This window comes from Treponema sp. SP13 (assembly GCF_050938355.1).
Taxonomy (GTDB): Bacteria; Spirochaetota; Spirochaetia; order Treponematales; family Treponemataceae; genus Treponema_D; species Treponema_D socranskii.
The window spans coordinates 576,141-633,811 of sequence record NZ_JADOVM010000001.1; the positions used below are offsets into that span (position 1 = coordinate 576,141).

Sequence of the window (57,671 nt, forward strand, 5' to 3'; positions counted from 1 at the left end):
CGTACCGCTCGTATCGTAATCGGTGACGAAATCTTCTTTGAGCGCTTTGCGGATGTCCGCCGCTATCTCCGCAAGCCCGTCTTTTTTCATCATCGGGAGTACGGCGACCGTAACCGGCGCGAGGCGCGGATGGAGATGCAGCACCGTACGGTAATCTTCTCCGCCGTCGGATGCGACGTTTTGCTCTTCGTACGCTTCGCACAAAAACATGAGAAAGTTGCGGTTCAATCCGGCGGACGTTTCGATGACGTACGGAGTGTAGCGTTTGTTGCCGTCGTCCTGATCGATATAGCTCATATCTTTACCGCTGTACTTCGTGTGCTGCGACAGATCGAAATCCGTACGGTTGTGAATGCCTTCGATCTCTTCGAAGCCGATCGGAAAGCGGTATTGGATATCGTATGCATCCTTTGCATAGTGCGCGAGTTTATCGTGGTGTTTCCAGTGAAGATTTTTTTCGGCAATACCGTACCGCTTGTAAAAGTTCCAGCGTTGTTCCCGCCAATACGCGAACGCATCGTCGTCGGCACCGGGTTTGCAAAAGTATTCCATTTCCATCTGTTCGAATTCGCAGGTGCGGAAGATAAAATTCTTAAAGATGATTTCGTTGCGGAACGATTTTCCGACCTGCGCGACGCCGAACGGAATCTTCATCCGGTTCGATTGAACGATATTTTTAAAATCGACGAAGATGCCCTGACAGGTTTCCGGGCGCAGGTATACGATGGACGTGTCGCTTTCGACGGGGCCGAGATGCGTTTTAAACATCAAATTGAATTCGCGCACGGCGGTATAGCTGTGCTTGCCGCATACGGGGCAATTCACTCCGTGTTCGTCGATAAACGCTTTCATCTCTTCGTGCGACATCGCGTCTACCGCTTTTTCGGGCTTTACGTCGTGAGAAGCGCAAAAATCTTCGATGAGCTGATCCGCGCGAAAACGCGCTTTGCATTCGGTGCAGTCGATCATCGGATCGGAAAAATGCGCAACGTGTCCGCTCGCTTCCCACGTCGTATGATGCATAAAGATCGAAGAGTCGAGGCCGACGACATCGTCGTGGAGCTGCGTCATCTCTTTCCACCACGCGTTTTGGATATTGCGTTTAAGTTCGATACCGAGCGGACCGTAATCCCACGCGCCCGCCTGTCCGCCGTAAATTTCACTCGATTGATATACAAAACCGCGCCGCTTGCACAAACTGATGATTTTATCAAGCGTGCATTCGTGATTCGTTTCCGCCATAGCCGTCTCCCGTACGTACCGGGCTGCTTCCGAAAACCGCAGTCTTTAGAAGTTCCCGTCACAAAAAATTATTAAGCGTTCCGTTCAAAACATTCGTTCGCTATGACGGCGATTTTACCAAAAAAAATCGATTGTAGCAATTACAGTGGCTTTCATTACAATCGGCTTTCATACCTTTTATCGAAGCGAATCCGATACAACTGCATCAGGGGCGCTTTGCTTTAATCGCTACTTCTCTAAAACAGCGTAATCGAAAACGACTTTTCGAAGATGTCGGAAGCGAAAAGCGCGTTGCCCCACTCGCGCGCTTGCAGTTCACCCGAAAAGCCTGCGCGGTCGCAGCGGCCGTACCACGGTTCGATGCACAAAAACGGAGCACGCTTTTCCTGCGGTGACCACAAGCCGAAAATATCCGTGTCGAAGTCCACGCGCACGAATTCCTTTTTCGATTTGTCGAGCAATGTAACTGCACGAATACCGCTGTTTTCGAAGATGAGCGCATCGTGCGAAAATATATCGTCGGTAATCTGCACTCCTCCGTCGGAAAGCGCGTAGGAATCCGTCCTTTCCTGCACAAGTCCGTCGGTATTTATCGTATGAGCGGTAACCCGCTCGATTTTTTTGCTGCCTGAAAACCGGATCCAACAGTCGGTAAAATTTCCGCCCTGCGGCGGACACACAAAGCCCGGATGCGCACCGAGCGAAAAATACATCGTCGATGTTCCGGTATTCGTCACACGCCACGTCTGCGTCAGCGTGCTTCCCGTAATCGTATACGTGATTTCGAATAAAAACGGAAACGGATAAACTTTTCGCGTCTCGTCCGTATCGGAAAGCGCAAACTGCAGATAGGTGTCCGTCCGCTTTGAAAGCGTAAACGGCATATCGCGCGCAAACCCGTGCGGCGTCATCGGATAGGTTATTCCTTTGTAGCGGTAGACGCCGCCGTTCAATTTCCCGACAAACGGAAAAAGGTTCGGCGCCGATCGATTCCATACGGCGGGATCCGCCTGCCACAGATATTCGACTCCGCCCTTTGCGAGCGATACGAGTTCCGCCCCTTGTAAAACTGCAACCATGGAAATAACGCCGTTTGAAATTTCGTATTGCATATATGCCTCCGTACATTTAATTTTTCAAGCATACCCACGTGGCACCGCTTCCGCCCATACGTCGATCGGGATGACCGGAGCGGCCGCAGCGTTTATCTTGTTCGATAAATTTTCGCACAACTTCTCCGAGTACGCTCTCACTTCCGGTCGTGTGGATTCCCTTGCCGTGCACGATGAGGATTTTCCGAAGTCCACGCTTTGCGCAGTCGCCGACAAAAACGACAAGCCTGCTCCGCGCTTCGTCCTGTGTGAGCCCGTGCAGATCGATGCGAGCTTCGATCGGCATGTCTTTTACATAGCGCTGCGAGCGTTCGCGATCGCGCTCGGCTTCTTCAGCGGCGATTTTATCTTTATCGACGACGCCGTAGCGGCGAAGCCACGCTTCCTGCGGATCGATCCGCTTTGCAAAACCGTTTCCCGCTTCGGAATAATTCGACGGCGTTTTGCTTTTTTCGGGCGCGTTCGCTTTTTTGCCCGAAACGGGATTTCCTCCGCAAACCTTCCGCTTCGATTCTTTTTGCAATCTGTCCCACTCATCGAGTACCGCACCGAAATCCATAAGCCCCCCCGTATTACCGATTATCAATTATAGAATTACCGTATCGGCACAACGGACGAAGACGCTACCCAGCCGCCTGTCGTACCGTATTGGATATACACCCATTTTCCCGCAGTCTCTTCGACGCTCACCCGCTCGCCGCTTGCGATCGGAGAAACTAATCCGGACGATTCGTCGGGCACGAACCGTATGTCGCCGCCTTTAAAAATACCGTATGTCCCCGAAAGGCGTATAGCGGAGGCGACGGCAAACGAAAAAACGACCAAAACGCAGCCTAAAACCGCATATACTCCCGCACGTTTTTTCAGTACAAACAATACGGCGCACAAAAGCGCAAGCACAAGCGTAGCGGCGGCGAAAAGCATACACGCTGCAACGCTCGGCTCGGCTTTACCGGATGCAATGCCCAGCTTTGCTTCAAATGCGCGTCGGGCGGATGCCGCTTTCCACGGGAAAAAAGCGTGCCGTTCGGCGCTGTGCAACATGGCAAGCGTTTCGCAATCGGATTCGGAAAGTGTACATACCCTATGTTCGCTTTCGGAATGGCCGACTTCGGAAAAAGCATAGGAAAAATAGCTTTCGTTGCTGTCGCCTTCATCGGAAGGAACGGAAAGAGAAGGTACGACGAGGATCGTCCCTGCGGGCGGCGAAAGCTTTACGCGTGCGCCGCTGTATGCGCTTACGGTAAGCTGCATATCGGGAATGGGGGTATTTCCGCCGACAAGGGGCTGCCACTCGAAAAGAGCTACAGGAATCGGATCGGCGGTAAAAAGCGACGCGCGCGGAGTACCTTCGGCAATCTCATAGCGCCACAGTTCCGTCAAAAGTGCGTCTTTCGGAGCCTGCCACGAAAAGCGTATCGCCTGTACGGCGTATTGTACGTACAGCGTAAATAAAATCTTTTCACCGGCGGGCAAGGTAAACAGCGGCTCATCGTTCGTCGTACCGTCTGTCAGCTCCGTACCGTTTTCAAATTTAACAATCAAGTGTGGAAAAGTCGATGCGGGATTTTGTTCGATATTGACATCGGAAAACGGAATCTCATACGGACGCCCTTTGATGCGCACGCGAAGCGGGGGAAGCGTATAAATGCGGGCATCCCTGAACGAAAGCCAAATATCGATTTCGGTGCCGGACTGAATGCCGATCTGCGCATAGTCCGTCCGCCGCATCGATACGACGCTGACGCCGGGCGGCATTTCGGGACTGTCGGCTTGTACGTCGGAAGGCTTTACGTCGGGAATGATAAGAGAAAACATATAGTCGTTTCCTGAATACAGCGCGCCGACGGGAGGCGTTACGCGGAGCTTTTGCAGATCGGACGACCACTCGGCATACAGCGACCCGCCGCCGAGTAAGATCGATAGAGAGGCTATCGCAAAAATCGTCCCGCGCCTCATTCGAAACGGCGGATCGAATATTGCGTTTTTCAAAAGTCGAAATTTACCGATCGTTTCGATCTTTATCCGATACGGCAATAAAATTAATAATCGACGGAAGAATTCGATTCCGCCGTCCGTTCGCTGTTTTTCCATTGTTTTTGATCGTTCTCCCGTATCCGTTGGTATATAGCGCTTTCGACGGCACTGATCGCATTCGTATCCTGCGCGAGAGGCACGAGTTCGATTTCCTTTTCGTGCGCTTCTTTGACGGCTTGTTGCCGACGCGCGATTTCGAGATTTTCTTTTGCCGCCGTCTTCGTACCGTCGATCCTCAGCGCATCCCGAAAGCATGCGGTCGCTTCCGTGTAATTGCCGCTCCGGTATGCGATAATCCCCCTATTGTAATACGCTGCAAAGCGCACCTGCTCGGGCGAAGCAGGATCGATATTTTTCAAACACGCAAGAGAAGCCGCATATTCGCTCTGCATGATATAGGTCGCCGCGAGATTGTATTCGGCGTACTGTTCGGAAAGCGCGTCTCCGTTTTGCCGCGCCCTTTCTTCGACTCGCAAAAAGCCCGCAATCGCGCTTCGATATTTTTTCCGATACCACGCCCACGAACTCGACGCTATCTCCTGCGCGTTTGCAATTCGGGCACTACACGACGAAAGCAAAAGCGTCGCAGCGCAAAGCACAACGGCAGCCGCCCGGCTTTTGTGAAAGAGCCTTCGATAATTTTCAAAATCGAACTCGGCGACGACAAAACTCAGCACAAACGCTGCAATCGCCGCAATCAAAAACAGCGCATACCGTTCGACGGGTTTTACCTCATACGAAACGGTGATCGCGGTTTCGTTTTTCAGCGGTTTTAACAATTCTATCGCCGAGCCCGCTTCCGTCGCATCGATGTACCGCGCCGCCGCAGAAAAATTATACCGCTCGGCATAAAGCGACACCTGCTCGACCGCTTTTTTCATCCGTTCCGAACGAAGCGCTGTCATCACTTTCGTTTTTCCGTCTCCGGCGATTATTTCGACTTCCTGTTCCGTTCCGAACCCGATAAGCGAAACGGATACACCTTCTTTTACACAGGCTTCAATAGAAGATATAAGCTGCCCATCGGTTTCATCTCCGTCGGTAAAAACCCAAATGCGCCGAGCCTGCGCCGAATCGGACGGAAACGAGCGGAGCGCAGCTTCGATACCTTTGCCGAGCGACGTGCCGGCGGCGCTCATGAGAGTCGGTGAAAGGGTTTCCAAAAGAGAGCGCACGATCGCCGTATCTTCCGTAAGCGGAACAACGATAACACCCTCGCCTTTTGCCAAAACGACGGAAACGGATACGCCGCCCATGCGCGACAAAAGCATATCCCCATAGCGGGATGCCGCTCTGAGCCTCGTCAATCCGCCGGGTGCATCGTCCGCCGTCATGCTGTATGAAATATCGAACACGAATGAAACTGCGCTCCCGCTTCTCTGAACGGGGACTTCATAGGTACCCCACGAAAATCCGGCATAGGCGAAAATCAGCATAATCCACGCAAAGCATCTGAACAGCGTCCGCACGACGAGCGTACGCGAAAGATTCGGCATGCGTTTCGATTCCGGAAGATTCGTATCGATGACGGCAGCCCGCTTCGAATAGGCGATAATGCCGCGGTAGCGGTGAAATGCGGCGACCAGCGCCGGAATAATTAATATAAAACCGTAAAAAGCATAGGGACGTTCACAGGAAATCACCATATTAAATCAGCTCCTGCAGATAAACCCTGCGTATAAACAACCCAAGTGCAAATAAGATTACCGCCGCGACGATCAACCTGTCGTAATAGCGGACGCTTTCGGTGTGCAAGTGATAGGTCTGCACGACGTTCATTTCCCTCGCGATCGACGAAAGCACGTTTGCCAAATCGCCGGTCGTCTGCACGCCGTAATATTTTCCGCCGGAAAGGGAGGCGATGCGTTCGAGCGGTGCGGGATCGAAATCGGACTGCAGATAACCGGAATACACGCGTCCCGTTTTCGGATCGACGTAATCGAGCGGAACCGCCCCCTTCGTACCGATGCCGAGCGTATAGACGGCGATGCGATTTTTTTCAGCGAGTTCGGCAGCCGTTTCGGGATGAATCGATCCGGCGTTGTTTTCGCCGTCGGTAACGAGAACGATGCATTTTTTCGGAGCAGCCGAAGAAGAGAGGTGATAGACAGCCGTACTCAGCCCCGTACCGATCGCAGTTCCGTCGCCGAGGCTTCCGATCATAAGAGCGTCAAGGCGAGAAAAAAAGACTGTTCGATCGGTCGTCGGAGGCACGACGATCGCAGCTTCCGTCGCCATCGCGACAAGACCGAACGATATGCCGCCGGTATCCAAAGACAGCGTGCGTATCGCGCGCCGAGCTGCGTCAAGCCTCGTCATATTTGCGATATCCTTTACCGCCATCGACGGACTCGTGTCTACAACAAAAAGGATGTCGGCGCCGCGTGACGTATACACGCGCTCCTGATGATAAACGACGGGATCGGCGAGGGCGGCAACCGTGAGTACAAACGCCGCTATGATAAAGATACGGGAAATAAAGGATGCGGCGCTGCGCAGCCTGCCTTTCCATTCGAAAGTTTTGCCGCCCCAATCCGAAAGCGTTGCCGGAAACGCGATACGCGTAAACAAGCCGAGCGCTCTCACTATAAAGAGAGCGGGAACGAGGAAAAGTAAAAAAAACGCCGCGGGATTTCGGAAATCAGGCATAGGATACGCCTCCGAAAAAACAATCGCTCATCAATCCGATTTTAACAAAATGTAAAATCAAATTTATTAATTTTCCGCTATTCATTTTATTCCCTGTCATTCGCCGATCTCTTCCATAAAATCCGTACGCATTTCAATCTCTGCGGGCGGCGCCCTCAAAGCGTTCGACGGCATCGCGCACGATTCTGATGAGAGATGCGCGTTCATCCGTTTTGAGATCCGCCGCAAACTGCTCGGCGGGCTCCTTTTTCGAATCGATCGAACCGCGGGCATAGCGCACGTAATCGGTACGCCGCAAAACCGCCGCAAGCGACATAGCGCCGGATTGGCTTTTTTCCGACATTGTACCCGCCATGATTTTGTCAAACGTATCCATAATCGCGGAGCTCGACACGGCACTGAAACGATAGCCGAAACGAAAATCGAGGTAGTGCCTGATAAGCTGCTGCAGTTCCGTACAAAATTCCGCGTCGTTCGTTTTACCTCCCGCCCGATCGAGCCGTTTTAAACGTCGGTACAATTCTTTTGCGTTTTTCGCATACGAACGAAGCAGTTTCCGCGTCGCATAGGCTTCGTACACTGACTGCCACGTTACGACAAGTCTGATCAATAAGATAAAAAGGACGATCGAAAGGACAGCCGCCGCATAGAGCACGTACATCGTTCCGGGAAGCAAAAGCGGTCCCATGCTTGCGCGCAGATCGGCATCATCCTGATCCTGCAAAATCGATGAAACTTCTACGCTCTGCACATCGACGATAAAGGGATGTGCGCCGCCGCCGTATACGGCAGCGGAAATATCGAACATCGGAAAATCGATCGCGCCGGTATTCCACGGGATAAACGTAAAGCGAAGCGTATAGAGGAGACCGTTTCTATCGAGCGATGCGTCCAATATCGTATAATCGTCGGTATCCGTTTGAAACGGAAGCGATTCGAGCGCAATTTCTCGGGAAAGTGAAGCATCGCTCATATCGGCAAAAAAATCGACTGCAGAACGGAACGTGTAGCGAAGCTCGGCCGTATCGCCGACATAAATCGTTTTCGGCATGACGATCTGCATCGTATCGGACTCCGTAAAGGATGCAGCGTTCGCGCATATCGCAATGCACAAAAAAATCAATAATGTTTTCATTGTGTCCGGCCCTTGTAGGAAAAAAAATGCGAAAGGACGCGGACGACTTCGTCGTCGGTTGAAAGCGCAAGCGGAACGGCTCCGTGACGGACGCACGACTCCTGCCAGTGGAGGAATCGCCGGCGGTTATCGTCTCGCCATGCGTTCCGAAAAGCTGATGATGAAGACGGCAGTACGAGGCGCACAGTCGTTTCGCTGTCGATAAAGGGCACCGTCCCTATTTCCGGCAGTTCATTGTCGATCTCATCGACGATGCGCACCGCAACGACGTCGTTTTTTTGCGCAAGGGAAGCGAGGGACGTAATCCATCCGACCGTTCGAAAATCGGAAAAGACAAAGACAAGCGATCGCTTTTTTAATAATTTTCCCGCACCCGTCAGCGCGCTTCGGAGCGCAGAACCGGAAACACCGTATCCGTCGACTTCATCGAGGCGCGCAAGTAAAAGCATCGTACGCTTTCGTCCGCTTTCGGGCGCACACGAAAACTGTATTTCACCGTCGAAAAAAACGGCTCCGATGCTGCTCGCGTTTATCTCGGCCGCCATCGCGACGAGAGCGGCCGCTTCTGCTGCCGTACGATAGCGCGTTCTGCGCCCCGTACCGCTAAACATCGAAAACGAACGATCTACGACGATAAAGATCTGGAGCTCGCGCTCTTCTTCGAAAAGCTTTACATAGGGTTTTCCCATGCGTGCAGTAACGTTCCAATCGATGGCGCGCACGTCGTCGCCGCGAAGGTATTCGCGCACACCGCTGAATTCGATGCCCTGCCCGCGGAAGAGCGAACGAAAAGAACCCGTTTTAAAACTGTCGGCGAGAGACGCGGCAGTGAGACGGAGCAGCGCCGCCTGTTTTGCGAGCGTTTCCCTGTTGACGGCGAGCAGATGTTTCATCGCTAGGGGACCGGCACGAAATCGAGGATACGGGAAATGATTTCATCGGCGGTGACGGAATCCGCAGCGGCTTCATAGGAGAGCACGAGGCGGTGACGCATGACGGCGGGAGCCGCAAGCTTAACGTCTTCGGGCAGCACAAACGATCGCCCTTGAAAGAGCGCGGCCGCTTTCGCACACTGTAAAAGCGCGATGCCCGCACGAGGAGAAGCGCCGAAAGCGATATAGCGCGTAATGTCGTGTACGGACGCTTTTTTATCGGGATCGGGGCGCGTTACCGCTATGAGAGAAACGATGTATTCGATAAGCGCATCATCGCACACAATCTTCGAAAGCAATTTTCGAAGCAGAGCGATATCGCCCGCACTTAAAATTTTCCGAACGGGAACGGAAGCGGCCGCTCCCCCCGTCTTTACGACGGCGAACTCCTCTTCGGCTTTCGGATAGGGTACGATGATCTTCAGCAAAAAACGGTCGAGCTCCGCTTCTGGCAAATTGTACGTCCCTTCCTGCTCGATCGGGTTTTGCGTCGCGAGCACGAAAAAAGGTTCGGGCAGCGCATAGGATGTTTCACCGATCGTCACCTGCCGCTCTTCCATAGCTTCAAGCATGGCGGACTGCACTTTCGCGCTCGCACGGTTTATCTCGTCGGCGAGCACGACGTTCGCAAACACCGGCCCTTTACGCACGGAAAAGGTCCCCTTGCCTTGCTCATATATAAGCGTACCGGAAACATCGGCGGGAAGCAGATCGGGCGTAAATTGAATGCGTTTAAAATCGAGCCCGGAGATTTCGGCAAAGGTTTTAACCGCGAGCGTCTTTGCAAGCCCCGGCACGCCTTCGAGCAGCACGTGTCCGCCTGCGATAAACGCCGTCATGATACCGTCAAACAGCACATCCTGACCGATAAGACGCTTATGCGCTTCCGTACGGCATGCTTCGATAAGGTTACGGCACGCTGCAAGTTCCGCTTCGCCCGCACTGTATTTTTCCATCTCACAACCTCAAGCCTGCATGCATTATTATAATTGACAATCTCACCGTATTTCAGAATAATCTATTTTATCATGTTGAACCCTTTAGCACAAGAATTAAACGAACGATTAAAAGACACTGTCGCAGGAGAGCTGCTTTCGGACGAAGGCTTACGGATGTATTTTCCGAAAGGGATAATCGCGCAGAGTGAAGAAGCGAAACAGGGCGCGTCCAAAGCGAACGGGACGATCGGCATGACGATCATCGAAGGAAAACCGGCAATTCTTCCGTCGATTCAAAAAAGCGTTCCCTCATTCGATGCACGCTCTCTTGTCGCATACGCGCCGACGGCGGGGCAAAAAGAGTTTCGCACGGTTTGGCAAAAACAGATAATCGACAAAAATCCGCTTTTAAAAACAAAAAAAATATCGCTGCCCGTCGTCGTACCGGGGCTTACCGCAGGCATTTCGTATATCGCAGACCTCTTTATAGACGAAGCAAAACCGCTGCTCGCCCCCGATCCGTCGTGGGACAACTATGCGCTCATCACGGAAGCGCGGCGAGGAGCGGAACTGCATCGATTCAATTTTTTTGACAACGGAAAAATAGACACGGCTTCGCTTGAAAACGCAATCAAAAAAGAAGCGGCCGCCTGCTCTTCCGTGCGGCTCCTGCTCAATTTTCCGCAAAATCCGTCGGGTTACAGCCCCACAAAACGCGAAGTTATTGAAATCTGCCGCATCATAGGGGAGGCGGCTTCCGGCGGCACAAAATTATTAATTATATGCGACGACGCATACTTCGGTCTCAACTACGAAGACGATATCGAAGAGCAATCTCTCTTTGCTCACATCGCCGACATCCACAAAAACGTGCTCGCCGTAAAAATCGACGGGCCGACAAAAGAAGATTTTGCGTGGGGATTCCGCTGCGGCTTCGTTACCTTCGCTTCGAAAAATTATACTGATGAACACTACGACGCCCTTATCAAAAAACTCATGGGCGTCATACGCTCGTCCGTTTCGTGCAGCGCAACTCCTTCGCAGTCCATCCTTATGCGTTCCTATACCGATCCCGACAACGAAGCGCAAAAGGCTGCGTTCCGAAACATTCTCCAAGCGCGCTATCGCGCCGTACGGAACTTCGTCGATTCACACACATCGAGCGCGATCGAAGCGATGCCTTTCAATTCGGGTTATTTTATGAGTTTCCGCCTCAACGGAATCGATGCGGAAACACTGCGTAAAAAGCTGCTTTCCGAAAAAGGTATCGGTACGATATCGATCGACAGCCGCACGCTGCGCGTCGCATTCAGCAGTATAGACGAAGACAAAATCGAATCGGTATATGCCGACATCTACGCGGCAGCCGACGGGATGTACCGTGCCCTCTAAACCGACCGTTCCCCGCGCACTGCCGCTCCAAGGGTATACCGTCCTTTCTCGCACAAGACCGCCGGCGGCCGAAAGACGTGCTCGATACATTCTCAAAAAAAACGTGCAGCGTATTTGCATTCTGTTTTTATGTGCGTTCTTTTTTTTCGGCTGTTCGTTTAAGCGCGAAACGCTCATCACGATATGGACGAATATCCCCGAATTTACCGAATACGGAGAGCTCTTCAACGATACGCACGGCAAAAAAAAAGTCATCCTCGTCTACAAAAAAAATCCGTCGGAAGCGCTCGCTTCGAAAAACGAAAAAAATCCGCCCGACATCGTTGTCGGTCCGTGGCTCCGCACCGATAAAACGAGCCGTTTTTTCCGATCGATCGATACGATATTCGACGGGAGCGGTATAACGCAGTCGATTTTCTATCCGCAGTTGCTCGAAGCGGGAAAAATCAGGCAATCGTACTATCTCTTGCCGGTGAGCTTCAATCTGCCGGCCGTCATCTTTTCAAAAGAAAACGCGGCAGCAGTCGAAGACAATTACACGCTGTCGATCGAACAGCTAAAAGAAGCGGGAAGAGCTTTCAACGTACGGCAACAAAACGGCACATACTCGCGCATCGGATTCGTGCCGCAGGCGGGAAACAGCTTTCTCTATTTTACGGCAAAAGCGAAAGGCGCGCAGTTTCGCGAATCGAAATCGTCGTTTACATGGAATGCCGACAAACTTTCCGACGCAATCGCCTACCTCAAAAACTGGTCGAAAACCGTCAACACGTCTTCGGAGGCGGAACAGGATTTCGCGTATAAATATCTTTCCATGCCGAACTTCAAACGCGTCACATCAGAGCGCACGCTGTTCGCCTACATCACGAGCGACGCGCTGTTCAGCCTCACGGCCGAACAATCCGAAATGCTCGACTACCGCTGGATTTACGACGGCAATAAAATACCGATCGAAGATTCCTTTGTCACGCTCGGTATCCCCAAGCACGCAAAACATCCGAACGGCGCATACGACTTTATCGAATGGTTTTTAAACGCGGAAACGCAGCGCGCCGTCATCGAACGCAAAGCGAAACAAAATCTCGACATACACCAATTCGGCATCGCAGGCGGTTTTTCTTCAATCAGAGAAGTAAACGAACACATCCTTCCGCTGTATAAAACGATGCTCTTAACAAATACACCGCCGACCAATATGCTGAGCGTACCGGAAAAACTTCCGTCAGACTGGGAGCTCATAAAAGAGCAGATAATCGTTCCGTATCTCAGAGACGAAGTACAAAATACCGGCGATACACCCGTCGCCGATTTACCGTCGCGCATTGCAAGCAGGGCAAAGCCGAGCTACGAACAATAAGGCACCGCGCTAAGCTCGATCGGCTGTCAGCGGCAGCAATCAATAGCGTATGCTCGCCGCAATAGGCAAGTGGTCGGAATAGCCTTTGCCCGTGTGCATTGCATATCGAACGGGTATGCCTTTTTCGTCCGCCCACGGTCCATCGGTTTCCGCAGCAAATGAAACGGCTTCGGCTCTTCCCGACAGAAAAAAGTGATCGATGCGTTCTCCTTTTCCGCCGTAATAATAGCTGTACATTGCATGCGCATTTTCCGAAAGCCACGGCGATTTGACAAGGATTTCCGATACTTCCCCGAAACCCGCTCCGCGCAAAAAAACCGCGCCGCTTTCCGTCCCCTTAGTAAACTCTTCGATATCGCGGTTAAAATCTCCGCAGGCGACGGCAGCGCTTCCGTTTGTCTGCAGCAGCAATCGGGCGAGGACGGACTCCTGCCAGCTTCGCCACAGTTCCGTCTCCTTACCGCCTCCCAATTTGGATTTCCAGTGATTGACGCAGAGCGTAAGCCGGTGCGAATCTGCGAATACGGATACGTCGATGACGGGCCGCATGCGCGGCTGCTCCGCATAGGTGCGGATATCGAGAGCGTGAACGGTCATCGCACCGAGCGGATAGCGCGAAAGCACGGCACAGCCGAGCGCGTCGCCGGGCGATTTTGCAAAGCACGCGTAGTTCCAATTTTTTTTGCCGTTCCACGCGCCGCCTGCGAGGAGGTTTGCGATATCGTACATAACGCCTTCGTTTTCTATCTCTTCGAAAACGTATACATCGGCGTTGAGCTTTTTAATCGCGTCGCAGAGTCGGCCGAGCCGGGCGGCGTATTCGTCCCTGCCCCATTTCGATTTCGGTGATTTGAATTCGGCGTATTCGCATCCGTCCGCATTCGCATCAAAAAACGTCTGCACGTTCCAGTTTACGATGCGGATCGTCTGCACGCTCACTTGCCGTTCGGTGTCCCTGTCTTTCGAACCTTCGGCGGCCAGCGTACAGCCTGCGCCGATCAACAGGAGCGGAAAAAAATATGTAATCGTTATTTTTTTCATGGCAGCTTCTCCGTGCGTCGATTTCGATTTCACCTTATAATCGTCAACGCTTTGTATTTTTACGCGGATTTTACGAAAAAAATGCCGTAAAAACGGCTGCATTCCGCACAATCGATCTGCCGTCAGCTTTTGTTAATAAGTTTTTTCCTGCAAAACGTAATAAAAAACGCCGCCCACGAACGTGAACGGCGCTCTTTGACCGATTTTCGGATCGTCGAAAACTACCAGCGGTAGTGCGCGAACGCTTTGTTCGCTTCAGCCATTTTGTGCGTATCTTCTTTTTTCTTAAAGGCCGTACCCGTGCTGTTATACGCATCGAGCAGTTCGGCGGCGAGCGTTTCAGCCATGCCGTGTCCGTTCCGGTTGCGAGCGGCGGTGATGATCCAGCGCATCGCAAGCGCTTCTTTGCGCACGTCGCGGATTTCCACCGGAACCTGATAGGTCGCGCCTCCGACGCGGCGGGATTTTACTTCCACCATCGGTTTGACGTTTTCAAGCGCTTTCAAAAACACTTCGAGCGGATCTTTGTCGGTTTTAGCTTTTAAATTGTCCATCGCCGTGTACATGAGACGCTTACACGTTTCTTTTTTGCCCTGCAGCATCATACGCGTGATGAATTTCGAAACGACTTTGCTGTTGTATTTTACGTCCGGCATAACGGGACGATCGATCGATTTTTTATGTCTTCCCATTTTCTGATCCCCCGTTATGCTTTAGCGCGTTTTGCACCGTATTTCGAGCGGCCGCGTTTGCGTCCGTCGACACCGAGCGTATCTTTTGTGCCGCGGATGATGTGATAGCGCACACCCGGCAAATCTTTTACGCGTCCGCCGCGCACGAGCACAACCGAGTGTTCCTGCAAATTATGTCCGATGCCCGGAATGTACGCGGTCACTTCCATACCGTTGCTGAGCCGTACACGCGCAATTTTCCGAAGCGCGGAGTTCGGTTTTTTCGGCGTCATCGTCATAACACGTGTACATACGCCGCGTTTTTGCGGACACGAATCGAGGGCGGGCGCTTTCGTCCTGTTTGCGCTCGACTTGCGTCCCTGATGAATCAACTGATTAATTGTAGGCATCGCCTATCTCCTATTCCTAATAATTAATAATCTTTAAACAAAATTCCGGTCAGCACCCCGGAATATAATCCGTCATCATTTCCGAAAAAACGGAGGAATTGCGAACACCGCTAAAACCTCAGGTGATTTTTAGAAGTGTTCTTATATTTTACTTCATTCCCCCGTCTCTCGTCAATAGCTCAATCGGCTTCCTGCTCTTCCGCATCGAGCGCAGCGTCTTCTTCGGTCATGCGCAGCGCTTCCTGCTCCTTTTCAATGCGTCGGCGTTCGAGAATTTCAGCCATTTGGATATCCAAATCTTTGTCGCTTCCGTCGAAGAGTTTGATATTGCGGTAGTTTCTGATGCCGGTTCCCGCGGGAATCATGTGACCGATCGCGACGTTTTCTTTGATGCCGTGCAGATAATCGGTCGAACCGGAAATCGCTGCGTTCGTGAGCACGCGCGTCGTCTCCTGAAACGATGCCGCCGAAATAAAGGAATCGACGCCGAGCGACGCTTTGGTAATCCCTTGGAACATCGGCCGGCCGGTAGCGGGCTCTCCGCCTTCGTCTTTGACGCGCTTGTTCTCTTCGTGGAATTTGTATTTGTCAACTTGCTGGCCGTAGATAAAGTTCGTATCGCCGACCGTGACGATTTTCACTTTACGCAGCATCTGCCGTACGATGATACCGATGTGCTTGTCGTTGATATCGACGCCCTGCGCGCGGTACACCTGTTGGATTTCGTCCATGAGGTAGTTCTGCAGCGCATTTTCACCGAGTATGGCGAGAATGTCATGCGGGCTCGGAGAACCGTCGCACAGCGGCTCACCCGCTTCCACACGGTCGCCGTCGCGCACGAGCATGCGCTTGTTCATCGGAACGGCGTGAGCTTCCTGTTTGCCGAATTCGTCTTCGACCGTCACCATGCGCTTGCCCTTGCTGATTCCGTCGAATTTGACAAGGCCCGAAATCTTTGCGAGCACGCACGGATTTTTCGGTTTGCGCGCTTCGAAAAGTTCGGAAACGCGCGGGAGACCGCCGGTAATATCGCTCGATTTTGCGGCGACTTTCGGCAGCCTTGCAAGCGTAACACCCGCAGCGATCTGCTTTTTGTCGTCGACATTGAGGATGGCGCCCGCCGGCAGATAGTAGCTTCCGAGTTCATTGCCCGCTTCGTCGGTGATGAGGATGCGCGGCTGCTTTACGTCCAAGTGCAAGTCGGTGATGATGCGTTCGATGTTTCCCGTCTGCATATCGTGCCGCTCTTCGAGCGTCGATCCGACGATGATGTCTTCGAAGTGCACGTAGCCGTCGCTTTCGGCGATGATCGGTTCGCTGAACGGATCGAATTCTCCGATCGGTTTTCCCGCAGCGACGATGTCGCCCGATTTGACGTAGATCGTCGAGCCGTTCGCAATTTCAACTTTTACTTCGCTGCTCGTCAAATAGACCGTATCGCCGATGATCATAATCTTCGCATCGGCGGACGCTTTCACTTCTCCGCTTTTCGTCGTCATGACAACGCTGCCTTTCAAGATGCGGCCGCCGTTTTTTACTTTGACGGACGCGTCTTTGCCGATTTTGATTTCGTCGATGATGCGGATGACGGTCATAAAGCCTTTGCGCGTAAAAAGCCACTTACCGCCTTTTACTTCTACGTGCGTACCCGTGATGTCTTTGATAAAGGCGTTGAATTTGAGAACGATGTGATTTTCTTCCGTCGTCTTTTCGGCAGCACCTCCCGAATGGAAGGTTCTGAGCGTAAGCTGCGTACCCGGCTGTCCGATCGACTGCGCCGCGATGATGCCGACCGCTTCTCCGATTTCGACGATTTTATTCCGCGCGAGATTTTGTCCGTAGCAGTGCACGCAGATACCGTGGTGCGCTTCGCACGTGAGTACGGTGCGCAACTTTACCTTTTCGACGCCCGCTTCATCGATCTTTTTTGCCAAATCGCCGTCGATATAGCGGTTGACGTCGCACAAAAGTTCTCCGGTAATCGGATGGATGACGCGCTCTATCGTATAGTGACCGACGATGCGCTCGGCAAGCGGGACGATCACTTCGTCTCCGTCTTCGATCGCCGCATAATCGATACCGTTGATCGTACCGCAGTCGTCTTCGTTGACGACGACGTCCTGCGCAACGTCGACGAGCCGCCGCGTCATATAACCGGCGTCCGCGGTTTTGAGCGCGGTGTCGGACAAACCTTTTCGAGCACCGTTCGTCGAAATAAAGAATTCGATAACGGACAAGCCTTCTTTAAAGTTCGAGCGGATCGGCAGTTCGATGATATCGCCGTTCGGTTTTGCCATAAGACCGCGCATCGCCGCAAGCTGCGAAATCTGTTTCGGAGAACCGCGCGCGCCCGACTTTGCCATCATATAGATCGTGTTGAAGCCGTCTTTGTCTTTGGCGAGGTTGTCCATCATTATCTTTGAAAGTTCGTCGTTCGTTCTCGCCCACAAGTCGGTAACTTTTTGATAGCGCTCTTCGGCGGTGATGATGCCTTTCGAATACTGTCCGACGATCTCTTCGACTTCTTTGTTCGCTTTGTCGACCATCTTTTTCTTTTCATCGGGGACAAGGATATCGTCCATGGAGAGCGTCGCGCCGTAGAAGGTCGCATTTTTATAGCCGCACGCTTTGATCGCGTCGAGCATCTTTATCGTGAGCCAGGGACCCTTCGTGTGATACACGTGCTCGATCATTTTGCGCAGCTTTTTGTCGTCCATCTGCTCGTTCACGTAGTCGACTTCGTCCGGCATCTCTTCGTTGAACGCGAGGATGCCCGCCGTCGTTTCGATCACTTTGCCGTTGTACGGAGCCTTTTGGACGGGCGCTTTGATCGCCGCCTGCCATTCGATACTGCCGTATTCGGCGGCCATGCGCGCTTCGTCGCTCGAACTGAAGCGTCTGCCGGTACCCTTCGCGTTCGGCTTGACCGACGTCATATAGTAGATGCCGAGCACCATGTCCTGAGACGGATAGACGATCGTATTGCCGTTAGCGGGATCGAGCAGGTTGCGTGCCGAAAGCATGAGCGTCCAGCACTCCATCTGCGCCGCCTGCGTCAGCGGCACGTGGATCGCCATCTGGTCGCCGTCGAAGTCCGCGTTGAACGATTTGCACGCGAGCGGGTGCAGTTTGATCGCTTTACCTTCGACGAGTATCGGTTCGAATGCGAGGATGCCGAGCCGGTGCAGCGTCGGCGCGCGGTTCAGCATAACCGGATGTTCGCGTACGACTTCATCGAGGATCGCGTACACTTCCGGCGATTCCTGTTCGACAAGCGTTTTCGCTTTTTTGATATTGAACACGACGTCTTTATCGACGAGTTTTTTCATGATAAAGGGCTTGAAGAGTTCAAGCGCCATCTTTGTCGGAAGTCCGCACTGCCACAAGTGCAGTTCCGGCCCGACGACGATGACCGAACGTCCCGAATAATCGACGCGCTTTCCGAGCAGGTTTTGGCGGAATCGTCCCTGTTTTCCCTTCAGCATATCGCTGATCGATTTGAGCGGACGGTTCGACGCGCCCTTTACGACGCGCTTTCGTTTGCTGTTGTCGAAGAGCGCATCGACGGCTTCCTGCAGCATACGCTTTTCGTTTCTGATAATGATATCGGGAGCCGAAAGCTGCTGAAGTCTCTTTAAGCGATTGTTGCGGTTGATGACGCGGCGGTAGAGATCGTTTAAGTCGGACGTCGCAAAACGGCCGCCGTCGAGCTGCACCATGGGACGCAGATCCGGAGGGATGACGGGAACGACGTCCAAAATCATCCAGCTCGCTTTGTTGCCGGATTCGCGGAAATGTTCGACGATTTCGATGCGCTTTAAAAGCCGCTTGTCGCTCTTTTCGCCCTTTTCGATCATCTTTACGCGGAGTTCTGCGGCGAGCGCGTCGAGGTCGAGTCCTTCGAGCAGCGTTTTAATCGCTTCGGCGCCCATGTCTGCAGTAAAGGTTTCGCCGTAGCGTTCGCGTGCTTCGTTATATTCCTCTTCGGTCAAAAGCTGCATCTTTTTCAAATCGGTATCGCCCGGCTCTATGACGATATACTTTTCGTAATAGAGCACCGAGCGCAAAGCCGCAACCTGCAGGTCGAGCAGGAGTCCCATGCGGCTCGGTACCGAGCGGTAATACCAGATATGGCTCACCGGAGCTGCAAGCTCGATGTGTCCCGTGCGTTCGCGGCGCACTTTAAAATCGGTTACTTCGACGCCGCAGCGGTCGCAGATGACGCCCTTATAGCGGATCGATTTGAATTTTCCGCAATAGCATTCCCATTCTTTTGTCGTACCGAAAATGCGCTCGCAAAAGAGTCCGTCTTTTTCCGGACGCAGCGTGCGGTAATTTATCGTTTCGGGTTTTTTCACTTCGCCGTACGACCACGCGCGGATCGTATCGGGAGAAGCGAGTTTTATTTTAAGGCTGTCGAAATCCTGAATATCACGCATTGGCATTCTCCTTGTCAAAACCGGAAGCGGCTTTATCGATCAATTCCTGATCGCGTTCCGTCAGGGCGATCTGCTTGCCCTTCGCATCATAAATCGTAAAGTCGAGCGCAAGACCGCGCAGCTCCTGTACGAGTACGTTGAACGATTCCGGCACTCCGGCAGGAGACGACGGGTCGCCTTTGACGATCGACTCGTAAATCTTCGAACGGCCGTTCATGTCGTCCGACTTGATCGTCATCATCTCCTGCAATGTGTTCGCCGCACCGTAAGCTTCGAGCGCCCACACTTCCATTTCGCCCAAACGCTGACCGCCGAACTGCGCTTTGCCTCCGAGCGGCTGCTGCGTAACGAGCGAATAGGGACCGGTCGAACGGGCGTGCATTTTGTCGTCGACGAGGTGATGCAGCTTCATAAAGTAGATGACGCCGACGAAGATCGGATTGACGAAGGGAACTCCCGTGCGTCCGTCGTGCACGATCTGTTTGCAGTCGGGAGAAAGGCCTGCTTCTTTGAGTTTTTCCGCGATCTGTTCCTGACTCGGCGTTTGGAATGCGGGGCACTCGTAGTATTGGCTCAAATAGCGGCCGGCCATGCCGAGTTCGCTTTCCATGATCTGTCCGATATTCATGCGGGACGGAACGCCGAGCGGATTCAAGCAGACGTCGAGCGGTGTACCGTCTTCGAGGTACGGCATATCTTCGATCGGAAGGATGCGCGCGACGACGCCCTTGTTTCCGTGGCGTCCGGCCATCTTGTCGCCTTCGCAGAGCTTGCGCTTGTTTGCGATAAGCACTTTGACGACTTCGTCGACGCCGGGATTCAAATCGTCTCCCTGAGTTCTCCGCAGCCGCTGTATGTCGATGACGACGCCTTCGACGCCGTGCGGAACGCGCAGCGACGAATCGCGCACTTCTTTCGCTTTTTCACCGAATATCGAATTTAATAATTTGAATTCGGGCGTCGTTTCGGTTTCGCTTTTCGGCGTAACCTTTCCGACCAAAATGTCGCCGCTTCTTACTTTTGCACCGACTCTGATGATGCCTTCCACGTCGAGATTGTCAAGCGTTTTCGAAGCGGTATTCGGAACATCGCGCGTGATCTTTTCGGGACCGAGTTTCGTTTCGCGGATTTCGATCGTAAATTCTTTTATGTGGATCGACGTGTACATATCTTCGCGAACGACCCGCTGCGAGATAAGGACGGCGTCTTCGTAATTGTATCCGTTCCACGGCACAAAACCGACGAGGATATTGCGTCCGAGTGCAAGCTCTCCGTTGAACGTCGCAGGTCCGTCGGCAAGCACATCGCCTTCTTTTACCGTTTCTCCGACGGAAACGGTCGGCCGTTGGTGATAGCAGGTATCCTGATTCGTACGCTGGTATTTGAGCAGGATGTATTCGTCGAGCGGATCGGTCTTTTTTGCGCCTTCCGGTTTTACTTTAATGCAGTCGCTCGTCACAGACACAACTTCACCCGCGTGCTTGGCTTTGATGAGAACGCCCGAATCGTAGGCCGTCTTTTGCTCCATGCCGGTGCCGACGATCGGCGGTTCGGGGAACAGGAGCGGTACCGCCTGGCGCTGCATATTGCAGCCCATGAGCGCGCGGTTCGCGTCGTCGTGTTCGAGGAACGGAACGAGGGATGCGGAAACGGAGATGACTTGCCGAGGCGAAACGTCTATGTACTGCACGTCTTTCGGCGAGCGCTGCGTATAGTTTCCGCGGTTGCGGCACGAAATCATATCGGCCGAAAACGAACCGTCCTTGCCGATACCTTCGACGACCTGTCCGATGTAGTATTTGTCTTCGTCCATCGCGGAAAGGTATTCGACTTTGCTCGTCACTTTGCCGTTTTCGACTTTACGGTACGGCGCTTCGAGAAAGCCGTAATCGTTGATGCGCGTAAAAATCGCAAGCGAAACGATGAGCCCGATGTTCGGTCCTTCAGGCGTTTCGATCGGACACATACGCCCGTAATGCGAATAGTGAACGTCGCGCACTTCAAAGCCCGCCCTCTCGCGGGAAAGACCGCCGGGCCCGAGAGCGTTCAAGCGTCTCTTGTGCGTAAGTTCGGCAAGCGGATTGACTTGATCCATAAACTGCGAAAGCTGCGACGAGCCGAAAAATTCTTTGATGGATGCGACGATCGGTTTGATCGAAATCAAATCCTGAGGCTTCATCGTTTCCGTTTCTTTTAAGCTCATGCGTTCTTTTGCTATGCGTTCCATGCGATTGAACGCCGTCTTCAGCTGATTCGTCATGAGTTCGCCGACGGAACGGATACGCCGGTTGCCGAGGTGGTCGATATCGTCTATCTGCTCGTCGCCGATGTATACTTTGATGAGGTATTTCATCGTCTGGATGACGTCTTCGCGGATAAGCGTAAAGTCCTCAACATCGTCTTTGTAGTCGAATTTTTTGTTGAGCTTATAGCGGCCGACTCTTCCCAAATCGTAGCGGCGTTCGGAAAAGAACATGGATGCCAAATCTTTTTCGGCGGCTTCGACGGTGATCGGTTCTCCCGGCATGAGTATCTGGTAAACGGCGGAAAGCACATCTTCTTTAGTCGGTTCCATATCGACGGAACCTTCTTTGACGTAGCGCACTTCTTCGCGCTCAAAACAGTTGATGATCATCTGCGAATTGAGCGATTCGTTTTTTTCGTCGGCGCCCTTGCCCCTCGTATCGAATTTGATGACGACGATTTTGCTCACGCCGTTTGCGATGAGATCGTCGATTTCATGCGGGTGCAACCGGATACCGGCATTGAACAGGCGCTTTTCTTCGTTCGTATCTTTGTCGCGCAGGATAACCGCGCTCGCGAGCACTTTATCGACGAGCTTTTCACGGGAAGCGTTATCGCTCTTTACCGGTACTTCTTCCGTCGTATAAAAACAGCGGATGATCTGCTCGCGCGTATTGTAGCCGAGCGCGCGCAACAAAATCGTACCGAGGATTTTCTTTTTGCGGTCGATTTTCGCAAAGATCAATTCTTTCTTTTGATCGATTTCGAATTCGAGCCACGAACCGCGATACGGGATGATGCGGCTCGAATAGACGCCCTTATCGTGGCAAAAGATGACGCCCGGCGATCGGTGAATCTGTGAGACGACGACGCGCTCGGCTCCGTTTATAATAAAGGTGCCTCTATCGGTCATAAGCGGGATGTCGCCCATGTATATGTCTTTTTGCAAAATGGTTCCCGTTTGGAGAAACACGAGCTTGATAACCGCTTTCAGCGGCACGGCATAGGTTAAACCCTTTTGCTTGCATTCGAGTTCGGAAAATTTAATATTGTCGAAATCGAGTTCGTACGAATCGAATTCGAGGTTCATATCGCCGTTCGGACTTTCGATCGGAAACACGGACGTAAACACTTCCTGCAGTCCCTGTTCGAGCGGCTTTTCGCGATTTTTAATTTTATTTGCTTGAAGAAAACTTTCATACGACGAAGTCTGGATCGAAATGAGATCGGGCACGTCCATGAAATTGCGGATGTCTTTGCCGATGTAGCGGCGGTCGATCGTTCGGGTTTTTGCGAACATCTGGTTCCTCTATGTGCAGTCGAGCGTTCTTTCGCTACAAGGAGAAACTCTCCTCAGCACGAAAGGCGCCTCGTGTTTCCGTGTTGACTCGGAAACGGCGGGTGTGCCGCGAAACGGCGGAAAAGCGCACAGGATACATTCAAGCGCGCTTCGATTCCGCCTTTTTTCGCAGGCGTTTCAATCGTTCGGAAAATCGAGAAAACCGTCCGAAAACCGAAATCTTCGAACGGCCTCGTTTCCGTACGGAAGCATCGAAAAACTTCACTCTTCCAAAGCTTCCGTCAGATGCAAATTGCTTATTTTTTGCTTGCGGTACCGCCGGCTTCCGTGAGCTGGGCGATGATTTTGTCGGCATCCGCTTTGCTGACGCCTTCTTTGACGACTTTCGGAGCGCCTTCGACGAGCGTCTTCGCTTCTCCCAAGCCCAGTCCCGTGATTTCGCGGATCGCTTTGATAACCGGAATCTTTTTCGCCGGATCGAATTTTTCGAGCGTGATCGTAAAGTCGCTCTGCTCTTCGGCTGCCGCTCCTCCGGCCGCGCCGGGTGCTGCCGCAACTGCTACGGGTGCCGCCGCCGTGACGCCGAATTTTTCTTCCATCGCTTTAACGAGATCGGCTGCCTGCTGAACCGTCATGTTCGCAATCGCGTCGAGAATCTCTTCATTCGTAAGTGCTGCCATATTATCTTCTCCTAAAAAATAATAATTATTCGCCCCGTACGGAGCGATTCCGGATTTGTCTTCTTAAAAAGACGACCGGTTTTATGCGGACAGTCGACAGCAATGAAGCCTGACCGCAGTTTATACACACAGTGCGGGGATTTTACAAAGCACTGCAAAACCCCGTATGCGCTTTTACCCGCAAAGCGAGCACATCGAAATCCGGCGCATACCGGAAAATCGTTACGCTTCGGGAGCGGCATCCGCTTTCGGAGCTTCGGCTGTGCCCTCTGCCGGTTTTTCGGCGGGAGCCGCATCGGCTTTCGGCGCTTCGGATGCAGGTGCCGCGTCAGCCTTCGGAGCCTCCGCTGTAGCAGCGGGCGCTTCTTCCGCTTTCGGAGTTTCGGCTGCCGCGTCGGATTTCGGAGCATCCGGTGAAGCGTCTCCACCGGCCGCTTTTTTGTCGACGTACGCCTGCAGCGTCGCTGCGAGCTGGCGGGCAGGTCCGTTGATCGCGGACATGAGCATCGCGATGAGGGTCTTTTTGCCCGGAATCTTCGAAAACTCCGAAATCTTCGCCGCATCGTAGATCTCTTTGCCGATAAAGCCTCCTTTGACGTTTAAAGTCGGCGCGTCTTTCGTAAAGTCGAACAGCGTCTTTGCAACTTCGTTCGAATCTTCTTTTACCATCGCGACGACGGTCGGCCCTTTAAGGTAATCGGCAACGTTGTCGATTTTCATATCCGCAAAAGCGATGCGCGCAAAATTGTTTTTGACGACTTTGAGGACGGCGCTCTGCTCGCGGAGCTTTCTGCGAAGCTGCGTGATCTGCTCGACCGTCATACCGCGGTAATCGGCGAAAATGAAGTCGTTGTAATCGGCAAATGTCTTTTTCGCTGCTTCGATCGCAGCCGTTTTTGCAGGTTGTATTTTTTTTGCTTTGACGGCCATAATTATTCTCCTTCCTTATAGTCGATCCATACGCCGGGTCCCATCGTAGAGCTCACGGAAACGGTCGAAATATAGCCCGATTTCGCGTCGACCGGTTTGCGGCGGCGCACTTCGCTTAAGAGCACGTCGATGTTTTCCGCGACTTTGCCGGGATCCATCGACACTTTGCCGACCGCAATATGGATGACGCCGCCTTTATCCGCGCGGAATTCGGTGCGTCCTTTTTTGAGTTCGCCGATCGCGTGAACGATGTCGTTCGTAACCGTTCCCGTCTTCGGGTTCGGCATAAGACCCTTGCGTCCGAGCACCATACCGAGGCGGCCGACGTCTTTCATCATATCGGGAGTGGCGACGGCGATGTCGAAATCGAGCCAGCCGTCTTTTACCTTTTGAATGTATTCGTCCGCTCCGGCGTAAGTCGCACCCGCGTCGAGCGCTTCTTTTGCGCGGTCGTCTTTGCAAAAGACGAGCACTTTCTTTTCGGCGGTAAACTGATTCGGGAATACGAGCGTATCGCGGACGCTTGCGTTTTTACCGAGTTTGAGGGAAATATGCGCTTCGACCGTTTCATCGAAAGCGGCGTATTTCATATCCTGCACCATTTTGCACGCATCGGCGACGAGGTATTTTTTCGTAAGATCGTATTTTGCTGCAGACGCGCGATATTTTTTTCCACGCTTCATATCATGCCTCCACATCGACGCCCATACTGCGTGCAGTACCGGCGATAATTTTTTTTGCCGCGTCGAGATCGTTCGCGTTGACGTCGGGCATCTTCGTCTTGGCGATCTCTTCGAGATCCTTTTGAGAAAGCTTTCCGACTTTGTCGCGAAGCGGATTTCCCGAACCCTTTTCCAGCTTGAGCGCCTTTTTGATGAGGACGGCGGCAGGCGGGGTCTTTAAGATAAACGTGTAGGATTTGTCCTGATAGACGGTGAGAACGACGGGGATGACGAGTCCCTTTTCCATCTTTTTCGTTCTGTCGTTGAATTCTTGGACAAATTTCGGCGCGCTCACTCCGTGCGGGCCCAATGCGGGACCGATCGGGGGCGCCGGCGTCGCAGCTCCTGCAGGGCACTGCAGTTTAATGACAGCCGTAACCTTTTTTCCAGCCATAATGAACTCCTTAATTGGTGCGGGTATACCGCATGCGGCATCCCTAGCGAAGCGCGTATGTCCGACGGACCGGCGCTTCTCCCAAAACAGGTATACTCTCCTGCCGCACGTGCGGCGGAAAGATTTTGTCCGCGCTTTTTCAGACGCGGATCCTGATTCCGAACTTTGTTATATCTAGATCTTTTCAACCTGCATGAGGCTGACTTCGACGGGCGTCGCACGGCCGAAAATCTGCACCGTAACGCGAAGCCTGTCTTTTTCCGTATTCACTTCGTCGATGTCCCCGCTGAACGTCGCAAAAGGACCATCGATGATCTTCACTTTGTCGCCGACGGCGTACGACTGCTTGACGCGCACGGTTTTTTCACCCTTTATCGCGCCGGATTTTTGCAGCAGGTTTTTCGCTTCGTCAACGGAAATAGGACGCGGCCGATCGCTCGGATTCGTACCGACAAAACCCGTCACGCCCTGAATGCGGCGGATCGCCGTACACGTCTTTTTCCAATCGAGTTCGGGCAAATCCATTTCAAGCATGATGTAGCCCGGCAAAAATTTATTTTTGCGCGAACGTTGTTTACCGTCTTTTACTTCGATGATCTCTTCGACGGGAACTTTTACATCGGTGACGACCGTGGGATCTATATCTTTCGACTCGAGCAGCAACCTGATCGTCCGCTCGATCTTCTGCTCATACCCCGTATAGGTATGCAGAATATACCAATTCTTTGCCATGCAGCGCTTTCCTATTTCATAATCGCGCGGAACGCAGCGGTAAATCCCAAATCGAGCAAACCGAGTATGACGGCGACGATAAACGTCGAAATGATAACTACGATTACGGAAGAGACGACGTCGTCACGGGACGGCCAAACGACTTTTTTAAGTTCGGCTTTGCTTTCTCGAAAAAATTGAATAACCTTTGACATAGTACCCCCGCTAAAAATGACAGGCCAGGCAGGATTCGAACCCACGACAGGCGGTTTTGGAGACCGCAACTCTACCAGCTGAGCTACTGGCCTAAAAAATGATGTTTGCACACAGGTACGGCAAACATCGAGTATATAAAACCGTTTTCGTAAAACATGATTTTACGAAAACGGACAGAACGCACCGATTAAACGCAAAACGAAAAGCCGCGTTTCACCGGCTGCGCGCTATTTTACTTTTGTTTCCTTATGAACGGTGTGTTTCCGATCGAACGGACAGTATTTGCTCAATTCAAGCTTTCCCTGCGTATTCTTGCGGTTTTTCATCGTCGTATAATTTTTCCGTTTGCATTCCGTACACTGCAGCGCAATGATTTCAACAGCACCTTTCTTTTTACTCGCCATAATGATATCCTCTGACTTAAACAGCAATTTCGACTGTTCGAGCCCCCGTGCAGAATCGAACTGCAGACCTCAACCTTACCATGGTTGCGCTCTACCGACTGAGCTACAAGGGCAAACGCGTTTTGTAAGTATATAGAAGCGAGGCGTTTGTGTCAACTATATGAAAAGACATTCGTTCGAAACGTATACGGTGCCGGCACGCAATCACATCAACGCTCGCCGGCGCTTTTGCCGCCGGAGCGCACGTAGCGGATGCCGTTGAATTCAAACGTATCGCCGACAATTTTTCCGCTTTCAGCTTCCGGCGCGGATACGCCGAGCCACGTGCCGCCGAGCGCATTAAACGTCGACGTAACGGTAAGCGTCAGTGCTCCGTCGGCGGACACATCGCCCGAATACGTCCCCCGCTCCGTTTCGATCTCTCCCGATTTCGAACCGTCCCTGCCGTACGCACCCCGAGAAAACGTATCGTTTCCGTAAAACCGGTAAAACGTATAACCGGTTTTATCGCCGACAGTCATGCCGTAGCGGTATTCCGCAATGGCGCCGCCCCGCTTTGTCGATTTGCACGAAGCGAAAACGCCGAGTGCGGCAAAAATTGCAAAAACGACAATACCTTTTCCAACGTGTTTCATGCGACATCTCCTATAAGCGACCGGCCGGAAAAATCGGCTTTCGCCGATCGACTCATATATTGTAGAGCGAACGCCGAGTTTTGTAAATCGGCGGAAACACGTATATCGCGCACTTTTCCGACCGTTTTGTCACGCAACCGGAAGGTCGCCCCGCACACTGTTATGTGTGTTCGAAACGCAACATTCAGTTGATTCGCGAACCGGATGGAAAATAAAAAGCAAAAACGCAAAAATAAAAACCTCTAAAATCTAACCGAGTTTTTTGAAGTGTCCGATTATTAAAAACAAATGCGGCGTTTTGCGCTTACCGAACCGTCGCGTCGACCGCCCCTGCCCTGCCTCCTTCTATTCTAAGGAACACTTGGTTCGGAAGGCACGCAGACCATTCGCCCGTTTCACGTATCGGCATCGACTGCACGCAGGTTTTATTCGGACACGGTGAATCGAGAAAACGCGCGGTGTCGCCGGAGATTTCGATGCGGGATATGCCGATAGCACCTTCGACATCGATAATTCTGTCTTTCGACATATCGTACGCAAAAACACCGCGAGGCGTATGCACGACGAGTTCCCTGCGTTCAACGCCGCCGCTGTACGCAAACGAAAACGCATACACCGTGACGGCAGCAAAGACGGCAAAGACGACGATATCGATCAATTTAATTTTTCGAAAGAAATTTAAAAAAATACTTGACATTACGCCGCCACTATAGTATATTTTAGGCAAGCTTGTAAATAAGCTGATAAACTCTCTCCGATGTCCAACTATGTTGGACGGTAGAGGCTCCGGGTGGCGTTGCTGTTCGGAGCCTCTATTTTTATGTCCGGCCGTCACTGCAATCCGTGCCGAAGCGACTGCGCATTTTTCAGCGCGCACTCCATACCGAAGCTCACGGCGTCTTTCAGAGCATCGCCCGAAAGCAGGCGATGCGTCATACCCGCGGTGAGTGCATCTCCACAGCCTATCGTATTGACGACGGGTACGTCTTTATTCGGAAGAGCGAAAAACTCGCTTCCGTCGTACACCCACGTATCGAATTTGCCTCGGCTTATAACGCTCTTAGCCCCGTAGTCATCGAATATCTTTTTCGTAACCGAGCGAACGGTTTCACGGAGCGTATCGGAATTTTCGTTTTCCAAAACGACACGGCCGTTTTCCACCGTTGCCATCAATTCGGAAAGATTCGGCTTGATGACATCGGGACGCGAAGCGAGCGAGAGGCGCAAGTCTTCGCCGCGCATATCGAGCACGACGAGTTTTCCCTTCTCTTTTGCGCGCTGCACCATGCGCGGATAGAGATCGGCTTCGTAACCTCGGGCGCGAGTGCCGGTAATGACGAGGGCGTCGGTTTTCGGAAGCAGCGAATCGAATACATCGAACGCGCGCGCGCCTGCGCCTTCTTCTACCGGCAGCGGCTCTTCTACGATTTCCGTACTCGTCTTTTTTTCACTGTTGACGATATTGATGCACGTGCGGATGGGACTCTCCGCCGTAAAATACGCAAGCTTGATATGCTCCGCATCGCACAGGTCGATAAATTCCTGCGCTCTGTTTCCGCCGAGATGCGTCAACGCGGTCGCTTCGGTGCCGAGCTGCGTCAGCACGCGCACGACGTTTACACCCTTTCCCGAAGGAAAGGTAAAATAATTGCCGCTGCGGTTCACTTCGTTTTCATAAAACGAATCGAGTATGACTGTCAGCTCAAACGTCGGATTCAAACAGACGACAAGCACATTTTTTTCGCTCATAGTATTGTATCCTCTAAATTATCAGGTTGGAAACGACATACTCGTAAGACCTGAAGCGGCAATCTCGCCTCAGCCTGCTTTATTTGCGCTGCCCATCACGTCGATCAATTCTTCCGCGATGGACGCGCACTTTGCGATAACCGGCTTTGCAACGGCGCGCGGATCTTCGCTCTGCGATTCCGCAAATCCTTTTTTTGCAACGTCGAAAACGCCGTGCACTTTAAATTCCGTGCCGATATTGATTTTGCGCACGCCGCGTTTGATCGATTCGCGGAAGTCGTCATAGGGCACACCCGTCCCGCCGTGCAGCACGAGCGGGACGTTCGGAAGCAGTTCGTGAATCTTTGCGATACGCGGAAAATCGAGTTTGGGCGTCGCTTTGTAAAAACCGTGTACGGTTCCGACTGCGACGGCGAGGCAATCGACGTGCGTCGCGTTGACGAATTTGACCGCTTCTTCAGGCTGCGTAAAAAGCGCGGACATTTCATCAACCGAGATGTCGTCTTCTTTTCCGCCGACGTGGCCGAGTTCCGCTTCAACCGTTACGCCGTACTTTGAAGCGTATTCGACGACGCGGGAAGTGATGTCGACGTTTTCCTGATAGCTTTTCGAAGATGCATCGATCATAACAGACGTAAATCCGTTGTCGACGCAGCGGCGGATCATGTCGTAATCCTGACAGTGATCGAGGTGCAGTATCATATTGATCCCGTAATCTTCGGAAACGCCTTCGCACATCTTCACCGTCGCTTTTTCGCCCATGATCTTCATGCCGTTTACCGTTGCCATCGCTATGACGGGGCTGTTTTTATTTTTCGCTCCCTGTGCGATGCCGACGAGATTCGAAAACGAAAAAAAGTTAAACGCGGGAACGGCGTAATTTCCTTTTTCCGCTTTCGTCATTTCATACTTCATCGTTACCAATGCCATATATACCTCCAAAAAAATATATTCAAAATAATCTTTACAGCTTTCGCTGAAAAAATGCCGACTGCAGTTTTGCGTCGGATGACTTTCGCAGACGCCGAAAAATCGAAATACGGATCAGCTCTCTCCGATTTTAAAATTTCTCTCTTCGATCGCCTGCAATACGAGCTTCATATTCGTATCGATGTCGCCGGAATCGAGCAGGAGCACGCAGTTTTTATCCCATGCAGGCTTTTGCGCCGCATACTGCGCATCGAATTTTTTTCGATCGCCGAGCACGTCGGAATCCCGCTTCGACGCGCGCCGGGCGACCATAGTATAATGCATATCGGGCGGAGGCGCCATATAGCACAACAAAAGAGAAAACGGCGTTTCCGATTTTGCAAAGAGTTTTTCGGGCCAGTCCGCGTCGCGCAGTTCTTCGGAAAGCGGCGCCGACATGACGGCGCTCCGTCCGAGCCGGATATTTTCCAAAACGACATCCCACAGCGTGCGGTAGCTCGCGCTTCGCCACGATCGATAAAATCGATTTCTGCCGTCGTCTCCGATGCCGTACTTTTGTTCTATCGCTTCGAGAAAGGGCTGCACGAACGTATCGTAATCGAAGTACGGCAGACCGAGCAAAGCGGCGAGTTTTTTCGAAAGTGTCGTCTTTCCGCTTCCCGCCTTTCCTGCGACGACGATGAGAAACCTTTCCATCGGCTGCATCCTCCCGTATGTACCCGCGCTCCCCGGCGGTCATTTTAAATAATCGATGACGTGATGCGCCGTCTGAATATCCGTCACGAGCGTATCGATAAGGCCGGTACGCAGTCCGCCGATGATGCTTTCCACTTTTGTAAAACCGCACGCGACCGCGACGACCCATGGAACGCGTCGGATATCGTCGACGGGGATAAGTATTTCATCGTCTGCGATCGTATACATATTGCCGTCGATATCGTAATAATTGTGAAGGATGTCGCCGACGATATTTTTCGTGTTGATTTCCTTGAACACTTCGCTCGTAAACATCCCCTCGCGCTGCGACGGAAAGCGGCTCGTCGCGCATCCCAAGCCCGCGACAAGCACGTGAAGCGCCCGCCATGCGTCGTTTTCTTTCGACGCGATCCGCCCGCCGGGAAATTTCCGTTCGATAAGCAAACGATCGATAAAGCCGCCGTCGACTTGCCCGCCCCAATTTTTCGCAAGGTTACGGGTAAGACGCACCGTATCGAAATACGGATTATCGCCGTCGGCTTCGAGCAGGCACGCGGGGTAATACATCCAGTTCGTTTTCCGCTCTCCTCGATTTTTTACAAGCGTTACATCGTGCATCGTTTTACCCCAGCCGATGCCGATGCGCGATACGTTATTCGGCAGCGTTTCGAGCATATACGAAGCGGCTTTTTCCGCAACGCGCTCGAGCGCTTTATCCGAATTGTCGCTGCCCTGTACGAGCACGACATTTTTTATATGAAAAATCGTTTTAAAAAGCTCGTTGAGGTTATCCGTTTCGTCTTTACTTACCGGAAGGTTTACCGAAATCGTGACGATGCCTTTCCGCTGCGCCTCTTTCAGATAGTTTCCGATCTGCACATGCGATACATTGTACACCCGAGCGATTTCCGCCTGCGTTTTTTTTCTGATGTAATAATCGATCGCGATGTCGAGCAGTTTTTCGTCGTCTATCATTCTTTGACGCTTCCGACGACTTTATTGATAAAGAAATCCTGTGCGAGATTAAACAAAATCAACGCAGGGACTGCGATGATGACACTCGTCGCCATGAGCGCACCCCAGTCCGTCATTTCGTCTCCGCGAAACGTCGTCAAGCCGACGGTAAGCGTAAATTTATTTCTGCTCGTAATAAATGACGATGCGATGAGAAACTCCTGCCACACTTGAATAAACGTATACACACTTGTCGCGACGATACCCGGCGTAACGAGCGGAAAAAAAACGTGCGCCAGTATTTGAAACGTATTGCAGCCGTCGAGGCGGGCCGCTTCTTCGAGCGCGTCGGGAACATCGTTGTAATAGCTCGACTGCAGGATAATCGAAACGGGAAGCTGCAGCGCAACGTATGGGATGACGATCGACGGAAGCGTATTGTAAAGATGAAATCTGTTGCACAGGAGAAAGAGCGGTACCAACAGTACGACGACGGGAAACATTTGCGTTACGCCGAGGAATCGCCGTATCGTTTTTTTGCCTTTGAAGTTGAGACGCGTCAGTGCAAAAGCGGAACAGCTTGCAAAAAACGTCGTAAAGACGACCGTCGCTATCGTCGCTTTTAAACTGTTGATAAAATACATACCGACATTGTACTGCGTAAACGAGCGGAGGTAATTGGTCAAATCGAATGAGCGCGGAATAAGACGCGGCGGCAGTTCATATACGGCAAGCGTTTCTTTAAACGACGTAACGAAAATCCAATAAAACGGAAACAAAACGATGACGAACAGGATCGCCGCAAACAGATAGACAATCTCTATCGTAAAAAAAGAACGCCGTTTTAAATCAGTCATAATTTTTACCTCCGATCAGGAGTCGCAAGAGCGCGCCGATGCCGATGACGATCAGCATAACGCAAAACATATACACACTCATCGTAGCCGCGTTGCTGAGCGAAAAATACGTAAACGCTTCGCGCTGGATGAGCAGCGACATCGTTGTCGTCATTTCCGCCGGTCCGCCGTTTGTCATAACTTTCATAATATCGTACGCGTTAAACGTCCAAATAAAGCACAAAAAAATACACGACATGAGTATGTTGCGCACAAAAGGCAGCAGCACGTACCGAAACAATTTCATTCCCTGTACGCCTTCAAGCTGCGCCGCATCCAACTGATCGTTCGGAACCGTACAGAGCTTCGCGTAAATCATCAGCGTAAAAAACGGAAATGCGCGCCAAATATTCGCCGTAACGGCCGCAGTCATCGACAGCGGCCCGCTGCTGAAAAACGAAAAATGCTGTCCGACGACGCCGGTCGCTTTGAGAATCCACGTGATGATTCCCGCATCTTCGTTCAGCATAAGCGAAAAGATATAGCCCGTTACGACGGACGGCAAAATCCACGGAATCAAAATAAACGATTTCAGTGCACCGCTTCCCTTAAAACCGCTGAACATGAGAAACGCGGAACCCACTCCGATCAAGACGGCGAACAGGAGATTGACGGCAGTCCAAATGCCCGTCCTTCCGAGCGCATTCCATAAACGCCTGTCGTACAGCATGGCAAAATAATTTTGCAGTCCGACAAAGGGTCGATCGATTTCACTCAAATTGTAATTAAAAAAACTGAGAATGATATTTCTCAGCATCGGGTAAAACAGAAAAATCGCTATCATGATCAGCGGCGGCCCGACGAGCACATAGGGCACGATTTTATGCAGCCGGTTATGTTTCATTTTTGTAATCCTTTGTAAAAGATATGCCGATCAATCCGAATACGGATCAGCCGGCACCGATTTTGAAATTAAATGCGGGTTCCGTCAAAACGCGGCGGAACCCTATACAATTTTAATAATTATTTTATCGTATCGAGCACTGCCTGAACTTCCTGCTGACCGAGTTTGCACGCTTCTTCAGGAGTGATGAGCTTCATCATGCATTCGCTGTACCGTCTGTTCCACGTTTCGAATACTTTCGGCAAAACGGACGTGAGAGGACACGGATATTCGGCTTTGACAAGCTGTTCGCGGAATACGGTGTAATCGGGCTTGTTAAACGGAGGATAGTCGAAAGCGCGCGAATCGGCGGGAAGACCGCGGGCGATTTTTCCCTGCACTTCAGGCTGGAGCGCATAGCGTAAAAATGCCCACGCGCCGTCGGGATTTTTCGCACCGGAACCGATACCCCACATATAACCGCCCATAGCTGATGAACGATATCCCGTCGGTCCGACCGGCATCTGAACGAAATCGAGATCGGCTCTGTCGGCAAATTTCGGAATGACGCTCGCGATCTGAGAAGGCGTCCACCACATCATGACGACTTTGCCTTGAGCGAACATACTCCGCGCGACGGTGTTGTCGAGGTTTCCGTCCTGCGGCATACACGCATACATTTGCTGCGCCCACTTCATATAATCGACGGCTTCGGGAGTGCCGAGCCGTGCGACGTATTTGCCGTTTTTATCCTGTTCGTACACATGGATACCCCAGTTGAGCATAAAACCGCCGAGATCGTATACGCAAAATGTCGAGCGATTGAGTCCGCCTGCCATCGCATAATATCCTTTTTTATAACCCGCTTTTGCGATTTTCAGCATATCGTCCGTATTTTTCGGAGGCTGCATTCCGAGCTCACGAAGAATTTTTACGTTATACGCAAGGATGCGGCAGTCGGGATCGAAGGGTATACCGTACATTTTACCGCCGAACTTGCTCGCGTTGACCGCTCTTTCGGAAAAATATGAAAGGTCTATCGAACCGTCTTTTAAATATTTGTCGAGCGGAGCGACGACACCGCCTTTTACAAAAGAAGAAAGCGAAGAGTGATTGACCATGATGACATCGTAATCGTTGCCCGTCGAATGCGATAAAAGCGTCTGCTTATCGAGATCGTTGTAATCGATTTTGTCGATGACCAAATCGTATTGAGGATATTTCTCCTCAAAATCCGCTTCGATATTGTTCGGAGCGAGTTTTTGATCGTACGTCGACGACCACACCATGATTCGCACCGTACTCTTTTTGCCGGATGCGGCCGCATCGCTCCCGCCTGTTGCAAACGCCGCAAAAGCTATGATGGACACAAGTGCAATTGACACTAACTTCTTCATAATGCCTCCTGATTTTTTAATTACCGATTCGAAGATTTGCATTTCAAATCGATAATACTTACTTTTGTAAGTATAAACCGTGAGAATTGTAACATGAAGTATATCGGTTGTCAAATAAATATGCCGATTTTTACTCATTTTTCACGATGCGTATGATCGCACTGCCGAAGCGGTCGGCTTTTACCGAACCGATGCCGTATACGCGGGAAAGTTCCACGTCGTTTGTCGGTTTCTTGGCCGCAATATCGGCAATCGTCCGATCTCCGAATATGACGTACGGCGGCACGTTTTCTTTTTCGGCGATTTTTTTGCGCCATGCTTTGAGTTCCCGCGCGATGCGGAGCGCATCTCCGTCGCTTTGATCGACGATTTTTGACGGGAGCGATTTTTTTGCAGCTTTGCGCGAAAAGCCGAATGAAGCGGATCCGAAAGATGATGCTGCGGATTTTACTGCCGGAAGCCGATCTTCTTCTTCGAAAGCTCCGAGAAAAAGCGGCAGTTCGATTTTTTCACGCAAAGCCAAAGCGCGCTTTGCTTTTTGCGAAAGAGAAAGCACTCGGTAGTCTTCGGATTTATGAAGATAGCCCGCATCGACAAGCGCTTCGGCAAGCGTAAACCAATCGCTCTTCGGAAAATCCTTTCCGATACCCCACGTCGAAATTGAATCGTGTCCGTTTTCCGCAATGCGTTTGGCACGAGAACCCGTAAGCACATCGACGACGTAGGACGCGCCGAAACGCTCACGCGTACGGAGAATGCACGAAAGAAGCTTTTGAGCGGGCAGCGTCACATCGACCGAAGGAAGCTCTCCTGCCGCACAAACGCTGCAGCACGAAGACGCATCCTGACTTACACCTTCTTCGCCGAAATAGGAAAGCAAAAACCGTCGGAGACATATCTTTGACGATGCATAAGAAATCATGCTTTGCAAAAGCCGTTCCGATTTTTTGCGGTCGGCGCTCTCGTCGAAAAACCAGCGGATTTTCTGAACGTCTTCCGCGCCGTATAAGAGCAGCGCGTGAGCAGGAAGTCCGTCGCGCCCCGCCCTGCCGATCTCCTGATAATATTGTTCGACGGATTTCGGAACGGAATAATGGATGACAAAACGCACATTCGGCTTATCGATTCCCATACCGAATGCGACGGTTGCAACCATGATGAGCGCTTTGTCGCGGATAAACGATTGCTGATGCGATGCGCGCTCGGCGTCGCTTAATCCCGCGTGATAATTCAGCGCGGAAAATCCCATATCGCAAAGAGAACGTGCAAGTTCGTCGACTTCACGCCTCGAAAAACAATAGACGATACCGCTTTCATCAGGATGATTTTTAATAAAATGTACGACTTGACCGAGCGCATTGCGTTTCGGCTGCACTTCGAGAAAAATATTTTCGCGGTTAAAACTCGCGACAAAAACTTCACATCGTTTCATGCCGAGATTTTTAATAATATCGACTCGCACGGAAGCCGTCGCGGTCGCCGTCAGCGCAAGGCACACGGCATCGGAAAAAAGATTCCGCACGGAAGCGAGTTCGAGATAGTCGGGACGAAAATCGTGCCCCCACTCGCTGATACAGTGCGCTTCGTCGATCGTAACGCAGCTCACTTTGACGCCGTCGGAACAAAATAAATCTTTTAAGCGCTCCGTCGCAAGACCTTCGGGCGAAACGTAAACGAGCTTTATCTTTCCCGAACGGATATCGTCCGAAGCTTTTCGATAGTCGTCCCATTCGAGCGTGCTGTTTAAAAACACGGCGCTGACACCGTTTTCGGCAAGGGCGGACACTTGATCCTGCATGAGCGCGATGAGCGGAGAAACGACGATCGTCAGGCCGTCGAAGATGAGCGCGGGTATTTGGCAGCACAGCGATTTGCCGCCGCCGGTCGGCATAACGGCGAGCGTATCCTTTCCGGCGAGCACCGACGCGATAATCTCTTTTTGAAAGGGCCGAAAAGAATCGTAACCGAAAACGGCTTTCAGCACCCGCTCCGGCTCCGCACCGATAAAGTCGGCCGCACCCGCGTTGTGTACCATAAAAATAATTATAGCGTTTCCACGGAAATCAATTTTTACCTAAAAGGCCGGATGTCGAGCTTCACAGCAAACACTATTACAGTTTTTTGATTTCCGCTTCCGAGAGACCGGTCATCCGCTGTATAAAATCGACAGAACAGCTTTCTCGCTGCATCAGCTTTGCCGTTTCCCGCTTTGCTTGATATGAACCCGCGGCGATACCGTCGCGTCTGCCTTGTAAAAGTCCGTCTCTCCTGCCTTTGCGTATTCCCGTAGCAACGCCCCGTTCAAAGCCGATCTTTTCCCCCTGCTGTGAACCCTCTCTTAGTAAATCATCTTTCCAAATATTCAACGACATATACCAGCTCCTGAACTTTTCGTTCCGTTTCGCTTTTTCGACAAGCTCATCGATGTGCTGTGTAAAACCGCTCGTCGCCCGCCTCTCGCAAAGATACTCCAACAATGCACTCGATTCAGGTTCTTTTTCTTTACCGTAGGCACCCACATTATAAAATACTTTATACGATTTGTCATCAAGAAGAATGCTGCCGTCGGCGGTACAGATATTACGAAACTCGTAAGCGGGTAGGCCTTTGCCGAAGGGATCCTGCGTACAGATAAAAATGACGTAGCTCTCTTTCAGTTCGGCGTAGCTTTGTCCTCTCAAGAGGTTATCGACATCCATAAGGCTTTGGTAATAACGTGCACGTTTGGGAAGAGAGGGCGGAAGTGACGTTTGTATTTCTATATCGAATACGCGCTCTGGGTCTGAGACATAGACGTCGAGGCGTATGCCCTTGCTTTCGTAAAAGGGTGCTATTGTTTTTTGCAGCGAGGGATATTCGATTTTGCCGACTTTGATATGCAGGAGCCGTTCGATGACGCCCTTACAAATCGCTTTGTTTTTCATGACCGTGCCGAACATAAAGTCGTCGGTAAAGGTGAGTTCGTCGACGGGTTTATGGGGAGAAACTTGTACACCATTAATAGACAAGTTAAATTACTATTTTATAGAAAACATCATTCGGGCATTGATAGCCGATGCTCGAATGAAGCCTGACACTGTTATAATAAAGCTCAATATATTTGACGATAGTCATCTTTGCCTCATCAAACCTCATATGCCTTATCGAAGGCATTTCCCGTTTCAGCGTTTTCCAAAAGCTCTCAATAGGCTGATTGTCCTGCGGAACTCCCGGACGTGAAACACTTTTCATAAAACCCGCTTCTTCAACCAACTGTGTTGTTTCTTTCGAAGTGAACTGAGCTGCGCCATCCGAATGATAATAAGGCTGTTGGGCAAGACGGGGATTTCTCCCATACGCCATAGTAAAAGCATCATGGACAATGCTTTCCCTCATATGCAAAGCAATAGCCCATCCGACAATACGCCTTGTTCCTACATCAATTATTGCGCATACATACAGTTTTCTGCCTGCTATCCTAAACTCACTTATGTCGGAACTCCACAGTTTATTAGGCACAGTTACAGCAAACTTATCTTTAATCAGATTTTGCCTTATAATTTTTTCTTTGGCATGCACTTTCTTTTGCTGTACCGCTTTTTTACTTTTCTTTCTGCCCCCTTTGGCTATTAACCCGTATTTTTTCAATATACGGCTGATTTTCCATTCACTCACCTTTATTCCGTTATTGGCGAGTTCTTTTTTTATGCGTATCCTTCCTGAATTACCATCATTTCTTTTAAATGTGGAAACGATGATCTTTTCAAGTGCGCTTTCTTCCTCTTTTATCGACCGTTTTGGCCGGTAATAACTGCTACGCGAAACTCCAAGTATTCGGCATACTATGCTTACTTTTTCTTGAGGAAAAAGCTTTTTGGTCAATTTGACTTGTTCGCTTCTTGTTCCGCATAGTATGCCCGGAGTTTTTTTAAGATTTCATTCTCCAGCCGTAAGTATTCGTTTTCCTTTTGTAGCCGCTTCAGCTTCGCTTCTTCACTGCGAAGTTTGCCTGAACCGACAAAAGCTTCTTCTCCATAGGCTTCATACAGACCTATCCAACGATACACAAGCTGCAATCCTACATTAAACCTTTCGGCTACAATCCTCACTGGCATCTTTGATTCAAGTACCAGTCGACAAGCTTGCTCTTTCATTTCCTTTGTATAATTTTTGTACACTCTTCCCATAATTATTCCTAATTATATCTGTCTACTTTTATTATACAAGTTTCAGGAATTACCCATTACACATTAACAATTACTCATTGAAAATTGATTTCCGTGAGCGTTCCACCGCGCACTTGCAAATCTACTTCTCTTTCGGTATAGTAGTACCTGCCGCGCCGGCATGGTGGAATGGTAGACACGAGGGACTCAAAATCCCTTGGCCGCAAGGCCGTAAGAGTTCAAGTCTCTTTGCCGGCAACAAGAAAATATTCCATATCGACATATAAATCAATTATTAATAAAAATGCCGCACATTCGGAGACAGAGACTTGAACTCCGAAGCTCGCGCTGAGCAGGTGCGAAGAAGAGGCGGCAGGATGCCGCCGGAAGCGAGCGGAGGCGTTCCCGCAGGGAGTGTACAGGATGTACACGAGCGGAGGGATTCAAGTCTCTTTGCCGGCAAACAAAAAGGCGGGCTTTGCGCCTCTGTGTTCGATTTATTTTCCGTCGTGAGCTTTTATCTTCGCTTCGATCGCCGCGATCAATTCGTCCATCGGCATTTGACTGCGCTCGCTCATCATAGAAACGGTCGCCTTCGAAATCATAATGCGGGCGAGCGGCGTCTGAAGCATTTTAAATGCGGGATTGATCGACGGAAGTTCGGCTTTCAACCACGGGTAGGATGCAAGCAAATCCGAAAGCTTCGTTTCGCTTTTGAGCGGGAAGAGCTTTGCACCGGTCGTACTTGCCGAAGAATTTGCCATGTCCCCGTTTTCCGAAGAATGTTCCGGCGCAGCCGCCTCTGCTTCGGCTCCTTCTTTTTTCGGCAAGCTTTCCGCGTCCGATGCATTGCTTCCCGAAGCGGCATCATCGGCATTGCTGCGCGGAGAACCACCGGCTGCATAACCGCTCTCTTTTTTGCCGCTGCTCCACGTCAAAAGCGTCTGCGAGCCTTCGAGACTTCTGATATGCGTGCAGTCCTGCATCATCTCCAAAATGCCGCGGAAGCGCCCGTCGGCATCGCGCACCGCGATATACGTGATATAGATAAAAAGACCGGGCTTATTTATCCAAAACTCCGCTTCGCTCTCTTCGCCGCTTCTGAATTTTTTAATAATTTCTTCGACGATGTGAACGCTCGCTTTCGGATGACAATTTTTTACGTCGCGACCGATAACGTTTTTGCTGCGCGGAAATACACGGTGTTCGGTATCGGTGTAAAAGCGGACGATTTCATTTTCATCGACATAGGAAATATCGACCGGCATGTGTTTATAGATCAAATTGATTTGATCGAGCGTCAAGCGTCCCGTCGTAACGTCGAATTCTTCGCCGGCGGAAGCTGCGTAACCGTGTTTTTGTAAAAGCTTTGCAAGGTCGCTTGCAAAATCGCCGCTTTCGCCGGCCGAATTTTTCGCATCCGCACAGCTGCCGTTCGAAGAAGCAGCCGCTCCGCTTTTTGCGGAACTTGAGTTTACATCGATCCACGCAAAACCGATTTCTCTGTCGCCGATTTTCATATCTTCGAATTCTTCCGGAGTGAGCATCGCAAGAGAGGTCGGATACAAAATCGTGTTTTCTTTGGAAATCAAATCGCGCACGTCGGCGACGATCGTCGACTGCATCGCGAGAAAGGCATCGTCTTTACCTTCTTCCAAAAGCGTGCGCGCGTCTTTTATCTCGTCGCGGATAAAATCGTCGAGTGTCCACATCGTCGTCGTCGGGCGGTCGAAGCCCTTGCGCTCAAGCATGGAATACAGTTGATTTTGCTTGCGGGAAAAGTGCAGACGATACTGCGCCAGCTTATCGTAGATTTCGAGCCATTGATTTTTGATGAGCGGGTATTGAACCAAATCTTCGATTTCAAGCATGATTTTTAAAAGCGCGTCGTTTTCGCGGTAATAGCACATAATCGGATGGTCGGCCGGCAGATCGGGGCGGGATGTGTCCATGATATCTTCAAAAAGGACGAGCATGCTTTGAATATTTTCTTTACGGCATTCGTCGTCTTCGAATTCTTTAAGCTCCTGCTCGGCAACGGCGATTTCCGCAGGCGTAAGCTTTTTTACTTTTTCCTTTAAAATCCGCTTTGCCTCTTCCAGGCTCATACGCCCGCCGTTGTACGCTTCTTTTATTTCCAAAACCGTTTTCAGTTTTTCTTTATCGATATCTTTAAGATACTGCATCATATTTTCCATAAATAACCTCGTGCGTGATTTTAGCATTTTTGCCGTACTGTCGATACGCCCGCGCTTACAAACTGCGCGCAAGGCGAATTCCGACAAAATTACTGCGGCGGTACGGATAGTACCGATCGAGACGCGATACCGCGCAATCATAGGCCGCATTACGGAAGCTGCCGCCCCTAACGACTCTGACTCTCTCATCCGGCGGCGACGGCGGCGGCCCCCCGTGCGGATCTTCTTCCATATCGATTTCCCCTATCAAAGGAGTATTCCAATCGAAACACCATTCAGCAACGTTGCCCGACATATCGTAGAGACCGAGACTATTCGGATTCCTCGTCCCAACCGCATGTGATTTTGTATCGCTGTTTTTTTCATACCAACCGTATAGACCGAGATTTACATCGATTCGTCTATTTCGAAAATGCTCCGGTTCAAGCGGCGTACACTGCGTTCCGGAAAACGCATATTTCCATACAACGCTTTTCGCGTTGCCGCCCCGCGCGGCAAATTCCCATTCGGCTTCCGTCGGAAGCCGAAAACCGCTGCCGCCATCAAAAACGACCTCATCCCATTCCGTATTTTCCGTATCGGGAATTTCGTCGTATTGAATCGTTTCCCAATCAATAGTTTTATTGTCTATGCGGTAATACGGTTTCAGCCCAAGCTTTAAGCTCAATTTATTGCAAAAGACGATCGCATCGTACCAATTTACCGTTTCTATCGGGCGCAGCCTTTGATCGCTGCCGGTGTTAAAGTTACTCGGATTATGCCCCATAATCGCATTGTACAGCTCTTGCGTCACTTCGTACCGTGAAAGCATAAACGAACTGAGTCTGACCTTTCTGCCTTTGATAAACCTGCCGGCAAGCAGCTCCCCACCTTTACAATAAGTCGCCCAGCTTGAATCGTCGTCTATAAAAATTTCAGCTTTTGTGTTTTTTGGAACAATTTCCGCAAACGACGTTTTTTCAAACGTTTTACCGTCAAAACTTATTCCGCTCTCCGCCGCCGCGTCGTTTTTACACGACAGCAAAACGATCGCCGCCGTAAGCACAAGCACACCTGCAATCCATATACGATTTTTACGGTTTTTCATACGTCCCATCCTAAATGCATTTACTATAATCGGAATAAAAGTCGATGTCAATAAGTTAGCCAACGGTAACACTAAAATCGCTCGAAGGGGCTTGCGCAGAACGGCGAAACAATATATATTTCTTAGTTAGCTTATGCTAATAACAAATAACAGGAGTATTGAAATGAAAAGAAATGTAATAAAGCACATCAACGCGCTTTTTGCTTTGGTTGTCTGTACGGGATTCGTGTTCGCATCCCTTATGGCAAGCTGTAAAAACAGCACCGGCGGCGATGATGAGATCGTTAAATCCACCGAAAAAACACTGATCGAATTCTCGTTCGAAAAGGCGCACAACACTTCATTGAGCGCGGACGTAAAAGGAATAATCAATGAAAAAAAGAAAAGCGTATCGGTAGAAGTGCCGCACGGTACGGATAAAACAAAACTGAAAGCATCTTTTAAAATCAGCGATAACGCACAGCTTTCTATCGGTTCAATCGTACAGCAAAGCGGTGTAACCGAAAATAATTTTTCAAATACCGCAACCGGAGTAATCTGTACCGTTAAAGCGGAAGACGGAACGGAGCAAAACTATACGGTTAAAGTATATATCGAAATAAAACTTCCCGAATTCGGATTTAAAGAAGCGGATAACACACCGGCGCTTTCCGATGATGTAACTGTAGCATCGAAAACAGTATTTATCGGATCGCTCGGGGGACAGAGGGTAATCGTCATGAAGCTCCCCGTCGGAACATCGGAAGCTTCGCTTTCAACGCTTAAACCGTATTTTACCGCTTCTGCGGGGGTAGACCTGTATGTCGGCAGCACGAAACTCGTAAGCGGAGTCACTCCGGTCGATTTTTCCGATCTGCAAATGGGTGTAAACATTAAGGCAACGGCAGCCGACGGCGAAAGTGTTCTATATAATGCCGTTGTAGAAATCGATTTGCCGAACGCGAATCAAACCGATGTCCAAAAGTATTTCGGATCGTATTACGGTACGATACCGGGATTGGGCGATGTTATCATCGTTCTTGAATGGAATAAGGTTACCCTGTATTCAAAGAGTATGAGCATGGATTATGTGAATGTCGAATGGGAAAAAAAGGCCGACAACACATACACATGCTCAACCTACAAAAGGGATAAACCGCAGATTAAGAATTTATTCGGTAAAGGCGGTTACGATTTTATCGAAGAGGGAGGCAAGATCACAGTAAAGACGAATATTATGTCAACCGACACGACTGCGGTAAAAGGAGATGATTTTGTGTGGACTGCAGAGAGCGGATATAAACAGGTAACTATGCATATCTAAATTTTACGGATACATACCGTGTTTTTTAAGCGGACGGCGGCCTTACTATCCGTCGTCCGTATCATACGGATTTTTTATACGAGAAAACAGAAATGAAACGAAATAAAATACTTTTTGCATTCATTTGCTCTTTTATGTTTTTCGCCGTGCTCGGTGGCTGTAATAACGTCAGCGAAAACGGCGAAACGGGCAATGTCGAAGAAAAGTTCATACCGGACGATATTGTTGACAAAAAATTGTCCGATTTGCCGGTTGAACAACAAAAGGAAATTGAAAAATTATACGGTTGCTATTGGATGAACGGAATAAAAGATAACTGCGTTGAAATCGGAGACGGCAGATTCGCCGTATATTCAACCGATATGAGTTTCGGCTATGTGAATTTTCGTTGGGCTAAAGTTTCCGATATGTGGGTTTGCTGTTCATACCATAAAACGGATTTTGATTATACCCCAAAGGATAGAAAAGTTATTTTAAAATTTGTAAAAGACGGCGACGGCAATTTTAGACTTTGGCAATATGCCGTTCCGATGAATAACAAATCGGGACCTTTTATCAAAGGCAAAAATGTTGAAGAAATTGAAAAAGACGGCGTAAAATTTTATGTCTATGACAGAACCGATCCGACTTCGCCGAAAATGAAGGCACCGACAGAACTTTAGATGCGGAAACGCCGAGCGCGGTATGTTCCCTGCGGATACGTACCGCGTGTAATTTTTATACCGACACAGGAGAAACATGAAAAATATCATATATCGCGATCGCTTGATATGCGCTGCGCTTTGCATCGGGATCGCGTTGACCGCTTTTACCGGCTGTAAAGATAACACCGACGAAAAACGATCGTCGGAAAAAAATCTTACATCGTTTGCATTCAAAAAAATTAACAACGATTGGTTAGACGGGGATATCATCGGTACCATCGATGAAAGTTCACACAGTGTCCGTATAACGGTTCCGGAAGCCGCATATAAAAAGCCTGCAGGCCAAAACGGCAACAGAACATTTAAAGCGACCTTTACGCTGAGCCCTAACGCAAAACTGTACATAGGCACGGCGGAACAAAAGAGCGATGTAACGGAACGATTATTTATCGATGACACGGAATACAAAGTCATTGCCGAAAACGGGTCGTCAAAAATATACACCTTATACATAAAAATCGAATACGAAACGCCGACAGTAGATCCTGTCGACGCCGAAAAAGTAAAAAAATTATACGGCACTTATCGCGGAACATTGAATTTTGAGTCCGTACCGTATTCTATGTGGGTCGTTTTCGACGCCGAAAAATCGATCAGTTATTCCAAACCGATGAGCGCATGGTATACAAACATGCAATGGGAAAAGGTGTCCGAAACCGAATGGATTTGCAGAACATATCATAAAAAAGATTTTAAACGAGAAACGGTAAGCAATACCGCGCGTTTTAAAATCGGCACAGACGGTAAAATTACCTGTAAAATGACTGTAGCGCCTATGAATAATGCCGAAAGCACGGATATGGAAAAGGGAAACGATTATACTTTTTCTCCCGATGACGGAAACGGATTCAGCAAGCCTAAAAAATATTAGAGAACGTTTAAAAACTTAAACAGCGCGGCACTTTTAACTGCGAGTTTTCCGTTGAAAACTCGCACATACACTGCACTCGCTCGAAATTTCGCGCTTATGCGTTCATTACGAGGTATACATACAGTGTTGCGGCATTCTCGGATTGGGATATGCCGCATTTTTTGGCGCACCGCCCTACCCGTCCGCATTTTCCGGCAAAAAGCCCGTGCACGCTTTTCGATATCGTATCGCTTCTTTTACGTGCGTTTCCTGTATGACAGGGCAGCCTGCCATATCGGCTATCGTACGCGCAAGTTTTATACAGCTTGCTGCGGCGCGCGGAGAAAATCCGCAGCGCATCGCCGCGTTGTCGAGCGACTTTCGCCCGGCGGCACTCATCGGACAATGGCGCGCAATTTCTTCCGGCAAAAGCTTTGCGTTTTTTTTGCCCTGTCTCTTCCGCTGCGTCTTTACCGCACGGGCGATTTCCATGCGCAATTCGGCAGTCGTCGTCCGCGCGGCGTCATGCGAGATCCCTTCGTTGTCGACGAAAATGCGCATATCGATGCGGTCTAAAAGAGGTGCTGAAAATTTATTCCAATAGGTTTCGACGGCGCGGGCGCTGCACAGACAGATTTTCGATTTCGATCCGAAATTTCCACAGGGACAGGGATTTGCCGCCATGAGCAGCTGAAACGACGCGGGATAAACCGTCGATCGGCCGGCGCGAGCAAGCGTGATGCGTCCGCTTTCGATCGGTACGCGGAGCATTTGCAAAACCGACGAACGGAACTCGGCGGCTTCGTCGAGAAAGAGTACGCCGTTGTGTGCAAGCGATATTTCTCCGGGAATACAGCGCGCTCCTCCGCCGCACATGCCTTCGATCGTCGCGGTTTGATGCGGCTGACGAAACGGAGCGATCCTGACGAGAGGTTCGTTTCCGCGCATGAGTCCTGCAATCGAATAGATGCGCGTAACGGGCTGCGCTTCTTCGACGGTAAGCAGCGGGAGCAGTGCTTGAAATTTTTGCAGCGCCATCGTTTTGCCGCAGCCGGGCGCACCGATCGCAATGAGGTTATGTCCTCCGGCGGCCGCAATCTGCAAGCCCCGCACAAAAAAAATTTGCCCCGCCACATCGGCAAATTCAAAACCTTCGGTAACGGGCGGAAATAGCACGCCCTCCGTTTCGACACAGTCCTCCGGCACAAAGGCGTTTTGCAGCGAAGGGCCGCGCTCTGTAAAAACTTCATCCGAAGCGAGCGCGGAAAACGCATCTTCGAGAGACGCCGCTCCGTACACTTTCATACCGTGCACTTCGCGCGCTTCGTCTGCGTTCGAAAGCGGTACGATGCATTTAAAAATACCCGAAGCGGCGGCAGTGGAAGCGGCCGCATGAACGGCACGCACGCCTCGCACATTTCCCGAAAGTTCGAGTTCCCCCATGACGAGGACGGAAGGCGAATCGGAAAACGAATCTTTTCCGCTGCGAGCTTGAAGCACGGCGAGCGCAATCGCCAAATCGAAGCCGGCGCCTTCTTTACGCATATCCGCGGGCGATAAACTGACGAGTACGCGCTCCGGCGGAAAGTCGAAGCCGGAATTCTGTACGGCAGCTCTCATACGCTCGCGTGATTCTTTTACCGCGCCGTCCGCAAGTCCGACGATATCGACGGCGGGAATACCGCGCCTGATATCCACTTCGACCGTAACGAGTGCGCCTTCGTACCCGAACGGAGAAAACGAAAAAATCTGCATACGCGTTATGCTCCCTGCACATATTGGAAACCTCTAAAAACTGCAGTTTTTAGAGATAACTTTGAAAATGCGATTTCCTTAAATAAGATCGTCTGCAACCGTGCAGTTTCGGAGCATGTGCATAAAGATTTTTTGAAAAAATACGTATCGTATACAACCTGCAAGCGAAGTTCGACGGCCGCCTATCCTTCGCTGCGCGCCAAAAACACGAGCGACACGATGAGCAATATGACGGCATATACGAGAGAGCCGAGCGGAAGGCAGTACGTGCCTGCAATACCGATGAATACGTAATTAATAATTTTAAAGAGCCACTGGAGCGCTCCGTACAAAACGTGCGCAAGCAGAGAAAAAAACGGAAATGCGAAAATCCACGACGTTTTAAACAGAACCGTTTCACCGATCCGGTAATTCCATGCGAACGATGCAAACCAGATAAAGACGATCAGCATAAACAACGGATACAAAATACGGTTCAAAAGCACTTGCCCGAACACTTCATCGGAGTAACCGAAGCGCTCGGCGTTTCCCACAAAGCGCAAAAGCGAAATCATATTCATGTATTCGGCGCCGCGGGAAACTTCGGCGAGCAATAAAAAGTTTTCATAAGACAACGGCAGCACGATTTGATCGCTCCTGCCTTTTTTATCGGGAAAAGCATAGCGGTAAAGCGGCCCTTCCGTTACGCCTTCGGTATCTCTATCAACCGATCGGAGCAGGATGTACGGGACGAAGTGCGCGCCGTCGGGTATGCCGAGCGCGCGTTTTGTGTCCGCGTCGAAATCGGCGGAAAGGACTTGGCGCATTTTTGCATAGGGCACGTAGATGCTGCCGGTGTACGTTCCGTTTGCATCGAGGGAAAAAATCGAAAGGGAGCGCAGATATTGCACAACGCCGCCGGAGCCTTTTACCGGAGTAATGCCTTTGATGTAGACGATCGTTGTCTCACCGTCCTCTTTTTTAAGCGAAAAATACACATCGTCTGCCGTTTCGAATTCCTTCGCATCGATTATCTCGTCGATAAAAAAATATTCGGCATCGAGCCGCGCATGTGCGATCGCAAGGTAACGCACGACATCGGGATCGTTCGCGTTTTCGCGCGATTCGAGCGAAAGCGTACGAAAAATATAATACGCTTTGAGATTATCGCCTTCGGAGAGTGCAGCATAACCGGAAAGTTTCCGCGCATAGATTTTTTGCGCGTCGGTTGTTGCAGGCAAGTCCGCGGAAAAAAGCGCATTCCACGCATCCGCGGCGATGCGCTGCAGTTCCGCATAATTCGTATCGCGCCTCGTCGTAATCGACACGGCGCTTTGCGCCCAGTAGTGCGCGTCGAAATATTTTTTTTCGGCATACGCTTTTTCGGCACGCGCGCGGAGTTCCCGTACGGTATAGCCTTCTTCGCTCACGGGTTCGCTCGCCGTCTTCGGGACTGCCGTGCGCACGGTATTGTGCGCTTCGCGCGAAGCGATTTCGGTATCGCGGGAAAGAGTGAGCGCATCCGGAGAAGACGGATCGATTTTCAGTGCAAGCTCCGCGTAGCGATACGCGAGTTCTCCCTTTCCCGACTTTTCAACCTGCCGCCCGACGCGGACGTATTCCTGTACAAGGAGCGGCATCCGTTCGAGCTGTTTTTGCTTGACGGATAAAATCGGCGTTCCGATTTCCGACGCCGCAGTCAAAACAAGGGACAGAGCGAGAGATGTGACGACGACACTGCGATAGCGGCGGAACATCGCTTGGGAAAATCTTCGATCGCTGCCGTCCGGATTTCGCCCGAACGAAACGGCATAGCCGATGACAAAGCCCGTCACGGAAAGAGCGGGAAGGATACGGCAAAACAGCGCAAGTCCTCCGTAAAAGCGGTAGAGCGTTGCGGTTTTTGCAATGAGCGGCGGCAAGGTACCTGCAAACAAACGAAATACCATGCACGCGCAAAAAGCGAAGAGAAGATAGCCGATTAAAATCTGAAGGACGCGTTTCATAAGCGCTTACCTGTTCCTCTTAAATCGCTTTGCGCGGACGACTGCAGCGAGGCATCCGACTGCGATGCACAGGATTGCACTGCCTATATTGATGCAGATAAGGAGCGGATCGCCCAAGCGTACAAAAAACGAAAACGTTTTTGCAAGCGGCACAGCCGCTTGGCGCAGCCGCTCGAAATACTCCGAATGATACAAAAGATTGAACGACAGTACGCCGCCGTCCATTATCAAAAGGTACAAAATACCGACGAGACGCCAATCGCTGCAAAACGAAACGGCGTAGGTCGAACAGAGCGCAATCGCAAACGACAAAAAACCGAGCCACGCAAAGCGCCCGCTCCTCCATGCCTGTTCGGCGTGCAGCTCGATCGTATCGATGCCGCTGCCGATCCATACGGGAAAAGACGGCACCGTTTCACGGATGAGGATATCAGCGAAAGGCGCGCTTTCGGCTTCCATAACGCTCGTATCGATTTGCGAGAGGCACACCGCGTTTTCATCGCCCGTACTGTTGAGCACGACGGCGGTTTCGGGAGCCGGCGCATCGTGCAGCAGATAAGCGACTCCCCCGGAATACGGACGGAAATATCCGGCTGTGGGCGAGTTTTTCGAAGCGGGAGGCAATGTCGGTTCGGCTTTCCATTTAAATTCGATAAAGAGCGGAAACAGCACGATCCACGTTGCCGCGCACAAAATGATGTAAACCGCGACGGGCAAAAATCCGCCGCCGGAATGGCGGATACGATACAGGCTAAGAAAAAGAGGCGACAAAACGATAACGACAGGCACAACGATAAAAAAACCGCGGGCAAGCGCATACGCGTTGACGAGTTCGATCGGCCGGCCGGCAACGAGATGCGCCGTATTGAAATAGACCATATATGCGAGTTCGCCGACAACGATGCAGCACGCCGTAATCCCGATATATGCGGGAATGAGCAATAACGATTTTTTTACCGATTCGGCCATACTGTTTCCGCCCGTTCCGAAAAAAGACGTCCGATTCCGAAATGGAAACTCTCGAACGTACTGCTCCGGCTTTTACGGTTCAATTTCGAGTTTAATAAAACTCGAAATTTTCCAACCGTTTCGCTCTCCAACCGAATGGTGAGTTTCGAAAGCAAATAAAATTGTGCGAAAGGCAAGGTTCCGGCTGCGTGCCGTTTCGAGCGTTAGGCTTGCGGAAGCCTACCCTAAAAGCTCGACCGCGGCTAAGCGGACGGGTTCTTGCCGAAAGCACAACTTTATCAGATCATACTTTCCAAACTCGACATTCGACCTTTTATGATTATCGGCAGAAAGCGCTCATTTCGATATATCCGCACTTCTCCACATGCCCGTACACAGGATTTCCACAACTTATCCACAGGGGAACGACAGGCACGCGGCAGGCAGCCTATTTCACTGTAATACCGATAAATAGCCGATATCGCAGAGCAGTATACAATTCGTTGTATTATAATGATTTATAAAATTATCCGACAGCCGGACTGAAGTTTTTTACTTTTGACGGAAATTCGATATGGCAGGACGTGTTTTTCCATATTTTTCCACAACTTATCCACAAATCAACAACCCCGACGCAACCTCGCAGCGAAGCTTCAAGCGGCATCGGGTACAGTGCTCAACGTTTCGCACTGTATGTTCTCATAAGGTGGTTGCAGTCGGCTTTAATACCCTTTGTTACGACGCGGCATGTGAGATAACCCTCCGCACGAATAAAAAAAAGCCGGCATCGTCTGCCGGACTCATAAATTAACCGAGAGTAATCGTTCCCTCCGCGTCGATTGCGAGGATGGATTTGCATTCCGAACAGCGGAAGCGCCCCGCGCGCGTCGCCCTCAAGCGCTTCGTACACACCGGACACGCAAAAACTTTCGGAAAAACGCTGCCGGTGACGGGCGTACCGTTTTTGAAAAACGCGAGCGCATTTTCGAGCGTATCTTTGATATTGAAAAATTGAGAAAAGCCGAGGAGCTGAAACACTTCGGATACTTTCGGCTGAATGTTGAGCAGGACGATATCGCCGCCTCTCGGCTTTACCAATTTTAAAAACGCGGTAAACGAGCCGATACCCGTCGACGAAACGTAATTGAGCGAAGAACAATTAAAAATCAGATTGATATACCCGGCATCGACGACCTTTTGAATTTTCTTTTGAAAAAAATTTGAATTATACGTGTCGATATAACCGTTCAAATATATGCACAAACCGCTTTTTAAAGCATCGATCTTATCAAGAGAAATTTTCAAACTGTCGTCTTTTTCGTCATTAAAACCGGGAACCAAACTATTATTATTATTTATCATAAGCGTTAATTATCTCCAAAACACGCCGTTTAACCTTATCTCACAATAATACATCAAAATCACCATAATGTCAAATACATTAATTCTCGTCAATTCCGGCACACATTCGTATAAAACTATCGGCACATCTGGAGTATAATTGTAAAAGAAAGTATAGTGTATTTTATGGATTTAGGGAAGATATGCATCGTTCTCGTGCGCCCCGAAGAGAGCCGCAATATCGGAGCTGTGTGCAGATCGCTGGCAAACAACGATATCGACGATCTCCGTATCGTCGGCAAAAAAAGCGATTACGACGACGATGCGGTGCGTACGCTCGCGCTCCATGCAGCGGACATTTGGGAGAGCGCACGTTTTTTCCGTTCGATAACCGACGCGACGGCGGACTGTACGCTTTCTGCCGGTACGACGCGGCGGAGAGGTAAAAACAGAAAAGGCAAACTTTTGCTCCCTGAAGAATTCGCCGGAAAAGCGGCCGACATCTGCAATGCACAGGGCACCGTCGCTGCAGTGTTCGGAAACGAGCGCACGGGACTCACCGATGAAGAACTTGCCGAATGCACGCTCGGCGTTACGATACCGTCAAGCGAACGCTTCGCCTCGCTCAACCTTTCGCACGCCGTGCAGATAATCTGCTATGCGCTTTTTCGGGAAAAACACTGCGGCATCGCGGGGTACACGCCGCTTCCACTTTCGCGCATCGACACAACCGTTTCGCTTATCGCGGACAATCTGCAAAAAATCGGATTTTTCAGCGTGACGGGACGGCGCGATATGGAACATTTTTGGCGGGCAATCCTTTCGCGCGCGGCGCTTTCCGAAGGCGAAGCAAAATACATGGAAAAAATATTTACCAAAGCGGCGGGACTGGCATCTCGGAATAAAATTAATAATCAGATTAAAATCAAACATAATTAATAATTATTTTTTCCCGGGCGTTCACACGGCTCGCAGCCTTGCCGCCACAGCCGACAATATGCGCCGTCGGTTTCCGAAAGCAGCGCTTCATGCGTTCCAGCCTGTACGATCGCGCCGTTTTCAAAGACGAGGATTTGATCGGCGGATCGAATCGTGTTTAAATGGTGCGCGACGACCAACACTGTTCTGTCTTTTGCAAGCTCCGAAATCGCTTCCTGCAGCAACGCTTCGTTGACGGGATCGACGCTGCTCGTAATCTCGTCGAGCAGTAAAATCGGCGCATCTTTTAAAAACGCGCGCGCGATGGAGATGCGCTGCTTTTGTCCGCCGGAGAGTCCTGTACCGTTTTCTCCGACGATCGTCCGGTAACCGTCAGGCAGCGACACGATAAAATCGTGAATGCGTGCCCGCTTTGCCGCCCGAATGACTTCATCGTCCGCGGCTCCCGCTTTTCCGAGCCGTATATTTTCACCGATAGTATCCGCAAAAAGTTTGACATCCTGCATCACGATGCTCACGGAACCGAGCAGTTCGTCGTATGCCATATCGCGCACATCGACATCTCCGATACGAACGGCACCCTGCCGTACGTCCCAAAAGCGCAGCAGCAAATTCGTCACAGTCGTTTTTCCGGAACCCGACGCGCCGACAAGGGCGGTAAGCGTGCGTGCGGGTACGTAAAAAGAAATATCCTTCATCGCAAATCCGCCTTCTTCATATAAAAAGCCGACTCCGTCGAAGGCGATCGAAAATTCTTTCGGCATTTTCGGATGAGCGCTTTCACTGACAGCCGGAGCATCCATTATTTTTTTTATTCTCCGAAAGCTGTCCGTCACGGCAAGGTAATTCATCCAATGCGTTTCCATCGCGACAAAGGGCTTATAGAATTCCCTGCTTAAAATAATAAAAAGCAAATAACGCATAAGCGGCAAAGTCCCGTCTACGATGAAGAAAATGCCCACCGTCGCCGTAAGCCAAAACGTTGCATCGAGAAAAAAGCCGTATACCGAAAGCAGCGCCGCTTTGTATTTTGCAATCCGTTTCGCCGCATCGCCGAAAGCGCCTGCGGCGGATACAAGTTTTTCATCGAAGCGTTTGCTTTCGGAAAACGCTTTTAAAAGCGGAATACCTTTGACGTATTCTACAAACAAGCTTACCATATCGGCGAGCCTGTCTCCTGCACCGGCTTCCATCTTACCTGCCGTTTTCAATGCGCGGACAAGAAACGGCAGGGCAAACGAAATCCCGGCAATCGTGATCAGAGCCATCCGCATGTCCGCGAAAAACAAAAGCGGCAGCAAAACGGCGGAGACGATGCCGTCGGCGCACATCCTCGTCCACAAATGCCCGACGACCAATTCCATCGTATCGACATCCTTATGGATGATCGTGCCGATCTCTCCGAGCCGCTCATTCGTATAAAATCCGAGCGAAAAAGTTTTCAGCCGGCGGATGATCTTCGATCTGATTTCATACACGAGATCGAAACCTGCGAAATGTTTTTGCATGTCGGCAAATACGCAGCATCCGCACTTTATCAAAAGACAAGATCCGAACAGCAGTCCGTATCGGAGCAAACCGCCTTTTCCCGCACCGACGTCTTCCATAGCTTTCAGCACCGACAGCATCATAACCGCGCCCGAAAGCGCATATACCGTAAATCCCGCAATACTCAAAGCCAATGCGCACTTTCCTTTTTTTGTCAACGTATGCACTATCTCTCGGATCACCGCGTTTCCTCCTTTATATTCCACCTGTCCACTTTTTCCTGCGCACATACCATCGTTCGATAGAGTTCGCAGCGTTTTAATAATTCCGAATGCGTACCGCGGTCGATAATCCGTCCCCCGTCCATAACGACGATTTGATCGGCATCCCGTATCGCATTGAGATGGTGCGCAATCGCAATGACCGTTTTACTGCGGCTCAAATCCGCAAGCGCGTCCCGTATATACGCTTCGTTTTCCGCATCGAGTGCAGCCGTCGCTTCATCCAAAATCACGATCGGCGCATCCTTTAAAAACATACGGGCGACGGCGATCCGCTGTTTTTCGCCGCCTGAAAATTTGACGCCCGCTTCTCCCGCCGCCGTATCGTAGCCGTGCGGAAGCGCAGCGATACAATCATGGATGCGCGCCTTTTTCGCCGCAGAAAGGATTTCCTCCTTCGTTGCATCCGGTTTTCCGATTCGAATATTTTCTTCCATACTCATATTGAACAAAAAGACATCCTGCTGAACAGCGGAAAAAAGCGCGCCGAGCCGTCGCTCCGAAAGAGATTTCGTATCAACGCCGCCGATACGTATCGTTCCGTCGTCCGGCCGCCAAAATCCCATGAGCAAATTTGCGATCGTCGTCTTTCCGGAGCCGGAAGAACCGATGAGCGCATTTTTACTGCCTCTTTTAAAAACGAGATTTATATGTTCCAACGCGTTCCGTCTGCCGCCGTAGGTAAAATTGACATCAACAATTTCAATGTCGCCCCCGGAAATTCCCGTATCGATACGGCAGCTTTCGTCCCGTTCGACGACAGGCACGTTGAGAACGGAACCGATACCCTCCATCGCTTGATTGAATACGATGCCGTAATGCTGCAACGTCGCCGTCTTTGCGATCGAAGACGTAAAAGCGGATCCCAAAATAACGGCGAGGATAAAACGCTCGGCCGATAATTCGCCCGAAGATAAAAGCCGCAATCCGAAACCGATAACCAAAACGACGCCCGATTCCATAAACAGATCGATGAGTCCCATAGGAACGCTGATGCCCGCCATCGCTTTTTTCACCCAGAACACATAGTCTTTTGCGGAGCGGAGCGTCTTTTCCGTTTTCGTCTCTTCTCTTCCGAACGCTTTGATAACGGAAATATTCGAAACGTATTCCATAAGATTTTCCTGCATCGTTTTCGTACTGTCGGAAAATATTTTAAAATTCTTTTTCCAAAGCGGCGCAGACAGCGTTTTGACAAGCCACATACACGGCCCGCCCGCGATCATCAAAAGCGCAAGGCGCCGTTCCGATCCGAGCATGATAAAGAAAATAAGAGCAGGCATAAGCGTCGCCGACATAAGTTCCGGAAGCCCGTGTGCAAGATACGTTTCGGCTTGTTCCACATCGTGCTGTACGATATTCGTCAAATCGCCCGTTTTCCGTTCGTGAAAAAATCCGAGCGGCAGCTTTTTCAAATGTGCGATAATCCGCATGCGGAGTTCCGTAAGCGAATTGTATGCAGCTTCATGCGCTTTCCATACGGCGCCGTACGCGCACAACGCTTTCAGTACAAAACACAGAAAAACAGCGCAGGAAAAGAAACACAGCTTTCGTACGGAAAGCGTCTGCAACGCAGCGAGGGCAAATATATGTACGATGAGAATCTGCGGCAGTATGTCAAAAAGCGCTTTCAAGCAGAGCAATATGTTTGAAAGCCTGTTTTTCGCTTTTACTTTTTTGATAAGTTCGCTTTGCAGCGTCATAATCACTCCTTCTTTAGATTAAAAATGAATATAAATTCATTTTTTAATTAAAAAAACAAATTGCATCCGCCGGATAATCGTCATCGAATACGGAATAATAATTCAATATTCGACAAAATAAAAAATACTTTTTACAATGCATTGACTCCCTCATAGTAGCATTTCGCTACGATACGCAGCATTTCAGCGGCGCGTTTTTGACTCTCATAATGCCGCGCCACTTCCAAAAGGCTTTCGGCAAAATTACTTGCCAAAATATGCACGAGCAAACCGTCATACGGTTTTGCCGCCGTTTTTGTAAGCGCCTTTTTGATGTGCTTGCCCAAGGCCGCGATCAAATCCTGCTTCGCGCATTCGTATTTCGTGCCGCCGCTTTTATCCATCAAAACGACAAAGGCTTTATGATTTTTGAGCAGCTCGAGCAAATATCCTTCCGCGATCGTTTTATATCGTTCGGACGGAAGACCGCTACCCGCTTCTTCCTCCCGCGCGATACGTTTAAAGTCGATCGAAAAAGACGAAGCGACTTTATCGAACAGCGCTTCTTTGTTTTTAAAATACGTATAGATCAATCCGACCGGAATATGCGCACGCGCAGCGATATCCTGCATTTTTGCACTTCTGAAATCTTTTTCATAAAAGACGTCGAGCCCTGCTCGGAAAATGCGATCGTAGATTTCTTCTTTCAACACTTGCGCCATAAACTCGCCCGCCAATATAGAATATACATTCATTATTACACGGTATTCTTTTTTTGTCAACGGCATGCTCATCTGCCGCCACACGTATACCGACGTATATTTTGCACATATACGGTACCAGATTTAAAAATTGATATCCTCAGGATAGATCGTTTCTCCTTTTGCAAACAGCAGGGCGCGCTGCAAACAATTAACGAGCTGCCGCACATTGCCCGGCCAATCGTAGCTCATGAGTTTTTCGCGTGCCGCTTCGGACAACGCGATATCCCTGCCGGCAAAAAAAGCGACGGCGATTTCATCGATGTCTTCCAAATGCTGCCGGAGCGGCGGAAGCGTTATCGTATAACCCGCAATCCGATAGTATAAATCGATCCGAAATTTTCCCGTCTGCATCATCCGCTGCAGATCGGCGTTTGTCGCACACACGAGGCGCACATCGACATGGCGTTCGATATCCGAACCGACGCTGCAATAGTTTCCCGTTTCGAGTATGCGCAAAAGCTTCGCCTGTAAAAAGAGCGGAACATCTCCGATCTCGTCGAGAAAAAGCGTACCGCCGTCCGCTTTCGCAAGGCGTCCCGAACGCTTTACGGCTCCGGTATACGCGCCGGGCACCGTACCGAACAGCTCACTTTCGGCGAGCCCTTCGGCGATCGACGACATCTCGACCGACACGAACGTTTTTCCCTTTCTGGGCGAATTATCGTGCAGGAGTTTTGCCGCGAAGGTTTTTCCGGTTCCGCTTTCACCGAGAAGCAAAACGGATATCTCCCGCTGCGCGGCTTCGGCGAGACGGCGCTTTACGTCGATGATGATTTTCGAAGAGCCGGCAAATTTTTCGAAGCCGCTTATATCGACGTCGCGTACGAACCCGCGCTCCGCTTTTTTAAATATCCGATCGACATCGCTCGATGCGGCGGCCTGCCGTTCGACAACCTCGCGCAGCAAATCCAAATCGCACGGAAACGGAATACACCTTTTATAATGACGCTGCACATAGGAAAGCGGAAACGAATCGTCGAATTTAACAAGAAACAATGCACGTCCGCGACGGGCAATATCGGTGAATATTTTTTCGGTTTGTCCGTTGAACAGCGACGTATCGACGAGTACGAGATTTTGAAACGCGGCAAGCGCATACGAATACGATTGTACGGAATCAATGACTTTGACGGAAAAAGCGGGCTCCAGTCCGTGACGGCACCAA

Annotated in this window: 50 protein-coding genes and 3 tRNA genes (2 of these 53 cut by a window edge); 7 read left to right on the forward strand and 46 right to left on the reverse strand. The window is 50.6% G+C overall.

Annotated elements, in window-relative coordinates; all coding sequences use genetic code 11:
• The 9 genes from IZU26_RS02580 to IZU26_RS02620 all read right to left on the reverse strand — a co-directional run.
• Nucleotides 1-1,242 carry the 5' portion of a glycine--tRNA ligase gene (locus tag IZU26_RS02580; RefSeq protein ID WP_433276547.1) on the reverse strand. 195 nt of this gene lie to the left of the window's left edge, so only the first 1,242 of its 1,437 coding nucleotides appear in the window; it begins with the start codon at nt 1,240-1,242; its stop codon lies beyond the left edge, outside the window.
• 236 nt (nt 1,243-1,478) lie between these two features.
• Nucleotides 1,479-2,354: an aldose 1-epimerase family protein gene (locus IZU26_RS02585; protein WP_433276549.1), complete on the reverse strand. Its 876-nt coding sequence runs from the start codon at nt 2,352-2,354 to the stop codon at nt 1,479-1,481.
• A gap of 16 nt (nt 2,355-2,370) precedes the next feature.
• On the reverse strand, nt 2,371-2,913 hold the full coding sequence (locus IZU26_RS02590) for a Smr/MutS family protein (RefSeq protein ID WP_433276551.1): 543 nt from the start codon (nt 2,911-2,913) through the stop codon (nt 2,371-2,373).
• 35 nt (nt 2,914-2,948) lie between these two features.
• A complete protein-coding gene (locus IZU26_RS02595) occupies nt 2,949-4,448 on the reverse strand; it encodes a hypothetical protein (RefSeq protein ID WP_433276553.1) in 1,500 nt (499 codons plus the stop codon).
• A complete protein-coding gene (locus IZU26_RS02600; protein WP_433276555.1) occupies nt 4,397-6,037 on the reverse strand; it encodes a vWA domain-containing protein in 1,641 nt (546 codons plus the stop codon). Before IZU26_RS02600 ends, IZU26_RS02595 begins: the two co-directional genes overlap by 52 nt.
• 1 nt (nt 6,038) lies before the next feature.
• Nucleotides 6,039-7,040 (reverse strand): VWA domain-containing protein, encoded by a 1,002-nt coding sequence (locus IZU26_RS02605; protein WP_310824026.1) that lies wholly within the window; start codon nt 7,038-7,040, stop codon nt 6,039-6,041.
• A 133-nt stretch (nt 7,041-7,173) separates the two neighbouring features.
• A complete protein-coding gene (locus tag IZU26_RS02610; protein ID WP_021330638.1) occupies nt 7,174-8,175 on the reverse strand; it encodes a hypothetical protein in 1,002 nt (333 codons plus the stop codon).
• A complete protein-coding gene (locus tag IZU26_RS02615; protein ID WP_021330839.1) occupies nt 8,172-9,068 on the reverse strand; it encodes a DUF58 domain-containing protein in 897 nt (298 codons plus the stop codon). Before IZU26_RS02615 ends, IZU26_RS02610 begins: the two co-directional genes overlap by 4 nt.
• Before the next feature lie 2 nt (nt 9,069-9,070).
• Entirely contained in the window at nt 9,071-10,063 is a 993-nt protein-coding gene (locus tag IZU26_RS02620) for an AAA family ATPase (RefSeq protein WP_021330746.1), read from the reverse strand.
• Between the two features lie 72 nt (nt 10,064-10,135).
• Here IZU26_RS02620 and IZU26_RS02625 point away from each other — a divergent pair, with 72 nt between their 5' ends.
• Together IZU26_RS02625 and IZU26_RS02630 are read left to right on the forward strand one after the other, a co-directional pair.
• Nucleotides 10,136-11,437, forward strand: a complete 1,302-nt coding sequence (locus IZU26_RS02625; protein ID WP_433276559.1) for an aminotransferase class I/II-fold pyridoxal phosphate-dependent enzyme — start codon at nt 10,136-10,138, stop codon at nt 11,435-11,437.
• The gene (locus tag IZU26_RS02630; RefSeq protein WP_433276561.1) at nt 11,391-12,794 is read left to right on the forward strand and encodes an ABC transporter substrate-binding protein; all 1,404 of its coding nucleotides are present in this window, start codon (nt 11,391-11,393) and stop codon (nt 12,792-12,794) included. The genes IZU26_RS02625 and IZU26_RS02630 overlap by 47 nt, the downstream gene beginning before the upstream one ends.
• A 39-nt stretch (nt 12,795-12,833) precedes the next feature.
• Here IZU26_RS02630 and IZU26_RS02635 read toward each other — a convergent pair whose 3' ends face one another.
• The 27 genes from IZU26_RS02635 to IZU26_RS02765 form a co-directional block, all read right to left on the reverse strand.
• Nucleotides 12,834-13,835 (reverse strand): endonuclease/exonuclease/phosphatase family protein, encoded by a 1,002-nt coding sequence (locus IZU26_RS02635; protein WP_310824019.1) that lies wholly within the window; start codon nt 13,833-13,835, stop codon nt 12,834-12,836.
• A 221-nt stretch (nt 13,836-14,056) separates the two neighbouring features.
• A complete protein-coding gene (gene rpsG / locus IZU26_RS02640; RefSeq protein WP_021330590.1) occupies nt 14,057-14,527 on the reverse strand; it encodes a 30S ribosomal protein S7 in 471 nt (156 codons plus the stop codon).
• 14 nt (nt 14,528-14,541) lie between these two features.
• Nucleotides 14,542-14,916, reverse strand: coding sequence for a 30S ribosomal protein S12 (rpsL, locus tag IZU26_RS02645; protein ID WP_016521736.1), 375 nt, complete (start codon nt 14,914-14,916; stop codon nt 14,542-14,544).
• 179 nt (nt 14,917-15,095) lie between these two features.
• Complete coding sequence (rpoC, locus tag IZU26_RS02650) at nt 15,096-19,355, reverse strand: DNA-directed RNA polymerase subunit beta' (RefSeq protein ID WP_433276564.1); 4,260 nt, start codon at nt 19,353-19,355, stop codon at nt 15,096-15,098.
• A complete protein-coding gene (gene rpoB, locus IZU26_RS02655) occupies nt 19,348-22,899 on the reverse strand; it encodes a DNA-directed RNA polymerase subunit beta (protein WP_310824012.1) in 3,552 nt (1,183 codons plus the stop codon). The genes rpoC and rpoB overlap by 8 nt, the downstream gene beginning before the upstream one ends.
• A gap of 296 nt (nt 22,900-23,195) precedes the next feature.
• Nucleotides 23,196-23,579 carry a 50S ribosomal protein L7/L12 gene (rplL, locus tag IZU26_RS02660; RefSeq protein WP_021330637.1) on the reverse strand — a complete coding sequence of 128 codons (384 nt, stop codon included), beginning with the start codon at nt 23,577-23,579 and terminating at the stop codon, nt 23,196-23,198.
• Between the two features lie 222 nt (nt 23,580-23,801).
• On the reverse strand, nt 23,802-24,509 hold the full coding sequence (rplJ, locus tag IZU26_RS02665; RefSeq protein WP_433276567.1) for a 50S ribosomal protein L10: 708 nt from the start codon (nt 24,507-24,509) through the stop codon (nt 23,802-23,804).
• Between the two features lie 2 nt (nt 24,510-24,511).
• Nucleotides 24,512-25,192 (reverse strand): 50S ribosomal protein L1, encoded by a 681-nt coding sequence (rplA, locus tag IZU26_RS02670; RefSeq protein WP_021330738.1) that lies wholly within the window; start codon nt 25,190-25,192, stop codon nt 24,512-24,514.
• Nucleotide 25,193: 1 nt separating this feature from the next.
• Complete coding sequence (gene rplK, locus IZU26_RS02675; RefSeq protein WP_021330624.1) at nt 25,194-25,625, reverse strand: 50S ribosomal protein L11; 432 nt, start codon at nt 25,623-25,625, stop codon at nt 25,194-25,196.
• Between the two features lie 174 nt (nt 25,626-25,799).
• Nucleotides 25,800-26,357, reverse strand: coding sequence for a transcription termination/antitermination protein NusG (nusG, locus tag IZU26_RS02680; RefSeq protein ID WP_021495846.1), 558 nt, complete (start codon nt 26,355-26,357; stop codon nt 25,800-25,802).
• An 11-nt stretch (nt 26,358-26,368) separates the two neighbouring features.
• A complete protein-coding gene (gene secE, locus IZU26_RS02685; protein WP_021330800.1) occupies nt 26,369-26,551 on the reverse strand; it encodes a preprotein translocase subunit SecE in 183 nt (60 codons plus the stop codon).
• Nucleotides 26,552-26,571: 20 nt separating this feature from the next.
• A tRNA-Trp gene (locus tag IZU26_RS02690) sits at nt 26,572-26,644 on the reverse strand.
• Between the two features lie 135 nt (nt 26,645-26,779).
• Entirely contained in the window at nt 26,780-26,956 is a 177-nt protein-coding gene (gene rpmG / locus IZU26_RS02695) for a 50S ribosomal protein L33 (protein ID WP_021330783.1), read from the reverse strand.
• Between the two features lie 40 nt (nt 26,957-26,996).
• Nucleotides 26,997-27,069 (reverse strand) — tRNA-Thr (locus IZU26_RS02700).
• A 96-nt stretch (nt 27,070-27,165) separates the two neighbouring features.
• Nucleotides 27,166-27,591: a hypothetical protein gene (locus IZU26_RS02705; protein WP_310824006.1), complete on the reverse strand. Its 426-nt coding sequence runs from the start codon at nt 27,589-27,591 to the stop codon at nt 27,166-27,168.
• A 304-nt stretch (nt 27,592-27,895) separates the two neighbouring features.
• On the reverse strand, nt 27,896-28,288 hold the full coding sequence (locus IZU26_RS02710; protein WP_021330774.1) for a NusG domain II-containing protein: 393 nt from the start codon (nt 28,286-28,288) through the stop codon (nt 27,896-27,898).
• 134 nt (nt 28,289-28,422) lie between these two features.
• On the reverse strand, nt 28,423-29,340 hold the full coding sequence (locus IZU26_RS02715; protein WP_433276571.1) for a 1-phosphofructokinase family hexose kinase: 918 nt from the start codon (nt 29,338-29,340) through the stop codon (nt 28,423-28,425).
• Between the two features lie 69 nt (nt 29,341-29,409).
• On the reverse strand, nt 29,410-30,270 hold the full coding sequence (locus IZU26_RS02720; protein ID WP_021330599.1) for a class II fructose-bisphosphate aldolase: 861 nt from the start codon (nt 30,268-30,270) through the stop codon (nt 29,410-29,412).
• A gap of 114 nt (nt 30,271-30,384) precedes the next feature.
• Nucleotides 30,385-30,966: an AAA family ATPase gene (locus IZU26_RS02725; protein WP_021330845.1), complete on the reverse strand. Its 582-nt coding sequence runs from the start codon at nt 30,964-30,966 to the stop codon at nt 30,385-30,387.
• 39 nt (nt 30,967-31,005) lie between these two features.
• Complete coding sequence (locus tag IZU26_RS02730; RefSeq protein WP_021330677.1) at nt 31,006-31,941, reverse strand: sugar-binding transcriptional regulator; 936 nt, start codon at nt 31,939-31,941, stop codon at nt 31,006-31,008.
• Nucleotides 31,938-32,777 (reverse strand): carbohydrate ABC transporter permease, encoded by an 840-nt coding sequence (locus tag IZU26_RS02735; protein WP_433276574.1) that lies wholly within the window; start codon nt 32,775-32,777, stop codon nt 31,938-31,940. The genes IZU26_RS02730 and IZU26_RS02735 overlap by 4 nt, the downstream gene beginning before the upstream one ends.
• A complete protein-coding gene (locus tag IZU26_RS02740) occupies nt 32,770-33,660 on the reverse strand; it encodes a carbohydrate ABC transporter permease (protein ID WP_433276576.1) in 891 nt (296 codons plus the stop codon). Before IZU26_RS02740 ends, IZU26_RS02735 begins: the two co-directional genes overlap by 8 nt.
• Before the next feature lie 119 nt (nt 33,661-33,779).
• Nucleotides 33,780-35,036 carry an ABC transporter substrate-binding protein gene (locus tag IZU26_RS02745; protein ID WP_433276578.1) on the reverse strand — a complete coding sequence of 419 codons (1,257 nt, stop codon included), beginning with the start codon at nt 35,034-35,036 and terminating at the stop codon, nt 33,780-33,782.
• Nucleotides 35,037-35,166: 130 nt separating this feature from the next.
• Nucleotides 35,167-37,071, reverse strand: a complete 1,905-nt coding sequence (recQ, locus tag IZU26_RS02750) for a DNA helicase RecQ (protein ID WP_433276580.1) — start codon at nt 37,069-37,071, stop codon at nt 35,167-35,169.
• Between the two features lie 76 nt (nt 37,072-37,147).
• Nucleotides 37,148-38,044, reverse strand: a complete 897-nt coding sequence (locus IZU26_RS02755) for an Rpn family recombination-promoting nuclease/putative transposase (RefSeq protein WP_433276582.1) — start codon at nt 38,042-38,044, stop codon at nt 37,148-37,150.
• A gap of 1 nt (nt 38,045) precedes the next feature.
• Nucleotides 38,046-38,897: an IS3 family transposase gene (locus IZU26_RS02760; protein ID WP_433276584.1), complete on the reverse strand. Its 852-nt coding sequence runs from the start codon at nt 38,895-38,897 to the stop codon at nt 38,046-38,048.
• Complete coding sequence (locus IZU26_RS02765; protein ID WP_310822440.1) at nt 38,894-39,202, reverse strand: transposase; 309 nt, start codon at nt 39,200-39,202, stop codon at nt 38,894-38,896. Before IZU26_RS02765 ends, IZU26_RS02760 begins: the two co-directional genes overlap by 4 nt.
• A 154-nt stretch (nt 39,203-39,356) precedes the next feature.
• Between IZU26_RS02765 and IZU26_RS02770 the strand changes: the two genes are divergently transcribed.
• Nucleotides 39,357-39,439 (forward strand) — tRNA-Leu (locus IZU26_RS02770).
• 239 nt (nt 39,440-39,678) lie between these two features.
• Here IZU26_RS02770 and IZU26_RS02775 read toward each other — a convergent pair.
• Both IZU26_RS02775 and IZU26_RS02780 read right to left on the reverse strand, forming a co-directional pair.
• Complete coding sequence (locus IZU26_RS02775) at nt 39,679-41,379, reverse strand: DUF438 domain-containing protein (RefSeq protein WP_433276587.1); 1,701 nt, start codon at nt 41,377-41,379, stop codon at nt 39,679-39,681.
• Between the two features lie 55 nt (nt 41,380-41,434).
• The gene (locus IZU26_RS02780) at nt 41,435-42,466 is read right to left on the reverse strand and encodes a formylglycine-generating enzyme family protein (protein ID WP_433276589.1); all 1,032 of its coding nucleotides are present in this window, start codon (nt 42,464-42,466) and stop codon (nt 41,435-41,437) included.
• 163 nt (nt 42,467-42,629) lie between these two features.
• Here IZU26_RS02780 and IZU26_RS02785 point away from each other — a divergent pair, with 163 nt between their 5' ends.
• The 3 genes from IZU26_RS02785 to IZU26_RS02795 all read left to right on the forward strand — a co-directional run bounded on the left by IZU26_RS02785 (nt 42,630) and on the right by IZU26_RS02795 (nt 45,344).
• Nucleotides 42,630-43,769, forward strand: a complete 1,140-nt coding sequence (locus tag IZU26_RS02785) for a hypothetical protein (protein WP_433276591.1) — start codon at nt 42,630-42,632, stop codon at nt 43,767-43,769.
• Nucleotides 43,770-43,861: 92 nt separating this feature from the next.
• Entirely contained in the window at nt 43,862-44,431 is a 570-nt protein-coding gene (locus IZU26_RS02790; RefSeq protein ID WP_433276593.1) for a hypothetical protein, read from the forward strand.
• Nucleotides 44,432-44,507: 76 nt separating this feature from the next.
• Nucleotides 44,508-45,344 carry a hypothetical protein gene (locus IZU26_RS02795; protein ID WP_433276595.1) on the forward strand — a complete coding sequence of 279 codons (837 nt, stop codon included), beginning with the start codon at nt 44,508-44,510 and terminating at the stop codon, nt 45,342-45,344.
• Nucleotides 45,345-45,518: 174 nt separating this feature from the next.
• Here the strand turns inward: IZU26_RS02795 and IZU26_RS02800 are convergent, their stop codons facing one another.
• The 4 genes from IZU26_RS02800 to IZU26_RS02815 form a co-directional block, all read right to left on the reverse strand.
• On the reverse strand, nt 45,519-47,078 hold the full coding sequence (locus IZU26_RS02800) for a YifB family Mg chelatase-like AAA ATPase (RefSeq protein ID WP_433276597.1): 1,560 nt from the start codon (nt 47,076-47,078) through the stop codon (nt 45,519-45,521).
• Nucleotides 47,079-47,260: 182 nt separating this feature from the next.
• Nucleotides 47,261-49,063: a hypothetical protein gene (locus IZU26_RS02805; protein WP_433276598.1), complete on the reverse strand. Its 1,803-nt coding sequence runs from the start codon at nt 49,061-49,063 to the stop codon at nt 47,261-47,263.
• Between the two features lie 6 nt (nt 49,064-49,069).
• Nucleotides 49,070-50,032 (reverse strand): hypothetical protein, encoded by a 963-nt coding sequence (locus tag IZU26_RS02810; RefSeq protein ID WP_433276601.1) that lies wholly within the window; start codon nt 50,030-50,032, stop codon nt 49,070-49,072.
• Nucleotides 50,033-50,818: 786 nt separating this feature from the next.
• On the reverse strand, nt 50,819-51,373 hold the full coding sequence (locus tag IZU26_RS02815) for an anti-sigma factor antagonist (protein ID WP_021330803.1): 555 nt from the start codon (nt 51,371-51,373) through the stop codon (nt 50,819-50,821).
• A 165-nt stretch (nt 51,374-51,538) separates the two neighbouring features.
• Here IZU26_RS02815 and IZU26_RS02820 point away from each other — a divergent pair, with 165 nt between their 5' ends.
• The gene (locus tag IZU26_RS02820; RefSeq protein WP_433276604.1) at nt 51,539-52,291 is read left to right on the forward strand and encodes an RNA methyltransferase; all 753 of its coding nucleotides are present in this window, start codon (nt 51,539-51,541) and stop codon (nt 52,289-52,291) included.
• Here the strand turns inward: IZU26_RS02820 and IZU26_RS02825 are convergent.
• The 4 genes from IZU26_RS02825 to IZU26_RS02840 all read right to left on the reverse strand — a co-directional run.
• Entirely contained in the window at nt 52,288-54,045 is a 1,758-nt protein-coding gene (locus tag IZU26_RS02825) for an ABC transporter ATP-binding protein (protein ID WP_433276606.1), read from the reverse strand. The genes IZU26_RS02820 and IZU26_RS02825 overlap by 4 nt on opposite strands.
• Complete coding sequence (locus tag IZU26_RS02830) at nt 54,018-55,763, reverse strand: ABC transporter ATP-binding protein (protein WP_433276608.1); 1,746 nt, start codon at nt 55,761-55,763, stop codon at nt 54,018-54,020. The genes IZU26_RS02825 and IZU26_RS02830 overlap by 28 nt, the downstream gene beginning before the upstream one ends.
• A gap of 131 nt (nt 55,764-55,894) precedes the next feature.
• Nucleotides 55,895-56,497, reverse strand: coding sequence for a TetR/AcrR family transcriptional regulator (locus IZU26_RS02835; RefSeq protein WP_433276611.1), 603 nt, complete (start codon nt 56,495-56,497; stop codon nt 55,895-55,897).
• Between the two features lie 90 nt (nt 56,498-56,587).
• On the reverse strand, nt 56,588-57,671 hold the 3' portion of the coding sequence (locus tag IZU26_RS02840; protein WP_310824992.1) for a sigma 54-interacting transcriptional regulator. It continues 62 nt past the right edge of the window; only the last 1,084 of its 1,146 coding nucleotides appear in the window; its start codon lies off the right edge, out of view — the gene reads right to left on this strand; it ends in the stop codon at nt 56,588-56,590.

Coding starts and splice junctions, on each gene's coding strand:
- IZU26_RS02585 (WP_433276549.1), bottom strand. CDS start 2,354: ATGCAATACGAAATTTCAAACGGCGTTATTTCCATGGTTGCAGTTTTA.
- IZU26_RS02590 (WP_433276551.1), bottom strand. CDS start 2,913: ATGGATTTCGGTGCGGTACTCGATGAGTGGGACAGATTGCAAAAAGAA.
- IZU26_RS02595 (WP_433276553.1), bottom strand. CDS start 4,448: ATGGAAAAACAGCGAACGGACGGCGGAATCGAATTCTTCCGTCGATTA.
- IZU26_RS02600 (WP_433276555.1), bottom strand. CDS start 6,037: ATGGTGATTTCCTGTGAACGTCCCTATGCTTTTTACGGTTTTATATTA.
- IZU26_RS02605 (WP_310824026.1), bottom strand. CDS start 7,040: ATGCCTGATTTCCGAAATCCCGCGGCGTTTTTTTTACTTTTCCTCGTT.
- IZU26_RS02610 (WP_021330638.1), bottom strand. CDS start 8,175: ATGAAAACATTATTGATTTTTTTGTGCATTGCGATATGCGCGAACGCT.
- IZU26_RS02615 (WP_021330839.1), bottom strand. CDS start 9,068: ATGAAACATCTGCTCGCCGTCAACAGGGAAACGCTCGCAAAACAGGCG.
- IZU26_RS02620 (WP_021330746.1), bottom strand. CDS start 10,063: ATGGAAAAATACAGTGCGGGCGAAGCGGAACTTGCAGCGTGCCGTAAC.
- IZU26_RS02625 (WP_433276559.1), top strand. CDS start 10,136: ATGTTGAACCCTTTAGCACAAGAATTAAACGAACGATTAAAAGACACT.
- IZU26_RS02630 (WP_433276561.1), top strand. CDS start 11,391: ATGCCGACATCTACGCGGCAGCCGACGGGATGTACCGTGCCCTCTAAA.
- IZU26_RS02635 (WP_310824019.1), bottom strand. CDS start 13,835: ATGAAAAAAATAACGATTACATATTTTTTTCCGCTCCTGTTGATCGGC.
- rpsG (WP_021330590.1), bottom strand. CDS start 14,527: ATGGGAAGACATAAAAAATCGATCGATCGTCCCGTTATGCCGGACGTA.
- rpsL (WP_016521736.1), bottom strand. CDS start 14,916: ATGCCTACAATTAATCAGTTGATTCATCAGGGACGCAAGTCGAGCGCA.
- rpoC (WP_433276564.1), bottom strand. CDS start 19,355: ATGCGTGATATTCAGGATTTCGACAGCCTTAAAATAAAACTCGCTTCT.
- rpoB (WP_310824012.1), bottom strand. CDS start 22,899: ATGTTCGCAAAAACCCGAACGATCGACCGCCGCTACATCGGCAAAGAC.
- rplL (WP_021330637.1), bottom strand. CDS start 23,579: ATGGCAGCACTTACGAATGAAGAGATTCTCGACGCGATTGCGAACATG.
- rplJ (WP_433276567.1), bottom strand. CDS start 24,509: ATGGCCGTCAAAGCAAAAAAAATACAACCTGCAAAAACGGCTGCGATC.
- rplA (WP_021330738.1), bottom strand. CDS start 25,192: ATGAAGCGTGGAAAAAAATATCGCGCGTCTGCAGCAAAATACGATCTT.
- rplK (WP_021330624.1), bottom strand. CDS start 25,625: ATGGCTGGAAAAAAGGTTACGGCTGTCATTAAACTGCAGTGCCCTGCA.
- nusG (WP_021495846.1), bottom strand. CDS start 26,357: ATGGCAAAGAATTGGTATATTCTGCATACCTATACGGGGTATGAGCAG.
- secE (WP_021330800.1), bottom strand. CDS start 26,551: ATGTCAAAGGTTATTCAATTTTTTCGAGAAAGCAAAGCCGAACTTAAA.
- rpmG (WP_021330783.1), bottom strand. CDS start 26,956: ATGGCGAGTAAAAAGAAAGGTGCTGTTGAAATCATTGCGCTGCAGTGT.
- IZU26_RS02705 (WP_310824006.1), bottom strand. CDS start 27,591: ATGAAACACGTTGGAAAAGGTATTGTCGTTTTTGCAATTTTTGCCGCA.
- IZU26_RS02710 (WP_021330774.1), bottom strand. CDS start 28,288: ATGTCAAGTATTTTTTTAAATTTCTTTCGAAAAATTAAATTGATCGAT.
- IZU26_RS02715 (WP_433276571.1), bottom strand. CDS start 29,340: ATGAGCGAAAAAAATGTGCTTGTCGTCTGTTTGAATCCGACGTTTGAG.
- IZU26_RS02720 (WP_021330599.1), bottom strand. CDS start 30,270: ATGGCATTGGTAACGATGAAGTATGAAATGACGAAAGCGGAAAAAGGA.
- IZU26_RS02725 (WP_021330845.1), bottom strand. CDS start 30,966: ATGGAAAGGTTTCTCATCGTCGTCGCAGGAAAGGCGGGAAGCGGAAAG.
- IZU26_RS02730 (WP_021330677.1), bottom strand. CDS start 31,941: ATGATAGACGACGAAAAACTGCTCGACATCGCGATCGATTATTACATC.
- IZU26_RS02735 (WP_433276574.1), bottom strand. CDS start 32,777: ATGACTGATTTAAAACGGCGTTCTTTTTTTACGATAGAGATTGTCTAT.
- IZU26_RS02740 (WP_433276576.1), bottom strand. CDS start 33,660: ATGAAACATAACCGGCTGCATAAAATCGTGCCCTATGTGCTCGTCGGG.
- IZU26_RS02745 (WP_433276578.1), bottom strand. CDS start 35,036: ATGAAGAAGTTAGTGTCAATTGCACTTGTGTCCATCATAGCTTTTGCG.
- recQ (WP_433276580.1), bottom strand. CDS start 37,071: ATGGTACACAACGCGGGTGCGGCCGACTTTATCGGTGCGGAGCCGGAG.
- IZU26_RS02765 (WP_310822440.1), bottom strand. CDS start 39,202: ATGGGAAGAGTGTACAAAAATTATACAAAGGAAATGAAAGAGCAAGCT.
- IZU26_RS02775 (WP_433276587.1), bottom strand. CDS start 41,379: ATGGAAAATATGATGCAGTATCTTAAAGATATCGATAAAGAAAAACTG.
- IZU26_RS02780 (WP_433276589.1), bottom strand. CDS start 42,466: ATGAAAAACCGTAAAAATCGTATATGGATTGCAGGTGTGCTTGTGCTT.
- IZU26_RS02785 (WP_433276591.1), top strand. CDS start 42,630: ATGAAAAGAAATGTAATAAAGCACATCAACGCGCTTTTTGCTTTGGTT.
- IZU26_RS02790 (WP_433276593.1), top strand. CDS start 43,862: ATGAAACGAAATAAAATACTTTTTGCATTCATTTGCTCTTTTATGTTT.
- IZU26_RS02795 (WP_433276595.1), top strand. CDS start 44,508: ATGAAAAATATCATATATCGCGATCGCTTGATATGCGCTGCGCTTTGC.
- IZU26_RS02800 (WP_433276597.1), bottom strand. CDS start 47,078: ATGCAGATTTTTTCGTTTTCTCCGTTCGGGTACGAAGGCGCACTCGTT.
- IZU26_RS02805 (WP_433276598.1), bottom strand. CDS start 49,063: ATGAAACGCGTCCTTCAGATTTTAATCGGCTATCTTCTCTTCGCTTTT.
- IZU26_RS02810 (WP_433276601.1), bottom strand. CDS start 50,032: ATGGCCGAATCGGTAAAAAAATCGTTATTGCTCATTCCCGCATATATC.
- IZU26_RS02815 (WP_021330803.1), bottom strand. CDS start 51,373: ATGATAAATAATAATAATAGTTTGGTTCCCGGTTTTAATGACGAAAAA.
- IZU26_RS02820 (WP_433276604.1), top strand. CDS start 51,539: ATGGATTTAGGGAAGATATGCATCGTTCTCGTGCGCCCCGAAGAGAGC.
- IZU26_RS02830 (WP_433276608.1), bottom strand. CDS start 55,763: ATGACGCTGCAAAGCGAACTTATCAAAAAAGTAAAAGCGAAAAACAGG.
- IZU26_RS02835 (WP_433276611.1), bottom strand. CDS start 56,497: ATGAATGTATATTCTATATTGGCGGGCGAGTTTATGGCGCAAGTGTTG.